This window comes from Bradyrhizobium sp. Ses1 (genome assembly GCF_059512365.1).
On record NZ_JCAMOQ010000053.1, the window covers coordinates 1 to 55,426 of the forward strand.

Below are 55,426 nucleotides of genomic sequence, written 5' to 3' on the forward strand. Positions count from 1 at the left end.
GCGCCACGGCTCCTCATCGCCTTCGCCAGATCATCCTATCCCCGTCGCAGAGCAATTGGTCGTGTGAGAAATACGGGTTAGGACAGTACCAATGTCCTGCCTGTACGAGCCATCAGCCGACTTAGCTCAACGGGAGAGGGCCCGCGTTGTAGGCGTGGCGGTTGCTGGTTCATCCGGGCAGCCGGCTCCAATTTCGTTTCTGATGGGCCGGGGGAACTCCGGTCGGTCAGCGTGAGGGCGCCGCAAGGTGCTCTGAGGCCGCGCGCTGACGCGGTCTTGGGATCGGCTTTCAGAAAGACATTCAGCGGAAGGCAAAGAGACGTACGTTTTGACCATGACCAGGAAGCTCGCTCTCGCAGCGCTTTGCACGACGATGCTGCCGCTGTCGACAGCATCGGCCCAGCAGGCGACTGAAATTCAGATCAGCTACTCCAACGGGCAGTTTCAGCCGCGCGAGATACGGGCGCCGGCGGACAAGCCGATCGTGTTCCGGATCAGGAATCTCGACGGCAAGGCGATGGAGTTCGAAACCACCTCGCTCAGGGTGGAAAAGGTCGTCACCGCCAAGAGCCAGGGTGTGATCAACGTCCGCGCTCTCAAGGCCGGGCGCTATGAGTTCTATGATGACTTCAACGAGAAAGCGCGTGGCGCCCTGGTCGTCGAATAGGCCGCCCGACTCGTGCTCGCCGCGCTCGTCATCGTCTTCCGCGAGGTCTTCGAGGCCGGCCTGATCGTCGGCATCGTGCTCGCGGTCACGCGCGGGGTCGCGCACCGCGGTCGCTGGGTCGCCGGCGGCGTGCTGGCAGGCGCTGCGGGGGCGTGTCTCGTCGCGGCATTTGCCAGCCGCCTGTCGCAGCTGTTCGAAGGCATGGGCCAGGAGCTGTTCAATGCCGCCGTCCTCGGGGTCGCCGTTGTGATGCTGACCTGGCACAATGTCTGGATGGCGCGCCACGGTCGGGAGATTGCCGTCGAGATGCGCGCGATCGGCCAGGCGGTGGCCGAGGGCAGCTTTCCTTGAGCGCGCCGGCTGGCTAGCGTCGCTCGACACCATCGTGTGGGACTCGAGTTGGCTGTTGTCCGAAGCCAGCATTCCCGGGCGCGCCTTGCACACGCTGATCGGCTATACCGATCAGCCGACGCAAATGCAGCTCTTGGTTTATCTTGTCGTGATCGCGATAACCGGTTCGCTGATGTGGCTGACCGCGCAGGTGCGCGGCGGCCACGCCGTTGCTACGGTTAGGGTGCTGGAGACGGAGGTCGCCTTTGCGTCAAAAGCCGTTTAGGAAGCCAGCCAGTCACTTCCGCTCTGCCCAGATATGCAGACCATTCAGAGCCCGCGCGGATTTCGCATTCGGGCCATCACCGGACTCCTTCATCGCAGCAATTGTCCTCTTCGATCACGTTGCCGGGCGCCCGACGAGCAGTGCTGGAACGAGATCAGGCGTCGCCGACGGTTATTTTCCCCCCGCGTGCTGGTCGAACACGCTCAGCACGGCAAGTGTCATGGCCTCAACACCGGTTTCAATGGTCGGCTTCGGCACCGGCGCGAATAAGGGCGAGTTGGTTGCCCGGCCATTGCAGGGCGTCGCCGTCGCGGGCCGCGGCGACGCGCTCCGGCTCATAGACGCCGGAAGAACATCGAGGGGCACGCCAGCCCGCATCTCGGCAGCCAATTCAGCCGCGGTCTTCTCTTCGACCGTACGTAACAGCGGGCATCGCTCTTCGTAACCCGCTGCCCCCTATGCCGCCACGGCAAAAAAACGGAAACCGGCTACCGCGAGCTTGTCGGGAGATACCTGAACCGGCTCGCTAACCGTCTCTGACTCTGCCAACAGAAGGCAGGTCGGACAGTTGAACAGATGCAGATTGGTTGCGGGGACAAATCTAACAAGCTCCGATCGACACCACTGCATCTCGCTGCCGCAGGTTGGGCAGCTTGGCGCTTCACGGTCTTCCAGCGAGTGCTTCAGTCTGTCCATCACAACCCTCCCCAGGTCGAGTGATGAAAGCCCCAAGCCCCAACGGGCAAAGCCTTGAGTCGCAGGTTTGACGCGTTATCTGCTACCTTGTTCACGACTTTTTCCAGGCGTCTTCTAGGCATCACTCGGACTGACCGTCGGTTGTTTGGGAGGGGAACCCGCGGTCCGTGCAGCGAAAAGTGCGTAGCGCGGCGGCAATCAATTTCACAAAGGCAACACGACTCTTCTTGTTGGCGAAGGCTACGGCCGCCGCTCGACGCCGTGCTTGCGCACGCGGCGGCTGACTAGCCTTTACGAACAATTAACTTCTGGTCAGGGTCTTGGCTGTGTGAAAACGCTCAGCACTTGATGCGCCATCGAACAAGTTATTCGTCCAAGAGCCTCTTAGCCCTCCAACTCGCAACGGCACTGAACTTAAAGAACGAGCTGAAGAACGTAGTTCTCGTCGCGTTTCGATATTTCGCGTTTTGCACAGCCAGGGTCAAAAGCGCCGTCCGGCGGTCGGCCTACCGTTTCCGCTTTACCTCCGGAAGGTGACAGTTTGAAAGCCGCGGTGGACTTCGGATTTGGGCCAGAAGGCGACGTTTGAAAGCGAAGAAGCGGCAACGGGGCAGCGGCTCAATTTAGCCACTGATGAAGCTCTTTGATGATTTCCCGCAGATCGTCCGCGTACTCCTCTATAACCCGACGCGCCTCCTCCTCCGAGCGCGCCGGCTTGGGCGACATCGCTTCGTCTTTCGAGCTGGCCAGAGGTGAGCGCTTCATACCCTAAAGGTGGATAAGGTCTGAAGCGGACCATTGATCTAGATCAATCAATTGATCTGACCGAAATGGCTGGTCGAGGATGATCTAGAAGCAATTGCTTCACGCCAAGGACGACAAATGCCGTCCCCGGCATCCTGACAGGAGAGAGCGATGAACATAAGTCGCCGTGTTGCACTGAAAGCCGGGCTTCTTGCAGCTTGCTCCGCCCTGAGTCTGTCCCCGCTGCGGGCGGAGGACGGACCGATATTTGACATCGTGGAGGGAGCCGAGGACTTTTGGCTGGCCACGGACGCCTACATCTATGGCTATCCGCTCGTCACAGTGGAGATGACGCGCAGGGTTATTACAAACCGGCCAAAAGTAGAGGGCACACGCGGCCCGATGGGTCAGATCATCAACCTGCGCCAATACCCTAACGCATCTTTTCGTGACGTAACGGCGCCAAATGCAGACACGCTGTACAGCTCCGGTTTCTTCTACGTCGACAAAGAACCTTGGGTGCTCAGCGTTCCTGACATGAAGGGTCGATATTTCCTGCTGCCGATGCTGGACGGATGGACTACCGTCTTTGCTGTACCGGGAACGCGAACAACAGGCACCGGAGCGCAGACCTACGCAATTACCGGTCCGAACTGGAGCGGCGCCCTGCCATCAGGTGTAAAGGAATTGAAGTCTCCGACGAACATTGTTTGGCTCATCGGACGCCTCTACTGCACGGGTACACCCGAGGACTATGCTGCCGTCCATGCGTTGCAAGATCAATTGAAGATGGTCCCGCTGAGTTCTTACGGGAAGGAATACACGCCGTCGGCGGGGACGGTCGACCCGTCCATCGATATGAAGACGCCGGTGCGAGACCAGGTCAATCGAATGGACGCGGTGGAATTTTTCACGCTCCTCGCGCAATTGATGAAGGACAACCCTCCGTATGCGGCAGATGCCCCCGAAGTCGCGCGCTTCGCCAAAATCGGGCTGGTGCCGGGTAAAGACTTTGATGCCAGCAAGCTGCGGGCGGATTTCGCTAAACGTATCCCGCAGCTCGCGTTTGATCGCATCCTTCTTCAAACGAAGGTGAACGACGCCGTGAAGCACGTCAACGGCTGGATATACGACACGAAGACTGGAATATACGGAACGGACTATCTAAACCGCGCCATAGTAACTGCCATCGGCCTTGGCGCAAACCGCACCCAAGATGCCATCTACCCGTTCTCCCAGAGGGACGCCGAGGATCACGATTACGATGGAGCTAACAAATACCTCCTGCGCTTTCCCAAAGGACAGTTGCCACCTGCGCGCGGCTTCTGGTCTGTCACGATGTATGACGCCAATTATTTCTTCGTCGCCAATCCCATCAATCGCTACTCTATCAGTCCTCGCCAAGATCTGAAGACCAACGCTGATGGCTCAACGGACCTCTACATCCAAAATCAATCGCCGGGCCCTGACAAGGAGTCGAATTGGCTTCCAGCACCAAGCGGCAAGTTCAAGCTGATGCTCCGCATGTACTGGCCGGATGAAAACCCACCTTCAATCGTCGATGGTACATGGATGCCGCCAAAGGTGGAGAAGACTAGCTAACGTGATCTGATTGTGCCGGTCTTCGATTGCTCCCGCTCCAAACGATTGCAGATACCCTGCGGGGCGGGAGCATAGCGCCTTGTCGAACAGCAGCCACTCCATGACCGGTTGGGTCATGAGCGGCGGTTAAGCCTAGCGCACGTACGTCTGGTTTACCCGCGGTTGCGGTCGAACCAATTCGAGTGACTTCGGCTCGGGGCCAATACCGGTCATTACGCTGGCGCGGCTGCCTGTTCTGTATATTCGAGGGGCGCTAGTCCGCAATCGGCGCCCTTCGTCGATGGTATGGTCGATCACGCAGGCCCAACCACTACCCGCCGCTGCCCTTGACGTTTGGCATATCCAACAACGGCACCGGGTTATCCGGGCGTTGAAGCTTGGGTCTCCAGTCAGTAGAGGCTCCGCCCGGCACCCGCTTCATGCTCGGAAAGTCAACGACCGACGTGTTGAGCTCCATCACGACCGGAACGATCAGCGCTGCGGCCCAGCCGTTGTCCTGTCCAGCGAACTTGCCCGGCGACTGCGTTGGCATACGTGGCGACACCGCACCGTTGAACAACATGTCGTACTTCTCGAAAGGGTCCATCGTCAGGTTGTAGACCGAGCCAGTCGCGCCGAGGTTCTGTTCCGGTCCCAGCCAGGTGTCCTTGGCGGTCCACAAATATTTCCACGCGATGTTGACGTCGGGGTTACTCGGATCACCTGCCACATCGGCGTGCGCGCCCATGAAATCTTCGCCGTCAATGTAGACCCATGATCGTCGTGCGGAATGCCTCGCCTTTCCGAGAATGTAGTCGCTGTTGTCAGTGCTGTCGAAGTAGATAGGCTTGCCGTTGTTGTCGATCCATGCACCGTGCGGCGGTGGGGTAAGGCCGACCATTTTGGCCAGCGTCGCCCAGCAATCGATATGTGACATCATCTCGTCGTACTTCGCGCCCGCCGGAATTTTTCCGGGCCACCACATTAAGCCCGGCACGCGCCACCCGGCTTCAAACGCCGTGCCCTTCTCACCACGGAATGGCGTCGTGCCCGCATCGGGATAGGCGTCCTGCCACGCACCCATTGTCCGCCGTCACGATGACAATCGTGTTGGGCGCCTCCGAGCGGATCGCGTCCATAATTCGACCGATGTCGTCATTCAGTTCCAGCAACGAGTCCGAGTAGTCGCCCAGCCGTGACTTCCCAGCGAACCTCTGTGAGGCGTTGCTCGGGTTGTGCATCTTCATGAAATTGACGTCCATGAAGAATGGCTTGGCATCCTTGGCATGGCTCTTGATGTAGTCGATTGCATAGTCGGCTTGACGGACGTCGAAGTCAGCAAGGCGCTCGTAGGTGATGTATTCGCCTCTCTTGGCTGGTTGTCCCGCAACGCCTTCTCACTCGTACATGTTGACGATGTCGAAATATGCCTTTGCGAACTCTGGATTGTAGGAGGGAAACCACGGATGGAAATATTTGGAAGTGTCGGAATAGGTGTAGACGCCCGGATAGTACGCCGCGAACGCCTTCATCTCATCGAAACCGTGCTCGATGGGATAGGCCTCGGGCTTGTCCCCGAGATGCCACTTGCCAGAAAAGTAAGTTGAGAAGCCGTTCTTCTGGAAAAACTCGGCGATGGTCGGCGTCTCCCTTTTTATCGCGTTTTCTTCACCCGGGACAGCCACAATGGAGAGCGCGGAGCGGATCGGAATGCGTCCGGTAATGAACGATGCGCGACCTGCTGTGCAGCTTGCTTGACCGTACCAATTCGTGAACGTTGCGCCTTCATTGGCGATCCGGTCGATGTTTGGGGTTGGATGGCCGAGCGCCTTGCCGCCTCCTGAATAGGCGCCAAAATCGTTCCAGCCGTTGTCGTCAGTCATCAGTATGACGATGTTTGGTGGCTTCTGCTGTTGCGCTGATGCGGGCATGGTAAACGCCGCCACTGCGGCAATACTCGCCAGCAGGCTACGCGAAAATGCACGTCCTACTTTCATTGCCTTCCTCCATGTGTCGTTGCTTCTCAATCCAGTCTTGCTCGCGCAAATGTCAGGCAGGCGCCGAATGCTCCGAAGTCAAACGACTCAGCCAATCCGTGGCCCGTTTGGGCTTTCACGGGCTTGGCATCGGTGACGTAGCGTCGCGGGATAGTTGATCTGAGGCAATGCATGTCCGCCTTGGCATGTCTGCCTTTGGTCCAAAACCGGAAATACTCTGATCGAGCAGAAGGTTTCTGCCGGCACTGCGGGCAGATGACGAGGATCAGCGAACGATGACGGCTAACGCGTTAGCGCTCACTGCGGCCAATCCCTGTAGACAATGAACCCCATCATGATCATCGAGCCGACGGCGACCACCGCCGTGCAGATCAGCGGCAAGTCCTCCAGCACGGCGACAACGGCCGTTCGCGCCCTCAGAGTTTTCTTCACACGCGCGCGGCGCCAGCCTGCCACACCCATTCGGACAACTCCGTTTGGCCCCCAGCAGCGGCGGTCCGATTCTCTCAACGCGAACCGCTCGCCTGACTATAGCCTATTCGGGTGTAACCGGAGACCAAGGAGAAGGAACCGTTGCCAGCACGAAGCGGCCCGGCTATCAACCATTGCGTGCGCGAACGGGCCGCGCGGAGGTTATTCGGGGAAGCCTTGGGTGATAATTCCGAGCAACGATTTGAACTCAAGGACATCCTCATTGTAGTACCTTTGTTCGCAAGCTCGCTGGCGATCAGTTGGGAGGTCGCTCGCTATCAGCTCAGCGGAGTTGACCTTTTCACAATTCCCGAGCACCTGCTGGTGGCCGTAGGGTATTTTCCCGTAGCGTTCTCGGTGGCAATCTTCCTCGTGCCGACCGCGATGGCAGCAGCGCGGGCGAAGCGTGATCTGACTCGGGCACAGAAAATCATCATCACTGTGCTGCTCTGCGTGATCATTGCTGCTTCTTTCGGCTACGTACATTTTCTCGAACCAGCAAGGACTGTTCTATTAAATGTGGTCCTCGTTCCCTACGCATTTATCGTGATAGATTCGCTCTGGCTGCGTTGGCCGATGACAAGCACGACTGTGTTGCTCGCCATTTTCGGTTATTCGGTGATCGCTGCTTGGTGGCTTGCCTTTGATTTCTCTCGCAATCGCATGGCAAACGCAAACGCCGGAAGGGGCCTCTCGGAAATTGTCACGAAGGCCGAGACGTTAAGGCCTACATCATCGGCATCGGAGAACGAGGCATCTTGTTTTATAGATCCCATCCCATTTTCCTTCGTCCAGGGCGAAGCCGGCGATGGTCAGCGTCTCCCGTTGTCGGCAAGTCACCTTCACCCAGTCCCCACCGCGGCCCGATGCGTAACGGCTGGCTCGCACTTTTGAGACCACGCCCTCAAGCCCGACCCTGCAGGCGTGCTGATACATTTCGCGTCCGTCGAGTTCAAAGCCTTCGCTGAATTGGATTGGCGTCCGATCTATCAGCTTCTTGAGATGTGTCTTACGTTCAACCAGCGGCAGCTTCCGAAGATCGTAGTCATTGAGGTAGAGCAGATCGAAGGCCACCATCACGATCGTGGCGGACTTGCCCTTTAGCTCGTTCTGCAGGACCGAGAAATCGGTGGTGCCGTCCGGTGACGGCACCACGACCTCGCCGTCGATGATCGCCGAGCCGGCATTGATCACGTAGGCATCGGTGGCAATCTTCTTGAAGCGCTTGGTCCAGTCGTTTCCCCGCCGGGTGAATACCTTGATGTCGTCGTTGGCAATGTGAAGCTGGACGCGATAGCCATCGAACTTGATCTCGTGAATCCAGCGCGTCCCGGAAGGCACGCGCTCGACCTGCGTCGCTAAAGCCGGCTCAATAAAGCCCGGGTATGGCGCTTTGGTGCCGATCGCCGCCGGCTTCTTACGCTGAAACGCCACTCGGAAAACTCCACGCAACGAAGGCGGATTCAAGCGAGCGTAGGGCGAATCGTTCCGACGGCCCGAACCGTAAAACCGCTTCCCGCGTTGCGTCATGACAGCAAGGGAGGCCGGAATAGCAAAATCGAAGAAGCAGACGACGCGTGGCCGCAAGCAGGACCGGGCGCGGGTTGCCGGCCGGCAGCGGCACGAAGTCAGCTACGAATCCAAGAAGACCCGTGATCGGCCACCGCCGTGAAGAAGGCGGTGAAGAAGGTTGGCAACAGCCGCAAGCGGGTCGAGAAGCGTCTCGCGCGCAAGAGATAGGAACGGCTCGGCCCGCATTACATTATCAGCGTCCATACCGTGCCAATCGAACGGCCAGCCAGCCGCCGACCCCTGGGGCCTCGGCTTCATAGCCGAGGCGTCTCAGCTTCAGCCCGAATTAGCCGGAGTCGGAGGGCTAGGAACGTTAAACGGGCCGGCTGAATTGAAGTTGATGCGGGGCCAATCGGCGCCAGGGAGCGAGCGCCCAGGCAGTGTAGGTCATGGCTGAGCACGGAGATATTTGCCGGACGCGAGCCGAGCAATACCGGCAACAAGCTGCGAAGACGATTTGTCCGACAGATAAGCAGCAACTGCTGCGGCTTTCCGAAGAATGGCTGAGGCTAGCACAGCGACCCTCATTCGGGGGCGACTTGGCTGCCGACGGCAGTCAGGCTATCGGGGCCGCTCTCAGGCGTCCACCGGTTCACTGAGCGCCCGCAGTCAGATGAGAAGGAAAGAACCATGAAGACGATCTATTTCGCTTCGGTTTGTGGCGCCGCCACCCTTTTGGCAGTCACCAGCTTCGCAAACGCACAAGGAACGGGCGTTACAGCAAACCGCGATCAGGGCGTCACGCCCAAGCAATGCTGGGATGTCAGCAGCAACATCATTCGCGAAAAGAACCCGACTGCCGCTGGTGCATCATCGTCGGAAAAGGCACCCGAAACGACTGTGGGCTCAACCATGCCGGGCCCAACCGGTTCTGGCGCTGGCTCAACCGGCTCCACTGGAAATGCGTCAGCACGTCCGGCGGGAATGCCGGATTGCTGATACGCCAAAGAGCTTTGCTTCGTATAGATTACAATGGCGGCCTGTTTCGTTGACCGCGAACTTCACCGCCAATCGGTCCGATGACGATGACCGGAGATCGGAATGATCCTAGTCGAGGGACCCTATTGTAGTGACTTACGCGAACAGATCGGCGCCCTCAGGCGTGATCTTCACGTAGGTGCCGCTTTCGTGCATCCATCAGGTTTTGAGCTTCCGCGCGGCTTCGGCCTCTCGAGCCAATCGTTCCGCCTTTAGGCGCTCGTGGTTTGCATGGAATACCTGTTGAGCGCGTTCATACTCGGACATCGCTACTTTGGTGTCCGCTTCCTTGAAGGCCCGTCGAGCCTCACGCTGGGCTGCGGTGAGCACCTTCCGTTCGTGGATGTAGGTCACTTTCTCCACCTTTCGACGCAAACAGAGCCCGACGTTGACCTCGCCGAGGTTTTCCTCCGGCTCGGGCTGCTTTTGCCGGAGGCGCAGATTCGACTCCTGGCCGGCCTCATAGTTCCTTCTGCTTCAGAAACTGCACACCGAGGGCTGTGTGCACTTTTAGACCGAAGCCAGCACTGATTGGGCGTAGGCTCGCTTCATCACCGTCCCATCCCAAGGCCATTTAGCGGTGACTGAGAGTGTTGTGCTCCCGCCTGCATTAAGGATGGAGCGCGCATGAAGCGGCGCCGTTTCAAACAAGTTTTGTCCCTTCGCGATCGCTTGGTCGAACACGCTAAGGCGGCCCGCCAGCAAGCCAAAAAACTGCCGCCCGCGAAAGAGCGTGAAAACCTCCTGCGAAGGGCGCGGCAAAGCGAAACAGCCTCGCGCATTGATGAATGGCTTAGCTCGCCCTGCGCGCGGGCGCCGCGGTAGCCATGCCGGAGTACCGGGCCTACACCGTCGGGCCGGACGGCCATATCATCGCCTTTGAACCGATGGTTTGCCCTAATGATGAAGTAGCGATCGAAAGGGCTCGGCGGCTGGTCGATAGCCACCGCGTCGAGCTGTGGAGCGGGTCGCGCCTCGTGATCCGGCTTCCCGAAGAGGCAAACTGAAAATGAACGATTTTGCCGCCGCCGTTTTAACTAGGCGGAGGCGGCCATGAGCCAGAGTACCGATCGCCGAGAGTTAGAGCGTCAACTCGCACAGGCGAAGCGGCTTGCTTCCGAGATAACCGACCAAACGACCTATCAGCGGCTCAAGGCGTTCGTCGAAGGATCGGGGGAGAGCCTGCAACGGCGCTTAGCTGCGCGGCGGTCCAAGCAAGCAACCAGGGCTCGTGCCCACGAACTCTGGGAACAGCACGGGCGGCCTACGGGCTGGGATCTAGAGTTCTGGTTACAGGCAGAGCGGGAACTTAGCGAGGATGAAAACGAGTGAGCGCGTGTCCCGAAGTGGACGCACCTAGCTAAGCGAGGGTCCTGGCCCCGTTTCTTGGAGCGCGTGCTATTGTGTCGGCTCACAGGAGGGAGACGCGATGTCGACTTCAAAGAAGCCGCTGAAGCCCGATGATTTTCCAGTGCATGCCGAAGGCAAAAAGATCACGAAGCAGGACGGCACGCCGATCGCGACCACTGAAGATTCACCTGTCGCTGATGACGTGGCCGAGCGCCTCAATGAGGACGAAGCCCGCCGCGAAGAAGATAAGTGGGCCTGATCGTCCGTCGATGGACGACGGGGCGGCCGCGTGCGATCAGTCATCGATCAGCGTGCCGATCAAGTCGAGGAGCGCTCGGTGTTCTGGCCCGTTAGCTCCATCTCGAAGAAATTTACCGAACCCTATGCGGCGATCCTATCTTCCTTGTCAGGGCCTCGCAGCACTATCTCCAGAGCATCATCCGGCAGCGGCCGCTGGAGCGCCTTGGCCTCATCCCACGGCGCGCGCAGCCACACATTCGCGTTCTTCATCCGTCGTCAGGATGACCGGCATGGCCTTGTCATGGATCGGTTTGACGACAGCGTTCGCCTCGGTGGTCAGGAAGCCATAGACGAGGTGAGGGCCCGGAATCGGCTTCGACTTGTTGCCCCGGTCGCCCTTGAACTCGGTCCAGATCCCGGCAAACGCTGTGAGCGGCCGGTCATCGTTCAGCGCGAACCAGACGACATCCTTCTTCTTCGTTTCCGGGTTCGGCTCTGGCGCGTATTCGGCGAAGCTGTTGAAAGGACTAGGCACCGGTTCTCCGGCTTGAGCCAGCCGCGCCAATGCGGCGAGGACGTGTTGCGGATGTTGGTACGGGCGGGCCGCCGGTTCGCGGCGGCGGCGGCATGCCCCAACGCATCAGCACCATCTCGCGGCCGGCCGCGGCACTGCGTACCACGGGGGCCGGATAATCAGGAAACACGCCCGGCATCGGCGGCAGGTTGCCGACATAGCGGTTGACGACCCGGAACAGCGCGCGGATCGCTTCCTGGCTGGTGGTGATGGAGTAGAGATTGCACATCAGGGGTCCTTAGCGTTCGTCCGGCCACCAGGTCGAGGGCGGATCCTGCGCCGAGATCTTGGTCGGTCGCAGCGCGACGAGGTGGCTCCGCTTGTAGGGATAGCCGCGCTCGTCCGAGCACAACTTGCAGCGCATGTAGCGCTCGAGCTCGTGGATCGGTGTCGTCGTCGGCCGGCGGACGATATCGAGGGCGACGGTCTGGTGCGTCTCGCACCCGAGGCACTTCACCTCGAGATAGGTGTAGCCGGCATTGAGTGCGTCGCCGAGGGCAGGCGAGGGCTGCGCCGGTCCCTGAAACGCAAGCATGCGCTTGTTCCAGGCTTCGCAGGCGAGCCGATCGGCGGCCTTGCGCGCCTCGGCCGCTTGTTTCGGCTGCCGCTCGCACTGATGCGCCAAAAATGCTCTCTCTGGACTTCGTACCCATCTCCTAAGCATCGCGTCCGGGCGCCGCCAGAGCAAGCCGCTAGGCCTTGGGGATTGACGTGGGGTCTACGGGCTCGGAGCCCAAAAGAAGCAGCCCGGTCAGGTGCGGACCGAGCTGCTAGGGGACAGTGCACAGCACGGTTGGTGATCGTGTGTGCGCGCTTCCAACCTTGCGACGAAGAATCGGTTCCAAACCAGCCTGCTTGCCGGCGGTGTGCTGACCTTCTCGCAGCCGCACGGCTCGCCCGTGGCGACGAACAGCAACTTCAACCGGCTGATTGAATATCACTCGCTCGGGTACGCGCGAGAGGTGGGGCGGAGCGGACAACCCGGTTGTACCCCAACCCTGTTGCATGAGCGCGGCGCAGGGCGGCGGTGACGTCGCTATGCGACGATCCCGAGTGGGAGAGGGCGTTGACAAGCGCCGCTTCGAAGAGATCCTTCGTAGGAAGAGGGAAACCGAACAGGAACCCGAGCGATTCCTTCTCTGCGCCTGACGGTTATCAGCCCCGCTACGGCGGGGTTTTCATGTCCCCACCTTTAACCGCTCCAAAGTCCCCGGCTGATGGTCGAGCCGCGTCACGCCTTCCTGGAAGGCCGGCATGTCCAGAGAGGGGCCGAACTTGTTGTGCTGCATGCGGTAGCTGGCGCGCACGAACTGATTGATGCTCTGGGCTATCTCATTGATTTGACGCGGCCGGCTACCAAAAAATGCCAGCACCAAGGATGCTAGCAAGACGCTGCCGGACGTCTTGTGAAATGGCCCACATAGTAGCAGCCCGGCCCAGGGGACAAATCCGGACCGAGCTGCCTTTGGGCGCTACACACATGGATCCTGTGTGCGACCATTCAACGTTTCCACAAATGGACTGTTCCGCGTCGCCTCGCTAGCCGTGCCGATGGGCAAGAGGCGGACGAAGAGACTACGGGGCCCAGAGCCGGAGAAAAACAGCTCGGCCCGGGTAATGGACCGAGCTGCCGGGCGCAGGGTGCAGGCGGGTTTCTCTTGCCCTGGACCGTCGGGCCGCACTAAATTACCGCCATTGGTTAAAAAATGGAGTGCCGGCGTGGCGACAGGTATTGTGAAGTGGTTCAATGCAACGAAAGGTTATGGGTTCATTCAACCCGACAAAGGCGGCAAGGATGTCTTCGTGCACATCTCGGCCGTAGAAAAAGCGGGGCTGAGCGGTCTCAATGAGGGGACCACGGTGAGCTACGAAGAAATGACCAACAGGGGCAAGACGTCCGCCGAAAATCTAAGAGTCGGATGAATTCAAATCCGCCGGCCTCGCGCTGGCGAAATTATGTCGAACATATAACCCGGCCTCAGTGCCGGGTTTTTCTTTGGGCGGGCGGGAGCAGGTCGATCGCCTGCGCCAGTTCATCCTCGGCGACCGCGCGTCTCGTCGACGCTGAGATCGGCGGCATCACGGCCGCCTTGACCGGGCCGGACTGATCGCTACCCCCGATTGGCCGGGCGCGTCTTAGCTAAAAGCACGGCGATAGCGGAACGCTCAGTGTCGGCTACCAAGCGGCCGGTTTCAGTCTTGCCTATGAACGCGATCAGCGTGGAAGGCCTACCAGCGCCAAAAAACTTCACCGCGTCCTGCTGATTGTCGAAGTCGACAGTGAAGTAGATGAGGTCTTTGAACTCGGGCTGTGCCGTCAATTCGCTCAGGATCGGTTTCTGCTTCTGGCAGTCCGGACACCAGGACGCATGGATCGCAACCAAAATCGGCCTGTCTGCCTCCTGCGCCGCCGCGAAGGAGTCAGCATCGAACGGTCGGGTCTCGACGGCGAAAGCCGGCGCCGCGAAGGCTGTGCTTGCGGCAACCACTGCAAAAACGAGGGAACGACGCGAGAGCATGGCTCGGCTCCTTTGATTGTGGGTATAACGAGTTTGCGCACTATGAACTCGGCGCGCCGGGCCAAGGTGTCCGCAACCCTCTAGTTGCAATTGGCCGGCCAAATATGGCGATTGTACAGAGGCAGCAGAATGAGCATTAGTCCTGTCCGGAAGTACATCACACAGCGTTCTAATCCGGTTACCGGCGCGGGCTTTCCGCTCACGTCGCAATTGTACGGAATCGAAGGATGATCACGGCCAGGATGATGATGGTGAGGCTTCCAAGCACGGGGTTACCGTACGAGCTGACCAGCACCTGAGCGCCACCAAGGATCAAGGCAGCGAGTGCTAGATTGCCAAGTGACACCCCGGCGACGAGCACTAGCATGAATGCGTTGATCAGCCAGGGCACACCAAGGTTCGGGTGCACGCTCACAAGTGGCGTGATTAAGGCGCCGGCCAGACTCGCCAGGCCAGCACCGAGGCAGAAGGTAACAAAGCGGACGAACCGGGTGTTGATGCCGAGCGCCTGTGCCAGCTCCTCGTTCATGATGACCGCTTGGGCTACGAGGCCAATCTGGGTTCGGCGCATGACCAGCCACACGACGACGCCCAGCACGATTGCAACGAGGAGCAGGACGAGACGATACAGCGAATACGTGACTCCGCCGACGCTCACGGCTTGTGTGATGGCACTCTCAGTGAACTGAATCTCGCGTCCGAAATAGAGCGTAATGCTCTGGACAATGATGATGTTCAGACCCCAAGTCGCGAGGATCGTGTCGAGCGGCCGGACATAGAGGCCCCGAAGCACTCGCCACTCCGTTACCGCTCCGACCACGACACCGCCCGCAAGAGCGATCAACAACGCGCTCCACGGATTCCAGCCAAGCCAAGTAGCAACGACTGCTGCATAACTGCCAAGCGCAAGAAAAGCGCCGTGTGCAAGGTTGATGATCTTCAGGACACCGTAGACGATCAGGAGGCCGAGCGCCACGATGTACAGGACCCCCGCCGTCGTGACGACGTCGAAGAGTTCGATCGTGTACATAGCGATCAGCCTCCTGCTTTTCCTGCACTATCAGCGAGTCGGGCACTGGTCACCCGGATCGATCAGCCCAAAGTCCCTCAGCACCTTCGTCTTGCCATCGGCTTGGACTTGCGCCAAGTAGATCGGAAGCGGCGCGTGGTGCTGTTTGTTCATCTGAACGGACCCGCGCGGCCCCTCAAACACGACCGTGGGCAGGACCTTGATGATGGCATCCGCATTCGTGGTGCCAGCCTTTTCAGCGGCCATCGCATACGCGTGCAGCCCGTCGTACTCTTGCTCGGAAAGTGCGTTTGGCGTCTTCAGCTCCGCTCCGAACTTCTTCTTCATCGCCTCGAGGAAGCGTTTGTTCTCGGGATTGTCGATGCCCGTGAAATAGTCTCCCGTGTAGTACACGCCCTCGGCCGCGTTGCCGCCTGCCTCCGCAGTCAGCTCATCGATGGAGAGGCTTCCGATCGGCATCGTGAGCCCGGCTGCTTTCAGCTGCTTGAGACCCCGCCGAACGTCACCACGGTGGTGCGGCCAAGCGTAAGGCCTGCGCCCTGCGCGTTGGCGGCGTGATCGACCATGCCGAACACCTCGACCTGCCTGTGCTTCACGCTGGCGATCAGCGCATTCAGCGTGTCATCGAAAGGGCGAGAGGAGACGACGACGACCAAGCTTTCAGACATGTGTCACTCCATCGCAGCGGTCCAGCGTCAAGATTGAGGCCGGCCACGCCTCTTTGCTAATATTCCAACTCGCGAGGCAGCGTTTCAATTTCACTGCAGCCTGGATTGCCGCGTGGCAGCGATCTGCCCTTTTGTCGATGGCGGCACGGCCACGGCTACCGTCTACAGTCCTTCGTACACAAGCTTGGTGAAGAACTCCGGATCGATTACAAATCGTCCCCATTTGTCGTCGAAGGCCGCGGTCGGCTTCGCCGCAATGATTTCTTCGAGGGATTTCCCCTGTGACTTCAGTGCAGCGATCTTATCGCGCACCGTGACCAGCATGTCGCGAAACTCAATCAATTGAGCGCGGTTGCCGACCGGCCCATGACCGGGAACCAGGATTGTTTGATCCGTGGTGCGTTCGATAGCCTTGTTAGCCCAGGCGATGGCCGAATTGACGCTGCCGCCGTGTTCGTTGTCGATGAACGGATAGTATCCGTTCCAGAGCGTGTCGCCGAAGGCCATCACATCGGCCTTTTCGAAGTACACCAACACATCGCCGTCAGTATGGCCGGGGCCGAAATGTTCCACCTTTATGGAGTCGCCCGCAAAGGTGAAATCCCTCTCATTTTCCACGATGATCGTCGGGCGCGCGCCGGCCGGAACGGGAGCGAACGTCCAATTCCAATCATCGATGCGAGTGGTATCGGAAAGATGCTTCAGCGTATTTCTCTGTGCAATGATCGTGGCGCCGGCTGCCTGCATCCACTCATTTCCGTCGGTATGATCCCAGTGCCAATGGGTGTTTGCGACATATTTCAAGGGTGACGGGCCGATCTTATCGAGAGCCGCTTGCAACTTGTCTTTCGACGGCTTGATGCCGGCATCGACGAGGAACTTGCCCTCGCTTCCCGACAGAACCACGATATTCCCCCCGGATCCCATCAGGACATTGATGTTGCCGCGCAAGGGCACGGTGATGATGTCGCCCTTGGCGCGCTCCAGATAGTACGCGCCGGCCCCGGTATGGAAATAGTCTCCTTTTGGTGGCGCTGCCGCATCGGCGGTTGCGGGGGCAGCATATCCAAAAGCAAGAAAAGCCGAACACAGGAATACGGCGGTCGATCGAATCGCAGACGGGTTTATTGGCATGATCTGGATGCCTTTCCCTGACGCAGCCCTGAAATATGGCTGCTCGCTTGAAACAGGAAGTCGCCCTGACGGGGTGGTGGTATCCATCGGCTCGGTCAACGAACGAAATGTGATCCCGCCTTCGCGACGCGGCGGTTGAGCGTGGATGAAAATGGGTCTACTGGCTACTAGATCCGCATGCGGCTTTGTCGAAACGCACGCTTTCGATCGCCCGATGCAGACCCCCCGCAATGTCAGTTCTTAGTCGGCTCTTCGGATAAGGGGCGCTATGCGAACGCTTGTCGCACCGCAAGAAAGCGGCGCGCCAGCCGAGAGGAACTAGCTTTGGTCAGGGGTGAATAGCGGACCTGATTTGCTCAAGCCGAGTGTGTTTCGGCTTCGAACGTTGGCCCCTTTCGGCGTCCAAGGTTGACCCCAGCGTGCAAAGAGTTTTCGACGGCCGTTCATACGCTTGAGTGATCTGCATAGGGTCAACCTTGGATGCCGATCTGCCTATTCACAATCGGCTGCGGTTCACCGTGCTCTAAGAGCTTATGCGGAAGTGCCCAAACGAGAGAGGGGCCACACAATTGATCTGAACTCGCTCGGAGCTCCGATGCTGATGCGATTATGGCAATTGATCGGGCGTTTCGACGAGCGCGAAGACAGGTTTAAAAAATAGAGATGGATAGCCTCCAGCGCGCGGCAACTGTTCGCTCGCGATCTTCTTGCTAGACCCCGACGGGCTCGAGGAGCCAACCACCACGCTTTCGGCGGGGAAGGGGGCCGGTGTTGTGTCAGGAGTTGCGCACGCCACAAAACAGGCGGCGAATCGCAGCAGTCGCTACAGAGCCTGCGCGACGTTAGTGGAGCTGTCAGCGGCTACCGATTGAGAAGCGCCGTCAACTCCGCGCCCTCATCAGCCACGAAGACAGCGATCAATTCGGCCGACTCGCTATTGCTTGCATTGGCGGAAACGAGGTGAATCGCGGCCGGTGGCTCAAAGAACGACTGTCCGACCTCAAATGTCTCCAGCGGACCGCCCTCGAGTTGCGAGCGCACTTCGCCCTTTGTAATGTAGGCCGTCACCGAGCCACCATGGCGGTGCGGCGGAGTAAAGCCGCCCGGTCCGTAAGTGACGCGGACCACGGTCACGCGCTTGCCGGGTACATTCGGCAAGGCGTGTGAACTGATCACGTCGACCTTGTTGAGCGATGAGCCGGACGAGGCGCTCTCGGCGCATAGCGGCGTCGGAATGCCCGATATCGGATCCATCGCCAGCGGCAACGTTCTACCGATCGCCACCGCGCAGGCGAAACCCGCAACGATTGCCAGCGACAGCCGGCGCCCGTCCCGCTCCGCGAGCGGCGTCATCATTCCCAGTGCAACGCTCATTGGCCTCTCCTGTTTGATCTCAAGGTCTGACGATCGGCTTGAATATCGAAAGCGGAGCGGGATCGCGGCTTGGCGGCGGTGGGATTCTTCCGTCAACATCCGTGAAGCCGTATTCCGTCGCCAGTTCGGAGGCGAGCAGGACCTGCCCGGTCTTGGCGATCACATCAGGGTCGGCAGCCAACGCCGTGATCGCGCGCCCGACGAAGATCGGTGTCTCGCCCCTCTCGGTAATGAGCTTGGCAAGTGCCGCCGGCACACGATCGGGTTGGGCCGCAAGCTTCTCGCTCTTGATGTATCCAGGCCAGATCGAGATTGCGGAAATGCCGAACGGCTTGAGTTCATGCGCCATGTCTCGGGCCATGCGGTCGACGCCGGCTTTCTGTACGCCGAATGGGACGTTGAATGTGTAGCGGACGCCGCCGCCGGACGACGTGTTGACGATCAGGCCCCTTTTTTGCGGCAGCATCAGCGGGACAGCGAACTGGCTGCAAACGAAATGCGAGCGGAGGCCAACGCGATGCAGGGTGTCCCACAGCGAGGTTGAAATCTGCCAGAAGGGAACGTTGATCGGCATGACGTCCGGCGCGGCAAACACGTTATTCACGAGGACATCGAGCCGGCCGTGGTCGCGCCGGATCAGGTCGAAGACGTCCCTCACCGAAACGTCGTCGGTATGATCGCACAGGAGGCCGATGCCCCTGCCTCCCGCTTCGTCGATTGCCGAGATGGTCTCATCGAGAGAGCCCGGCCATTCCGAGCCGCCGCTGCTGCGCGTGCGCGCGGTGACGATCACCGTCGCTCCGGCCTCTGCCAGTCCGATGGCCACTCCCTTTCCGACTCCGCGGCTTCCGCCCGTCACCAGCGCGACACAATCCCTCAGGCGTCCCTCGACCATATCATCTCCGCATTCCTTCTCAGGAAGATGCGTTGACAAAAATCTTCCCAGGAAGATAATAGGCAGAGATAATCAAACGCGTCAATCAGGGAAGTCTCGCTATGGTCACGAGGGAAGAGAATGAGTTGCTGTGCCGCGTCACGGGTGATGCGCCGATGGGGCGAATGCTGCGTCAGCATTATTGGCTGCCTGCCGTTCTCTCGGTGCGGGTGCGCAAGGGTGAGGCGCCGGTGCGCGTCAAGCTGTTCGGCCGCAACTTCGTTGCGTTCAGGGGGACGGACGAAGCCGTTGGCTTCCTCGACGAAGCTTGCCCGCACAGAGGTGCCTCTCTTGCGCTCGCGCGTGTCGGTGATTGCTCGCTGACCTGCCTGTTCCACGGCTGGAAAATCAGTGCCAGTGGAGAGGTGCTCGACGTACCCAACGAGCCCAATAGCCCGAAGGAATTCGCAAAGACGGTCAAGGTGAAATCCTATCCGACGCGCGAAGGAGCTGGGCTGGTCTGGGTCTGGCTGGGCGAGGGAACGGCGCCGCCCGCGCCGGATTTCGAATGGATGGATTTGCCACCGGACCAGGTTTACGCGGCCGGCATTGAGCTCAATGCGAACTGGCTGCAGGGCGTCGAGGCGACCATTGACTCCTCGCATGTCGCTCTGTTGCACCAGAGCTGGACCGCGACCTCGGCAACCGATTTCGGCGCGACTCGGGTCAATAGCGAAGTCAGCTATGCGTTCGAGAAGAAGCCGTACGGCTTTCGCGCCGCCGCGCTTCGATCTGCGCCCGATGGATCATGCCTCGCCCGCGTCACGGAGTTCGTAATGCCCTATTACGGATTGATCGCGCCGATCTATTCCGGCCCGCAACAGGACCGTACCGCGATCGTCGCGGTGCCGATCGACGATGAGAACCTGATCCAGTGGTACATCTACTACAATCCGGAGAAGCCGGTGGACTCCTGGCGCAAGGTGCAGCGGGCCAATCAGTGGCCGATGGCCGGCGGTCTTCCGGGCAATAAGTCCAACAATTGGGGGCAAAATCGCCAGATCATCGATGCCGGCAACAGCACCGGCTTTCATGAGATCGTCATCGAGGATTTCGTGGTGATGGTCAGCATGGGGCCGATCGTAGATCGTTCGCAGGAATATCTCTGCTCGGCGGACCAAGCGATCGTGCGGGTACGTCGCCAATTGCTTGAGGAAGTGCGCGGCTTCCTGGACGGCAAGCTGCCGAAGAGCGCCCAGAGCGACAGCATGTCCTACAAGGACATCCGCGCGGTCGGCGGCCGGCTGGCGTCCGCCTCCGACGACTGGCGACAGATTCCCCGCTGATTGAAATCAGGCGCGGATCTCGCATCCGCGTTCATTGCCCGGCCCAGGAAAGGTCATAGCCATGACTTGGAAGCATATATGCGCTGCCTCGAAGCTGTCCGAAGGAGAGCCGGTCGGCTTCAAGGTCGGCGATCAGCGCGTCGCTCTCTACAGGGTCGGCGACGAAATCTTCGCAACGGACGATGTCTGTTCGCACGCGTTTGCCCTGCTTTCCACCGGCTTTCTCGAGGGACATGTCGTCGAATGCCCGCTGCATGGTGCGATGTTCGATGTACGGGACGGCAGGTGCCGCTCAGGCGCCTACAAGGATATCAGGGCATTCAAGGTCGAGATACGCGATGGCGAAGTCTATGAGCATCTCGACGGCGAGGCTGGGAATGAGGATCTCCGCGACAACACGGCGGACATCAAATCGTGAACGGGCTTGTTGTCATCGGGGCGTCCTACGCCGGTATTCAGGCGGCGCTCAGCGCCCGTGATGCCGGCTACGCCGAACCTGTGACCGTCGCGGGCGAGGAGAAATCGCTCCCGTATCAACGACCGCCGCTGTCAAAGGATTTTCTGCTCAACGAAGTCCGCGAGCCGCAGCTAATTCTGCGCGATGATGCGTTCTTCAAGAGCAGCCGGATCGACCTCGTACTGGGACAACGGGCCGTGGAGATTGACCGGCAAGCGAAACAGGTCGCGCTTGCAGGCGGCGCCCGGCTCGACTTCGACAGTCTCGTGGTCGCCACCGGATCGCGGGCGCGGCGCATATTGGTCCCCGGCGCCGAACTCGATGGGATTTGCTATCTTCGATCTCTCACTGATGCCTGCGATCTCAAGGGGCGACTGGAGCAGGCGAACGAGATCGTCATCATCGGGAGCGGGTTCATTGGACTTGAGGTTGCTGCCTCGGCGGCAAAGCTAGGCAAGAAGGTCACGGTGATCGAGGCCGCCTCCCGGCTGCTTGAACGCGCCGTATCGACGATTGTCTCGCGTTTCCTGCTCGATGCCCATGCACAGGCGGGCGTCGATGTGAGGCTGGGTGAGACCGTGGTTGCGATGACCGGGCATGATGGGAGGATCGCCGAGGTTCGTTCTCGGCAGCGGCACTCGTCTGCTTGCCGATCTCGTCGTCGTGGGCATTGGCGGAATCGCCAATGATGAACTCGCAAGTACCGCCGGGCTGAAATGCTGCAATGGAATCGTCGTGAATGAGCACGGCAGCACGAAAGTACCCGGCATTTACGCTGCGGGCGACTGCGCAAATCATTTCAACCGGTTCGCAGATGAGTGGATCAGGCTGGAATCGGTCCAGCACGCGCAGGACCAGGGCAGGACGGCGGGGCTCGCTGCCGCGGAAAGGCACGAGCGGTACGACGGCGTCCCGCGGTTCTGGTCGGATCAGTACGATCTCAAACTGCAAATCGTCGGACTCTCCGGACGCAGCGATCAGATCGTGACCCGCGGCTCTGTCGAGGAGGGCAGGTTCTCTGTGTTCCATTACAGGCAGGGGAGATTGGTCGCGGCCGACAGCATCAACAGACCCGGCGACCAGATGGTAGCACGGCGCCTCATTGCCGCAGGCATTTCTCCGACACCGGAGCAGGCCGGAGACTGCTCGATCGACATCAAGTCGCTGCTGAAGGCGGACGAGAAAACCGTCGCATGACGTCGCGTCCCTAACCGGTCACCGCGAGCCGGCCTATCTTCTTTGTCAGCTTCACGGTCTTCACCGCCAGAAGCTTGCGCAGGCAGCGGTCGAGCATCCCGATCTCGGCCTTGCTGAGCCCGCTCGCGTCGATCACGCTCTCCACGACTTTCGCGATCTCGGTAATGCCGCGGTCGGCGGTCGCAAGGCCCTTGGCAGTGAGGCGGACTAGCTCGGAGCGGCCATCATCGTTGGCCGAAACGCGCAGGATGAACCCTCCTTCCTGGAGCCGCGCCACCCGCTTGCTCATGGCGCCCGAGGTGACGAGCAGAGCGCGGAACAGGTCGGTCGGGCGCAACTCGTATGGTCTTCCCGAGCGTCTGAGCGCCAGCAGGACGTAAAGCTCGCCGGTCTGCAGGCCGACGGTTTTCGAGATGTCCTGCAGCCGCTTTTCGTGAAGCTGGTTGACGCGCTCCAGCCGCAACAGTGTTAAGGCGGCGGTCAGGTCGAGATCGGGGCGCTGTTCAAGCCAGGCGGCTTCGATGTCGTCGTAAAGGCTGCCATCGTGCTTTGGCGTCTGTTTCGTGACCGGCCCCGCACCGCGCGACACGCTCTTTTTCGTCATTCCTTTCTACCCTCGCTAGTCCTGCGCCAACGGCGCCGGCACCATGTCTTGGTGCAATCTAGCACCCTCGAATTCAGGTGTCGCGCGGCAAGTTCCTGGTATTCGTCCAAGCTCCGGGTACGGGCGGGATGCGCAGCGATGCGCCCCCTCGCTCAGATATTGACAAATACCTTCCTAGGAAGAATATTTCGAGTAAGAAATATTGTAAGTATTGGAGAGGTCGCATGCGGGGACTTGGCCCAATACTCTTTCTCGCGGTTTCACTGGCCACGTTATGCGCCGCCAAGGCGGCCGAGGGCGAGCTGATCCTCGGGCAGACGATGCCCTATAGCGGTCCGGCATCGGCGCTGAGCGCGGTCGGCAAGGTCCAGACCCGTTATTTCCGGATGATCAACGAACGCGGCGGAATCAATGGCCGCAAGATCAAGCTGATCTCGCTCGACGATGGCTATAGCCCGCCAAAGGCCGTGGAACAGACGCGAAGGCTAGTCGAGAATGATGAGGCCGTTGCGATCTTCGGCAGCATGGGGACCGCGCAGAACGCGGCGGTCCAGAAATATCTGAATGGACGGAAGGTACCTTAGCTCTTTGTCTTCGCCGCCAGCGACCGTTTTGCCGACCCGAAGACCAGCCCATACACCATCTCGGGAATGACCCTGTTCAGCACCGAGGCGGCGATTTACGCGCGGCTCGTTTCCGAGACCATTCCGCGGGCACACGTTGCGGTGCTCTACCAAAATGATGACTACGGACGCGAATATCTTCGCAGCTTCAAGGCCGAACTGGCGCGGCTCGACCCGCAGGCAGAGATCGTTGCTATAGCGCCCTACGAGGTGGCGTCGCCGACCGTCGATTCACAGGTCGTGTCGCTGGCCAGCAGCAATGCCAATGTCTTCCTGAACGCGTCGGCCGGAAAATTCACCTCGCAGGCGATCCGCAAGGCGAGCGAGCTTGGATGGCGCGCCCAGCAGTTCCTGCCGATCGGAAGCAACTTCGTGGCGACGATCCTCAAGCCGGCGGGGCTCGAAAACGCGAAGGGTGCGATTTCGGCCACGCCGACCAAGACCGTGGGCGATCCCGAATGGGCCAACGACCCTGCCTATCTGGAGTGGCTGGCCTTCATGAAAAAATACTACCCCAACGGAGACATTGAGGATCAGCTCAACTTCACCGGTTGGAACGTCGCCGTTCTTATGACCAAGGTGATCGAAGCGTGCGGCGATGACCTTACGCCGCAGAACATCATGAAACACGCCACGTCCCTGAAGAACGTAACGCTACCGGGCCTGTTCCCGGGCATCACCGTCAACACGAGCCCGGACGACTACCGCCTGATCAAATCGCTCCGGCCACAACGCTTCGATGGCGAGCGTTGGGTGCCACTTTCCGGTATCATGGCAGCCAGATAAGCGGGCGCGATCGGTCGTCGGCGCGGCATGCCGTCAGCTCGCGCGGCGCCTGAGTTCCTCGGTCGCGCGCCGCAGGACGTCATGAAGCCATTCGTGGGACGGCTCGTTCTCGACACGCTCGTGCCACAGTAGCCGGACCTCGACGGGTGTCGTGGTGTAAGGCAGCTCGCAGGTCGTGATTGCATGGGTTTGCTCGAGCATTCTCGCCAATGGACGCGGAACGATAGCCGCCAGCTCGGTATCCGCCAGCAAGGCGGGCAGCGCAAGAAAATGCGGCAGGGAGACTGCGATACGCGGCGGCCGGTCGCTATTGGCGAGCGCCCGCTCGAGCGCGGTGCGGTCGTACATTTCCGAGCGCCTGGCGAGACCTCGCTCGGAGATGAAACCGCCGATCGCGCCCTCCTGCTCGCCGCCAAAGGAGACGACGACCAGCGGCAGCTCCGCCAGTTTCGCCTTGTCCAGCTGGCCGAGTTCGCGCTTTCCCCCAACGATGAGCACGTCGTCATATTCAAACAGCAGGGCGGAGCGGAAGCGGTTCGGCGGGACCGAGAAGACGCCGACGGCGACGTCGATGCGGCCAAGGTCGATCTGCTCGGCGAGGTCGATTCGCGTCACCGGCTTAATCACCAGGTCGATCGTGGTAGCCTCACGGCCGAGTATCTTCAGAAGCGGAGATGCCAGCACCATCGTGGTGAAGTCGTTGGCGGCCAGCGTGAACTGCTTGGTGGAGTTCGCCGGGACGAAGGTCGGAAGTTCGACCGCGGCCTCCAATGATCGTAGGGCCTCGTGAACCTGGGGCGCCATCGTCAGCGCGCGCGCCGTCGGCTGCATGCCTGTCGCTGTGCGCACGAACAGGTCGTCGTCCAGGATTTCGCGGAGCCGCGCCAGCGAGTGGCTCACGGCGGACTGGCTGAGTCCAACCTTCTGGCTGGCTCGCAGCACACTGCGTTCCTCCATGACGGCATCGAAGACCTTGAGCAGGTTCAGATCCAGTGTGTTGAACGAAACAGACACGACAGGGATCTCCTCCGGTCACTAGCGGATCGGCTCGATAAGTTGCTGCCGCCCGGTCCAATTAAGGCCAGGCGCACCGCGGATGCAACCGAATGGACGCCGAAGAACGCGCCTGTATCGCTATCATCGCTCTGATCTGAAGACGGTTCAGGATGACTCTGCAAAAGTTTCACTTCCGTATTACTGCCGTTTGGGCATGCTTGCATTGGTCGGCTTGGAGCAGAGGCATGATAAAATCATTGGCAAAGCCGGTCCGAGGTAATCAGCGCAAATCGCTCGGATTGGCGCTGACGCTGGTGGCGGTGGTGACGCCGGCGATTGCACAGGACGGCCCCATCAAGCTCGGCGTCCTGTCCGACATGTCCTCGCTCTACGCGGACAATGGTGGCCAGGGCTCGGTCGTCGCGGCACAGATGGCGGTGGATGACTTCAAAGGAAAGCTGCTCGGACGGCCCATCCAGATTATTGCGGGAGATCACCAGAACAAGGCTGACGTCGGCTCGGCGATAGCCAGGCGATGGCTGGAGAATGAAAGTGTCGAGGCTATCCTCGACGTGCCGAATTCCGCCGTCGCTCTCGCAGAGCAGGGCATCACGCGAGACAGGAAGAAGCTCTTCCTCGCCACCGGCGCCGCCACCTCTCGCCTTACCGGCGACGAATGCTCATTGACCGGAATCCATTGGACATACGACACCTACGCGCTGTCGCAGGGAACGACCAAGGCAATCTCACGTCTCGGCGCAAAAACCTGGTTCTTCCTTTCAGCCGACTACTCCCTCGGCTCGCAACTCGAGGCCGACAGCCGCAAGGTCATCGACGCCACCGGTGGCAAGGTCGTCGGCGCCGTGAAGCATCCGATCAATACACCGGATTTCTCCTCGTTCCTGCTGCAGGCGCAATCCTCGAAGGCGGACGTGATCGCGCTCGCCGATGCCGGCGGTGATTTCATCAACGCGGTGAAACAGGCTGGCGAATTCGGAGTTACGCGCGGGCAGAAGCTTGCCGGCCTGATCGTCTTTATTGCCGACATTCACAGCCGCGGACTGCAGAGCGCCCAAGGTCTGATGCTGAGTTCGGCGTTCTATTGGGACCTCAACGACGGGACCCGCGCATGGTCGAAGCGCTTCATCGAGAAGACCCAAAAGGTTCCCACCATGATCCATGCCGGCACCTATGGTGCGGTCATGCACTACCTCAAGGCGGCTGAAGCTGCGGGTACGCTGGATGGTCCGACCGTCGCCGCCAAGATGCGTGAAATGCCTGTGAACGATTTCATGACGAAGAACGGCCGGATCCGGGAGGACGGTCGGCTGGTGCGCGATATGTATCTGTTCCGTGTCAAGTCTCCGGAGGAGTCCAAGTACAGGTTCGATTACTACAAGCTGCTCGCGACAATTCCTGGGGAAGAAGCCTTCAAAGCGATGGAGGAAGGAGGATGTCCGCTCGCGAAGAAGCCGTGATCGGCGAGCACACCGCGAACAGCGTCGCGCAGAACCGGATCGACGAGATCATCGCCGGCCGCTTCGCGTGCCGTGAATTCTCCGATGATCCGATCCCGCGACGGACCATCGAGCAGATCCTCCGCATCGCGCGGTTCGCGCCGAGCGGAGCGAATATCCAGCCGTGGTACGTCTACGTGCTCGCCGGCGCGGCCAAGGACCGCGTATCGGCGGCGCTGCTGGAGGCGCACGAGACGTGCCGCGACGATCACTTGTCCGAGTACAGGTACTACGCCTGCGATTTGCCCGTGCCATACCTGAATCGCCGGCAGGAGTTCGGACGGCTGTTCTACGGCTCGCTCGGAATCGCTCAAGGCGACGTCGAAGCCCGCAGCAGGCAAACCGCGAAGAACTATGAATTCTTCGGCGCCCCGGTGGGATTGATCGTCACCATCGACCGCCGGCTGGAAGTCGGAAGCTGGCTCGATCTCGGCATGTTCATTCAGAACGTGCTGCTGGCTGCGGCCGGGCGCGGGCTTCAGTCCTGCCCGCAGGAGACGTTCTCTAGATATCACCAGATCCTGCGCCCGCTGCTGTCGATCCCCGCCGAGCAGATCGTGGTATGCGGCATCTCGATCGGGAACGCCAAGGTTGCGATGACGGAGAGACTGATGCCGCGGGCGGACGTCGATGAGTTCGCCTCGTTCGCGGGATTCGAAACATAGAGCCCAATCGAGAAGAGTAAGGAGACGACTATGGGAAGCCGAGAAGAACTGATTCAGCGCAGCATTCCGTTCCTCCGGGAAGTCAAGGATATGACGCCTGGCGCCGAGATGGAGCGTTGGCTCAACGAGAAATATGGAGAGCAGAGCGCGCTCTATCAGGACTTGGCTCGCTTGATCAAGATCGGGGTCGAAGAAGGCTGGGCAGCGAACCAGGAGGTGGACGGTCCGAACTACCGGCGCAGCCGCATCCTCGAACCAATGCCCGAAACGTTTCAGTTCAGCATCACGGCCGTCTACATGAACAGCGCCGATCCGCGCCGTTTCAAGGACGAGGACGAGCATGACGTGTTGCGCGGGCAGTATCACGGCCATCCCTATGGCGAGCTCAATCTTGTGGTGCCCTTGAATAAGGGCGCCGAGCTGAAGGGATTACAGGGCTGGCAGGGGCCCGGCTGGACGGCGCCAGATCCGGGGAGCCGCCACTATCCCGAGGTCAGGGGCGGGGCGGTCATCGCGTTGTTTTATCTCCCCGCTGGTCGCATTTCCTACGACTTCAAAGCGCCAGCCTGATTGCTGACCCGGCCATGCGAGGTGATGCCGCTTCAATGGCGTCACCACTATTGGAGGAAACATAATGACGTTGATCTATCCGGCCGGTTCGAAGCGCATCCATCCCGCGCTGTCCTCTCCCGCCTACAGGAGTTCGATCAAGCGCGCACCCTCGAAGCCGCTGATCCCGATGCGACATACCCTCTCGGAATTAACCGGACCGGTGTACGGCCACGAGAGCGTGCGTGCCGGGGACAATGATCTCACCACTCAGCACAAGGGCGAGCCGCTTGGCGAGCGCATCATCGTGCATGGCCAGGTGCTCGACGAAGATGGCCGCGGAGTGCCGAACACGTTGATCGAGATCTGGCAGGCCAACGCCTGCGGCCGCTATATCCATGTCCGCGACCAGCATCCGGCGCCACTTGATCCCAATTTTACCGGCGCTGGCCGGACGCAGTCGGACGCGTCCGGCTACTACAAATTCGTCACCATCAAACCCGGTGCTTACCCTTGGGGCAATCACTACAACGCCTGGCGGCCGGCCCACATCCACTTCTCCGTGTTCGGCCGTTCCTTCATCTCGCGGCTCGTCACGCAGATGTATTTCCCGGGCGATCCCCTGTTTGCGTTCGACCCGATCTTCAATTCGGTGCCGAACGAGGAAGCGCGTGCGCGGATGGTCTCGTCCTTTGATCTGGAGAACACCCAGCCGGAATGGGCGCTGTGCTACCGCTTCAATATCGTGCTGCGCGGCAGGAACGCCACACCCATGGAGAACAGTTAATTGCAAGACAAAGGCAAAGGTATTACGCCCTCGCAGACGGTCGGCCCGTTCTTCAAATATGGTCTGACGCCGAACGGCCAATACGACTGGAACGACGCCTTTACCGGCAATCTAGTGACGCCCGATGCCTCAGGCGAACGGGTTCGCATCGAAGGTCGCGTGTTCGATGGCGATGGCCAGCCGGTGCCAGACTGCATGTTGGAAGTCTGGCAGGCCGACAGCCAGGGTCGCTTCGCCCATCCGCAGGACAAGCGCGCGCTGCCGAACACGAAATTCCGCGGTTTCGGCCGCGTCGGCACTGATGCCAATGGCGCTTACGCTTTCGACACCATCAAGCCGGGCTCGGTGCCTGATCCAGACGGCAAGCCACAGGCACCGCATCTTCTCCTTGCGGTGTTTGCCCGCGGCATGCTGCGGCACCTCTATACGCGCATCTATTTCGGCGGCGAGGCCGCAAATGGCAGCGATCCCGTGCTGGCCCTGGTGCCCTCCGATCGCCGCGCGACCTTGATCGCCCAGCGTGAAGGTGACAGCGGCAACGTCGTCTACAGGCTGGACGTGCGCCTGCAGGGCGCTGACGAGACGGTGTTCTTCGATGTATGACTGCCCTTTGGGTCGCTGCGACGACTGACTATGGCGGTCGGCCACTTGCTCTCATAGCCTGGCTATCGCTGTAAAAAGATTATGCCGAGAATTCGCCAAACGACGCGTCGCACATCGGGCTTCGTTATAACCCTCGATGCGCGGCCTCTGTGATTAATCCGTACTTGGCCTGACTCTGACATTGCGTAGGCTCATACTCTCATCAACGCCACCCTGTGCGCCAGTGGAAAATACCACGATGTTGAGGGCTAATTTTCATAAGCTCATCACATGCGATCGTGAGCGTCGGCTCAAGCGAGCAGTTCCTATTGGAAAACTCGACAATTGTCCTAGAGCATGTCGTGCCGGGATTCCCCTGCTGGGCAGCAGCTTCACGAGTCCTCCGACGTCGGCGAGCAGACCGTTGCCGCGATGGGCGACTACTTGAAGCTTCAGCCAGGGAATGTCCATTAGCGGTCTTTCCGGAGGACTGATCACAGGCTTGCCTACGGCGCTGCGATCGCCGACTTGCCAGGTTCGGCCTGCGAATTGATGGCCAACAATCCTGTCGTCCGCTGACAGCGTGCGGCCGGCTCTCGAAATGTCCGCACTAGATTGTGTTCGCCGCCGACTTGGCACTTGTATGAGTGCGAGTGCGGTTCTCGTCTCGGTCCTGCCGCTGCTCTTGCGCAGTTCCCTTTCTGCTGCATCTGCGCTTTCCGATGCGCTAGCTGCGCCGGCAGAATTGGCAGTGCAAAGTGCGCTGCAAGTCAGCTCGACGTTCAGATCGGAACCGCGACTTGCGCCGTATAAGGCCCCGCGATTCGCTCCGGGGCGGGGCCCACGCCGCGGTACCCGACGACCTCGAGGTTGCCCGTCGTGAAACGGGCTTCCCGAAAACGCATGATGATCTTACAAACGAAAAAGGGTCGCCCTCTTCGATCGGTTTGTGATTGCCCATAGCATTTCCCTGTTTGCTTATTGTCATAGATGACCGGCCCATCCGATGCCCAGCTTGCAATGGTTATCTGCGAATCAAGCGCACGAAAATGAACGACAGCACAGATGAGATCGGCGGCTCGGTCCGGGATGTCCATCCTTGGTCTGCGACAGAACTGACCAGTGCAGGCCGGGGTCGCCGACCCGAACAGAGGGAGGTCAGTCGGACAAAACGGGTGCTGATAAAGAGGCAGAAGCAAATAGCCGAGACCAAACAAAAGCACGAGCCCTGACGAGTTTATCCTTCAAAGGCATTTCTGAAGCCTTACAGGTACAGCAATGCGAGAATGTTGCTTGGCGCGAGCCGCTGTATTGCATCGCGCGGAACAGAAACATCGCCAACGGATAAATCGTATGGGATACGACTTCCCTTACGCCACGGCTTTGCGGAGATCGAAATCAACCATTGAAATATCGATGTCGCCATCCGGTCGGTGGCACTCCCCGGATAGCACTTTCTGAGCGCGGTGCGGCATCGGCCTGGCTTCGTGGCGCGCGCAAGTATCGTGATAATAGCGGCCGCCGCCCATACTTTCGATGTCCCGCGATACCTGACGGTGCTGCTAGTGGGCCTCATTCAATCGCTTCTCACCGCCGAAGTGACTGAGACGGCGCTGGGTGAAAGTCCTTGGACTTGAGCTCACGAGGAAGTGCCGTCAACAAAAGCACTGCGCAGAACACGCAAAGACTGCCGATGACAAAGAGCGCCGGCGTCGTGCTGCCCGTCAGATCCTTGACTGAGCCAACCATGATCGGACTCACAATGCCGCCCACCTGGCCCAGCGTGTTGATAAGCGCGATCCCGCTCGCGGCGCCGGCGCCCGTCAGTATCTTCGGAGGCAATGTCCAAAATGTCGGGATTGACGCCACCAGGCCGCCGCCAAGAACGGCAAGCGCACCAATCAGCAAGAGAACGTTGTTGTTGAAAATGCCAGTGGCGAAAAAGCCGAATGCTGCAGCCAAGATAAGTCCGGCAACAAACCTCGGACGTTCGCCGGATGCATCAGAGAGCCGTCCGACGATCAGCATGCAGATCGCGCCGCAAACATAGGGAATGGCGGTCAAGAAGCCGATCGCGCTCGCGCTTCCCCCGCCGGCCGCCTTTATGAGATCCGGCGTCCAGAAATTGAGTCCATACGACGCGATCTGGATCAGGAAGTAGATGAACCCAAGCAGCAGAACGCCGGGCATCAGCAACGATCGCCAGGCTGAGCGCTCGCCAATTTGATTCTTCTGCCGCTCCAATTGCACCGAGATGAGACGGCGCTCATCAGTGCTGAGCCATTTCGCATGATCAATGCTGTCGTCAAATCGAAGCAGGACGACCACTCCGAGGGCAACGCATGGCAGACCGCCGGCGAGGAACAGCCATTTCCAGCCGTCCAAACCGTGCAGCCCGTTCATATAGTTAAGAATGAGGCCGGACATCGGCGCTCCAATGATGCCCGAAAATGCGGTCGCGAGAAAAAACACCGAAGTCATGCGCCCGCGATGGGATTTTGGGAACCAAAGGGTCAGATAATAGAGAATACCGGGAGCGAATCCGGCTTCCATGGCGCCAATCACGAAGCGCAGCGTGTAGAACTGCCATTCGCTCTGGACAAACACCATGGCCGCCGTCCCGAGCCCCCATGAGATCATGATGCGGGCGATCCAGCGCCGGGCGCCGAAGCGATACAACAGCATGTTACTCGGCACCTCAAATAGGACGTAGCCGACGACAAACAGGCTCGCGCCGAAGCCATAGGCTGTGTTGCTGAGACCGAGATCCGCCTGGAGCGATGCTTTGGCAAAGCTGATGTTCACGCGATCGAAGAATGCAAAGAAATAGCAGACGATGATCAACGGCATCAGGCGCCAGGCGATCTTGCTGATGACTTGCTGCTCGCTGATCGTCGCATCGAGACCGACAGCAGGCGCTGTAGTAATCGTCATGATTTCCTCCGATATGTTTTTTGAAATGTGATTGCAGGTTGTTCAGGCGGGGGATTGCCGCGATCGTTCTGGAACGGGGTGCAGGTCCATCGGACGCCCGGTCTTTGCGACTTGGCCCGGCACGTCGTGTCCGACCAATGCGGGCAATCGCTTCGAAAGGTCGATCAAGCGATCGAGGTCGAGGCCGGTCCTCAGGCCGATCTCATGGCAGAGATTGACCAGGTCTTCGGTGCAAACGTTGCCGGTCGCGCCCGGCGCAAATGGGCAACCACCCAATCCGCCCAGCGCTGCATCGAAGCGGCGCGCGCCGCTGTTATGGGCCGCGAGCACATTGACCAGCCCGAGGCCTCGCGTGTTGTGGAAATGAAGCGTTAGCCTGTGCGAGGGTAGAAGCGTCAAGGCCTCTGCCACCAATCGCGAGACCTGATTGGGGTTGGCCATGCCCGTGGTATCTGCGAGCGTTACGCTATCGGCACCGAGGTCGAGGTACCGTTTGACGATGTCCAGGACCTTTCCGGACGGCTGTGCTCCCTCGAATGGGCAGCCGAACGCCGTCGCGATCGTGGCATTGACCAATGCGTCAGCCGCGTGGGCCAGTTCGATGATTTCACCAAGGGACGTGAGCGAGCCATCATGCGTCATGTTCATGTTCGCGCGATTGTGTGTCTCACTCGCCGACATCACGAAGTTTAGCTCATCGGCCCGTGCCGCCAAGGCGAGCTCGGCGCCCTTCCGATTTGGAATCAGCGCTGTGTAGACCGTTCCAGGTCGCCGTCCGATGCTGGCAAATACATCTGTTGCATCCCGCAGCGCAGGAATGGCCTTTGGCGAAACAAATGACGAAACTTCGATGCGTCGAAAGCCAATAGCAGACAGGCAATCGATCAGCAGTATCTTTTCGGTCGTTTCGATCCATTGCGGCTCGATCTGCAACCCGTCGCGTGGTGCGACTTCCTGGATCAAAATGTCCGGCAGATCGGCGGTCATTGCACCGCTCCACTGCGGCGCAGTTGCAGAACGTCCTCCTCGTTGAGGCCGAGCGATGTCAAGACCTCGTCGGTGTGTTGCCCGAGTGTCGGACCAGGCCACCTTACGCCACCCGGCGTTTCCGACAGCTTTGGCGCGATACCAGGCATCTTCACGGTGATGCCGCCGGGGAGTTCGGTCGGCAGGATCATGTCTCTGGCAGCGTAGTGGGGGTCTTCCACGATATCGGCGACCGAATAGATTCGACCCGCAGGAACGTCAGCCGCATCAAGTCGGGAGAGGATCTCCTCCATGGTTCGTTGCGAGGTCCAGTCGCTGACGGCGGCGTCGAGCAGCGCATTCCTCCGTACGCGTCCGTCGTTGTTGGCGAGCGTCGGATCTTCACCGAGATCAGGGCGGCCGATCACACGCATCAAACGCTTGAAGATCGCGTCGCTGTTGCCGGCGATGACAACGTAGCGTCCATCGGAGCTTGGATAGGTATTGGACGGACTTATGCCTGGCAGTGCTGCGCCGGTCCGGGTCCTGACATAGCCCAAGAGATCATACTCGGGAACCAGACTTTCCATGACATTGAACACGCTCTCGTAAAGCGAGACGTCGACGATCTGCCCCTTGCCCTGGCCTGTCTTGACCCGAAGCAGCGACATCAGCGCTCCAATCACGCCGTGCAGCGAAGCCAGGCTATCGCCGATGCTGATACCGACGCGTGCCGGCGGACTCTCAGGATCGCCAGTGGTGAATCGCAATCCACCCATGGCTTCACCGATCGCGCCGAATCCCGATCGATCGCGATAAGGACCAGTCTGCCCGTAGCCGGAGATACGGACCAGGGTCAGGTTCGGATTGAGCGCGGAGAGCACATCCCAGCCGAGGCCGAGCTTCTCAAGGCCGCCCGGCTTGAAATTCTCGATCACAACGTCGGCTTGGATAGCCAGGCGACGAACAACCGCACGCCCTTCCGCCGACTTCAGATCAACTGCGATCGACTTCTTGTTGCGGGATTGCAGATACCACCACAGCGATGTCCCTTGATGGAGCTTTCGCCACTTGCGCAGCGGATCTCCAACCCCGGGCTGCTCGATCTTGACGACGTCTGCGCCGAATTCGGCAAACAGCCGCGCCGCAAATGGCGCAGCGATGAGTGTTCCTAGTTCGACAACGCGAATACCGGATAACGGCCCGACCATCTCTGGCGCTCCTCGACAAGCTGTTTTGTCGAGGTGTTGCCGAGCAACGCGGGTTGAGTCCAATATCCGTTGATGAACGAGCGTTCGCAGATGACGAACGCACGCGAAGAGAGCGATACCAGAGCATGGCCCGGGAAAGTGGACCCAGGTTTTCCCTCACGACAAACGCGAAGCGATAGCGTGAAACGATCATGCTCAAACAAAGAGCTAAGAAGCGGGACGACGATTCGAAGGAAAAGTCATCATGCTTAATAGTGCGTGCTGCGGGAATGTCTGAGGTGATCTAGCATCAAGCGACTCGTCGCCGACAGCCCTACGGGATCTCTGGCAACCAGCACCAGCTCACGATCCGCCCATTCATCGCTCAGCTCGACAGCGGACAAGTTCATGCCGTGGCTCAAGACGGCAAATGCCCGGTTCGGAATCAAGCCGATGCCCATTCCGGCCTGCACCATCCGGCAGACGGCGTCGAAACCAGGGACGTGGACCCTTAGTTTGATCGACTTGCCGAGCTGTTGCGCCGTGTATTGCGCGCGAAGATAGATCGAGCTTGTAGCGAACAGACCCACATGATCGTAGTCCAGTGTATCGGCAAATGAGACTTTCGTCGTGCCCGACAGCGGGTGATCGGACCTTACCACGATAACGAGGCGATCCCTTCCATACGAATAACGCTCCAGCCCGCGCGTGGCGACGTCTGCGGAGCAGATGCCGATATCCGCGACACCTTCCTCGAGGCCGCGAACGACCTCGGCGCTGGAGCGCTCCTGGAGATCGAGCCGCACCAACTCGTGAGAGCGAAAGAATCCGGGCAGATCGTCCGGCAGAAATTCGACGATTGACGACAGGTTTGCCAGCATTCGCACATGTCCACGCACACCCCGCGCGTGCTCCGCCATGTCGACCGCGATCTTCGCGATGTTGAGCAGCGTGACGCGCGCATGATGCAACAGAGATTCGCCTGCCGGCGTCAGTGTCATTCCATTCGAGTGTCTTTCAAACAGAGCGACCTGAAGCGTCTCCTCGAGATCGTGCATGCGCTTACTGACTGCGGAAGGCGCTATTGCCTCTCTCTGCGACGCACGCGTCAAATTACCTTCGTCGCAAATTGCGATGAATAATTGCAAGGTTGTGAGGTCAATACGCCGAACGAGATCAATCTTGTAGGGCGGCTTTGACCGAATCGACCGTGTCTTTTCCATGACCAACGTCCCACACAGAAGTTATCGCAACAAACATCCACTGATTTCTCAAATGTCGCAGAAGAATCGGAAAAAATCAGAATCTCATACCAACTGGCGCCGATTCGAGCCGAGAATCTTCCAACTCCAGGCTATGAGCCAATTCTTCGGGTTAGGTGAGCCCTCGAACGACGGCGAATCGAAAGTGCCGGACTGACCATTCCGATCAGTGCTCAGCAATGTGAAAAGGGGTGCCCGGTATGTACATGCCCGCGGCAATGGTCGCCGTAGCGGTGGGAGGAGCCCGCGAGCGCCGCAACGGCCGTGACATTGACCTCGCTCGCGGCGGTGGGCGTGAGCTGGAGCGACAGGTTTGAACCCTCATGGAGAGCACGGGAAATGCACGGATACTTACGCGCGCAGAATATGCCTTCTACGCCGTAAGATGCGCAAGCGACCGATCACCACTTTCTGCTGACAGATCTGATCTGCAAAGACCGAATAGAGTTGTTCGATGATCTTCGAACTGTCACGTGGCGAAAACGTCACAGCTCACGGTTGGCGGCATCGACTTCACCGCGTTGTTATTCTTCACGGAAGTTTTTGCATTAGTTACCGCGTCAGCATGCGTGTGCATGTCGGGGATTAGGAGACTTTAAACATGATACGGGCGCGAACACTTATTCTCGGCACAACCGCCGGCCTGATGGCCGTCGGGGGCGTGCAAGCAGCCGATCTTCCAATCAAGGCGAAGGCCGTCGAGTATGTGAAGGTCTGCTCGCTGTACGGCGCCGGCTTCTGGTACATCCCGGGCACCGACACCTGCATGAAGATCGGCGGCTATCTGCGGGTCGACGCCACCTTCAACGGCGGCGTGCAGGGCTCGCCCGCCTGGAATGGCGATATCGGCCAGGGTAACCGCTATCGTGACTACTTCGCAGCGCGCTCCCGTATGGCTTTGTCAATCGATACCCGCACGCAGACCGAATATGGCACGGTCCGCACCTTCGGGATGGGCCGGTTTCAGTTCTCTACGCTCGGCAACAACACCTTCAACCCGAACTCGATCAACGGCTCGCTTCCGGTGGCCGGCGCGCAGCTGCTCGACACTCCCGGCGGCGGTTACACCACCATCCAGTACCTTTTCATTCAGTTCGCAGGCTTCACCTTTGGTCAGTCGGCATCGGCCTATTCCTCGCCTTGGCAGGGCTTCCCCGGCAATATCTCGGACTTCCTGCTCGGCGGCCAGAACACCGACACTGGCGTTAACAACATCCAGTACACCGCGCAGTTCGGCAATGGCGTGTCGGCCAGCATCGGCCTGGATGATCCGACGGTCTGGGATCGCACCGCGGTCTACAATCTGGCGCTGCCGCTGAACGCCACGTTTAACTCGGGCAACGCCTATGCCGGCGTCCATGCGCCCGACGTCGTCGGCAATATCCGCATCGACCAGGCTTGGGGCCTGTTCCAGATTTCGGCCGCGGCGCATGAAGTCAGCGGCTCCTACAACACCCTCAACGCGCTCGGTGCGCCGGCGGGCGCCGTCGGACTGCCGGGCGCGGGGCCGACCGCGGCATCCGAGCTTTCCGGACATCCCGACACCTCGTGGGGCGGCGCCGTACAGGCGGCGTTGCAGATCAAGAACATCCCGAGCGGCGCTGGTGACGACCTCAAGCTGGACGCGAGCTATGCCAAGGGCGCGACGAAGTACGTCGTCTCGTCGTCTTCAACCTCGCCAAGCTTTGCCATGTTCGGCAGCACCAGCGCGCCCGGCGCCTATCAGAGCATCGGGTTCGGTGCGACGACCGATGCCGTCTATCTGCCGGTCGCGGCCGGCGGCGACGGCTCGCTGCATCTGACGGAGACCTTTGGCGTTCGCGGGGCGTTCAATCATAACTGGGACCCGTATTGGTCGTCGAGCCTGTTCGGCTCGTATGTGGCGGTCCGCTATGACGGTGCCGCGAAGGCCTTCATGTGCGCGAACTACACCACGCCGGCCAAGGCGGTCAGCGCGGACTACGTCTGCAACCCCGACTTCAACATCTCGCAGCTCGGCGTGAACACCCGCTGGACCCCGGTCAAGAACCTGACCTTCACGGCCGAATTCCAGTGGTTCCACCTCGACCAGAATTTCAAGGGATCCGCCGTGCTTGGCGCGTCCGCGCCGAAGCCGTTGGCACGCTACGAGTTCAAGGACCAGGATACGTTCCTGCTCGAGTTCCGCGCGCAGCGAAACTTCTGATCGCCTTCTTTGCGAGGAAACGGCGAGGAAGCAATCCGGCGTGTTGCTAAGTTGCTTCGTGAATCGATATCGCTGAGCTTGGCGCTGACAATAAGGGGAGTAGATCGCAGCCCACGCTCACCGCGCTCATGAGTCCGGCGACAGTCGAAGTTTCTCCTTCCTACGACGACGGCCCATAGTTTGCGTTCGGCGGCGTTGTTCGACACGCGGACGCGCCCGTCGTCGAGAAAGCAGGTAAATGCATCCCTGCGGTTGAGGCAGTAATTGGCCGTACCTCTTCCTGCGGCGGTAAGCCTATCCAAGGCGAGCCGTCCTATCGGGACTGAGCGTGTCTCGGTAGAGGCACGCGGGATGACGCGGTTATGCGCGCATTCTACCCGCAGGAGGAGATTGAGCGGTGACAAGCGCGAAGCGCCAAGAGCTTTTGCAGCCGATGCCAATTGGACACGGCCTGCAGGGGCCATTCGCCTCCGGCTGCTGCCGTCGTGTAGAGCTGACCGGAGCCGAACATCACGGTCTTATAGCTCCGGGTCGCCCAAAGCGCGTAGTGAGGACAGTAACGGTCAGCCGCCCTCCGCAGTTTCGTCCGAATTCCTTCCGCAGAACCTCTCCGTCCCACTTGGTGCCGTCCCTCTTGACCAGCTTTCTTGCACGCGCAAAGGCATGGGTTTCGGCGGCATCATCACCAACGCGGATTGTCAGGTCCAACTGGAAAGGGCATACGGCTATGGCATGGGTCGTTTCCAACGCGTAGTGCAAGGTTGATCCTAAATCGTCTGCGTAGCTGCTTGTAGGCATGCGAGCCTCCTGCTCGGAGCAAGCGAGGCCCGGTGTGGCTAGGAGACCGGGCCTCGTAACCTCAACAGCCTTGGAGATAGGCAGGGTTGTTCGGCTACAGCCCCTTTCTAGCGCGATGGGCAAACATGTTCTTGATGTAGCGCGACGGAATTCTACGAGATTGCTGGGAGCGATGCGTCTCGGGCCCTCCGCACAAAAGCACCGCCGCTTAGGTCACCCATCCGGACCAATAGGTGGCGGTTGGGGCAAAGCGGCAGCCAATACGAAAAAAATGACCTTGCCTGCCGTACCCTCGGCCGCCACGACGGCGAGCAGATGACAATGCTGATAGCCGAAGTGCAGCGTTACACTAAGGCCGCCGACCCGCGAGCGCGCATGGCGCGCAAAGCTAGTCGAGGGCGCATCGTGAACAAATCTTTGTCTAGAGATCAAGTTGGACAATTTCCGAGCCAAGTCATTTAAATCAAACGAGCCAGACCAACGAACGGTCGGTCCGGCTGGACTCGAACCTGCAATCCACGGTTATGAGCGCCGGAAAGGTGCTTAGGTTCACTCAAAGCTGTCCGGCGAGCTCGCGCATCTACCACTCGCTTGAGCTTTGGCAGGGCTCATTTGGATCAGCCCGCGCGTTGCCGCCAATGTCGGCAACGATATGACGTTCGGCATCGAGCCTGACGCGGCGCGCGACGGCGGTGAAACGGTAACGTTCATCGCCTGTCCGTTCGAGTCAACATGGCCGGAGCAGAGAGGAGGGCAAGTTCCGTCGGCTACGATCAAGGTCGACAACGTCAACCGCATGCTGACGCCGAAAATCCGCGCTGCGGTATCGGCGCGGCAATACATCCAGGTGATCTATCGGCAGTACCTCAACAGCGACCTGACCGAGCCTGCCTATGGCCGGTCGAGTTCAAGCTGCGCAATGTCACGTGGTCGGCCTGTCGATGACCGGAACCACGGTGGTGAAGAATCTGCAGCACAAGCGGATTCCGCGGCTCACCAAGAACTATGACTACAATCAGTTTTCCCTGCTCCCGTGATCACGGGCGCGATGACGGCTTTGCCGCAGGGCCGCTCTTGTTTCCTGGCTGGCCTTTAATGTTCGAGGGGTCCTGTTGCTGCACGGTTGGATTCTGCTGGTCTGGCGCGGTCGCACCGCAAGTTCCTAATGCGGGCTTGACGGCAGGACCGCTCTTGCTTCCGGGCTTGCCCGCTATCCAAGCCCCAGAGCTTTGGGAGCTCGGGGCGTCCGAAATGTCGGGCTTCTGGGTTTGCGCAAGCGCAGACGATGCCGAGAGCGCCAACGCTCGGGAGAGTGCCATCGACTCATGGTGTTGCCTCCTCAGCGTTTGTGGAGAGAACTTCGAGCCGTCCTCCGAGATTCCTGGTGCCGAGTTGTTATGCTCCAGCGTTCAGAGTTCCTCTCGCGATCGATCGGCGAGCTTGGGCCTGGCAGTCCCGCAATTGCTGGGACTTCGCCTGCCATGGTCGTGACGACGAGCACATTGGCCTCGCCGGCGAGCTTGACGATGACCTCGTCCAACTTGCGCCAGAGCGGAATGGTCGACGTCCACGAACGATACTCCTGCGGCCGTGCCGGCGAACTCGGAGGACGGGGCATGTCGCCGGACCGAACGGCCGCGGCGGCGGGCGGGATGCCGGTCGCTTCGGCCAGCCGGTGGAACTCGGTCAGCCCCAGCGCGATCGCGGGATCCTGCACCAGCTTGTGCAAGACGAGCCCGAATCCGATCGGGAGCAATTGCGCCTCGTCGCCGACGAAGAGCAGGCGGCTGCGGGCGACCGGGCGCTTCGCGATCGCGTGGACCGTCGGCAGGTCGGTCATCAAGGCCTCGTTGACGACGATCAGCGTCATGTCGTCGATGAGGCTGAGGGACTCGAGCTTGGTCCGGATCCTCGCGCTCTCACTCTCCGACGTGGCCGGCTTCGAGTTCGTCGCGCTCGGACAGCATGCGGGCCAGGGTCTTGGCAAGGCGTTCGGTCGAACGCGACCGGGCGCATAGCTGCCTTGCCGGCGAGGGCGCACAACAACACGCGACCGCCGAGGCGCGCCCAGCGATCGGAGATCAGCTTGCAGGTGTACGTCTTGCCCGTACCGGCGCCCCGACGAGGCAGGCGAGGGGGCGCGAGATCATGCCGACGGCCGCGGCGCGCTGTTCGTCGGAGGGCGTCCGTCCGGGCGCGGCGAGATCGGCGAGCAGTTCGAACCAGCCACTGGGGCTGCGGAGAGTTAGGCGCGGTTCGCGCGGCGTGCGCGATAGGGCGGCGAGCATCTCTTCCAGGTCGTCCTCGAGCGCAGCAGCCCATCGCCCTCATTAGACGGTCCGCAGGCACGACCGCGGCGCTTCTCAGGGCGGCGGCCACGGCCGTTTCTACAACTGGTTGCTCCTTGATGGCCAGCAGTAGCGCCAGTTGAACGGCGAGCTCGTTGACCCCGATCGCCGTGTCGCCGCGCCGAAGCGGCTGAGGTCTCGGAGGACCGCCCCGCTTTACATCTGGCGCCACCGAGCGCAAGGGGCGCTACCAGGGAGCGACCGTCGGCACGCAATTGTTCGTGCTCGTGCGCTCGTAGTTCTTCGCCCGCCTCCAAACCGATACTTAGGTATCTGTCGCGTGTCTCACTGGGTATGTGCAGAGGCGCCGCAAATCCAAATTCCGCGGCTATGCTCCTCAGCTCTCGGAATTGCGAAGGGGGCAACTTTTGATACGGCGATCGCTTGTGACTGAACTTGGCGTGCAAAACCCTATTCGGACCCCTGGACCCGCCGCCACAGTCTGACCGGTTCCAGCCTGAACCACTACGCGCGGTCAGGAATAGTTCACACCAAGGTGCAATTGAGCCGGCATTTCCAACCGCTTTACGGTCTCGCTGTGGATAGCGAGAGAGCAATGACCTCAACCAACAGCTGCACACCTTACCATAACCTGAATTGTGGTGGTGTTCGACCCTATTACAGGCTTCACGATTCGCCTGGTCCCAAAATATCAGCGCGAGCTGAGAGCCCTTGGAAGCCTGTGGACCAGATTCCAAAACGAAGAAACGACCGGTAATCATTGTTCGCCACGGGCTATGACAATGTCGTTCAACAGATTTGATCTGAACCTTCTGCGCATTTTCGACGCTGTAATGCAAGAGCGAAGCGTTCTGCGGGCAAGTCAGAGGATCTGTCTCAGTCCTACTGCTGTTAGTCACGCTCTCGCCCGCCTTAGAGAATTGCTCGATGATGAACTGTTTGTACGTACCACCACGGGGATGCGGCCAACGCCGCGCTCGGTCGAAATGGCCCCTTTGATAAGGGAGGCGTGGAGATCGCTAGAGGCAGCAATCGATCCTCCCAAGTTCGAGCCCCGTAATTCGACCAGGCGGTTCACAATCGCAGTGAGCGATTTCGTCACTATGGTGATGGTGCCTGGTCTCCTCGCGCTGCTCGGGCAGGAAGCCCCGCTAGTCGATCTCGTAATCCGGCCGGACAGTTGGATCGATGTGGCCGAGCAGATGGATCTCGGGCAAATTGATGCGACAATCGGGATTTTCTCGAGCGTACCCGCCCGTTTCGGATCAAGCTCACTCTTTGCATACGACGATGTTCTCATCGCCAGCTCTTCACGTCCGCTTGGTCAATTGTCCCTAGAAACATTTTCGAAGCTTTCAATAGCAGTGGTCTGCTTGCACGGAGAGCATGAAGAAATAGTCGACAGCTTCGTCACCAAAAACGGACTGACGCGGCGGTCGGAGATGTTTGACCGGGCAGCTTTCGAACGGACCTTTTCAGGGGCGAAACGAGGTCCACGTTTGGCCGTTTCGTTACCCCACTTTCTCGCCCTTCCGACCCTGCTCGAAGATACGCACCTAACCGCCATCATGCCACGGCCTCTCGCCAAATTGTTAGTCCATAGGCACCCAGTATCAATGTACGAACTACCGTATCAAACCGCTTTGCAGGGCGTTAGTGTTCTGTGGCCGGAGCGCAACACCAGTAATGCTGCCCAAGAGTGGCTGCGGGCTACATTGACCCAAGCCGCCGAGCCTCTTCGCGCTCGCCTATGTGACTTCGTGCGTCCCGCTCGGTACGTTTCATCCGCGCTGCAACAGCAAGTTGGGGCAGCACCGTGACGGTTCCGCTTCGAGCATGCGCTGGGCGCGTAATTCTATAGGGCATTACTTTGCGAGCCACCAACACCAAGGTACGATAGCTCTCGCCTCGATTTTGAGTACTTTGCTTGATCTAGGAATTGACCAGTTGTCGGGGCGGACGGGAGAGTTGTCGTAACGACGCGGTGGACCGCCGTCGCGACCACCTTGTTTAGTCTATTCGAATTCGGTCGAACAGCAGTTCGAGGAGTGGCGGGCAGCACTGCGGCTGGCGTCTTTTGACGCGCAATCATCTATCGATGCAACCTTGTGAGGCGAGAACGCGCATGGTATTTTGAGTGGTGCGAGAATGGTCAGTCTGATTTCCTGTCGAGCACCTTCGTGGTGAGAACGCGGATTGTCGGCTGTCGGAATCCGCAGGCTTGAAGCCTCCCAAGCGTCAGCCGCACACGCGAGCGCTTTGTCAGCGATCTAAGATGGTAGTCAAGAGCGAACATTGCGCTGAGGACGGCGGGCATCTTCGGCGCTGTATCAACGATCTCAATAAGATTTTTGAGCATCCTCCGATCCGGGACGGTGGCACTTTCTCGCAAGGACTGTCTGAGCTGCTCGATCTGCTGGTGGAGATGCTCCAGCTGGACTTTGCTTATGTTCGTTTCGAGGATTCAATCGGTGTAGACGCCTTCGAGATAACTCGAACGGCTCAAGCTTGGGCAGCCCTTCGGTCACTAGAATTGGGGCGTCTGTTGCGAGAGTCATTGGGCCAAGATCTGCAGTGGTGGCCGTCACAACAGCGAATTGCGATCGGCGGTAGAGAAATATCGACCTCGTCGTTGCAGTTTGGAATTGAGGGTGCAACCGGGACGCTCGTAACCGGGTCAGCGCGCGTTGAATTTCCCGAAGAAACAGAGAGGCTTCGCCTCAGAATTGCAAGTGTGCAAATCGCGAAGTGGCTGCAGGACGCCCGCCTTTCGAAGGAACGGAAACGAGCTTCCGAAACGATCAATCAAGAGGTTGCCCGACGAACTGGAGACATCATCGCCGTCAGCGAAGAGCAAAGACAGGAGATTGTCGAGCTCAGAAGGGTGGTGGAAGCGCTGCGCGTGCGAGAAATTGACATACAGTTGGTCGTGGACGCCATTCCCGCTCCTATGGCCATTATGACCGCCGAAGGTCAGCTAGAGGCTGTCAATCGCCCCGTTCTGGAGTACTTCGGAAGGTCGGTCGACGAACTCAAGCGTTGGAATGTGATTGATGCTGTTCATCGCGATGATCTTCAATCGACGATCAGCGCCTGGATGCGGGCCATCGAATCCGGAGAGCCGTACGAAATCGAAAGCCGCCATCGCCGCAGAGATGGCGTTTATCGGTGGTTCCACGTCCGCGGCTTTCCCTTACGTGACACTGATGGATCCATCGTGCGCTGGTGCGTGCTGCAGATCGATATTGAGGACCGAAAGCGCGCTGAGAATGCCTTACGGAGCAGTGAGCGAAACCTCAATCTGATCATCAATACCATTCCGGCGCTTGTGTGGTCGGCTCGACCAGACGGCTCCGCCGAGTTCTTCAACCAGCACTATCTGGAGTATGTGGGTCTAAGTTCGGAGGCGGCTCAAGATTGGGGGTGGACTGCGGCCGTTCATCCCGACGATCTGAGTGATCTCGCTAGTGCCTGGCAATCGATCAGGACTTCTCGCGAAGCGGGTGAAAAGGAAGCACGATTGCGCCGTTTCGATGGCATGTACCGTTGGTTCCTCTTTCGAGCTAACCCACTGCGTGATGAAGTGGGCAACGTCGTTGGATGGTTCGGTCTTAACACCGATATCGAAGATCGTAAGCGGGCGGAGGAAGAACTACGCAACACCCAAGCAAAATTGGCGCACATGGCGCGCGTAATGACAATGGGTGAGCTTACGGCGTCCATAGCTCACGAGATCAGTCAACCTCTGTCAGGTATTGTCACTAACGCCAGCACCTGCCTGCGCATGCTCGCTGCCGATCCTCCGAACATTCCTGGCGCGCGGGAAACTGCGCGTCGCACAATCCGGGACGGCAACCGCGCGTCCGCTATCATCGGGCGATTGCGGGCGCTCTTCAACAGGAAAGCGCCCGTAACCAGGCCGATTGATCTGAATGAGGCAACTCGCGAGGTCGTGGCCCTATCGCTCGACAGGCTTCGACGCGATGGGGTGAATTTGAGGACGGAATTAGCCCAAGACCTTCCGGTTGTCGCGGGGGATCGGGTCCAGTTGCAGCAGGTCATCTTGAACCTAGTGCAAAACGCGCTGGATGCGATGAGCGCGATCGACGATCACGCGAGAGAGCTGACAATCAGGACACAACGAGACGAAGGTGATCGAGTCTGCTTGAGTGTGGAGGATTCTGGACCTGGTTTTGATCCCGTGACCGTGGAGAAGCTCTTCGATGCGTTCTACACAACCAAGAACGAGGGGATGGGAATTGGCTTATCCGTCAGTCGCTCAATTATTGAGAATCATCATGGTCACCTGTGGGCCGCCCTGAACCATGGTCTAGGAGCTACGTTCTCGTTTTCGATCCCTCGGAATACCGAGGGGGTTATCGGCGCCCACTGTCGTGACGGCAGAACGACTCCAGGCAACAGTGTCACGAGGAATTCATGATGCTCACACCATCACTTGTATCGGTCGTTGACGACGATGAGTCTGTGCGTGAGTCGCTGCCTGACCTCCTGAGGGAGTTCGGTTATGCAGCTCAAGCGTTTTCCTCCGCAGAAGACTTCCTTGCTTCTGACTATGTAGGGCAGACAGGCTGCCTCATTCTCGACATCGCAATGCCGGGCATGACGGGTCCCGAGCTCCAGAGGGAATTGACACGTCTCCGCCATAAAATTCCGATTGTCTTCATCACAGCACATGGAGATGAAACTACGCGTCCTCGAATGATCGAGCAGGGCGCCACAGAGTGCCTCTCGAAGCCGTTTTCCGACGCCGCTTTGCTGGGGGCGCTCAATGCGGCTTTCGGGACGAGTTGAGCAAGACACCCCTGCGCCTGGAGAAGGATCGATGAAAGCGAGCGCGCATCAGCTGCCCGGCAGACTTGATGAGGCAGTCGTGTTCGTCATCGACGATGACGTCTCGGTGCGCGAATCGCTTGAACTGTTGATCGGCAACGCGGGCTATCAATCAGAGATATTTGAGTCCGCTCGGGAATTTCTTTCGCGTCCGCGCGTATTTGTGCCCAATTGCCTGGTCTTGGATGTTCGTCTTCCGGAGCTCAACGGCCTCGAATTGCAGAGACGGGTGGCGGTCGATCGACCGGATATGCCGATCATTTTCATCACTGGCTACGGTGATGTGCCGACGACGGTGCAGGCCATGAAGGCTGGCGCCGTTGAGTTTCTAACTAAGCCGTTCAGTGACACTGTATTATTGGATGCAATCCAAGACGCCATAGATCGCAGCGGCGCCGCGCTCCGCGTTGAAGCCGAGATGCACGCGTTGCGGGAACGCTACGCCTTGCTGAGTCGACGCGAGCGGGAAGTCATGCGTCTAATCGTTCGCGGTGTCTTGAACAAGCAGGTGGCGCATGAGCTTGGCATCAGCGAGATAACAGTCAAGGCACATCGCGGCCAAGTCATGCGAAAGATGAGCGTTACCTCTTTCGCAGAGCTCGTGAATGTCGCCGCAAAGCTCGATCTCTCGCGTTAGTTCCGTCGGTCACCAATTACTTGAGCGAAGCGCATGCACCAAATCATCGTCATCGATGTCGCGCAGGCATGCCCACGCGTTGATCAGCCGAGATGCAGGCGGCTCATCGGACGGCTGAAATCGTTTCACTTCCGAGTGCTGGCGAAATCGCACAACATGTTGCCGAAAGCCGCGCCTAGGTTCGCCGGGATACATCCATCGACCGGCTTGGTGCATGTGGTTAGTGCGGCAGCAGCGGACTGGTTTGCCGATGGTGAAAGCTCAGATGGTCAGCAAGCGCGCTTTGGTGAATGGCGTAACGCTGCACTACGTGACGGTCGGCTCCGGGCCCGCAGTGCTCTGTCTCCATGGTTGGCCCCAAAATCATCGCGAGTTCGTGCCGATCTTCGAGGCGTTCGCTCAACGCTACCGGTTCATAGCACCGGACCTGCGCGGCTACGCGGACAGCGACAAGCCCGACACGGACTACATGCCTGCCACCATCGCCCAGGATCTACTCGATCTCGCCGACGTTGAAAAGGCCGACCGGTTTCACATTCTTAGCCACGATCTCGGAGGACCTCCCTCCGTCGCTCTCGCTTACATGGCGGGTAAGCGCGCCCTGTCTCTCGCAACCATCGAGACGCCGTTTTTTGGACTCGACTATAACGGCTATGTCGATCCGCGCGTGCCATATTGGCACCTGTCCATGCATGCGAACATGGATATTGCGCGGTTCCTGATCGAAGGACGAGAGGAACAGTATATTCGTCACTTCTTCCGAGATTTCGCCTACAATCCCAACGCGATCAGCGAAGCCGAACTGCAGCGCTACGTCATGCAGATGAAGCAGCCCGGAAATCTGCGGGCGAGCCTGAACCACTATGGCTTTATTGATGAGAAGGCGGCGCAACTCGCCCAGCTTGCAAGAAAGAAGCTTTCGATCCCGATCATGGGCTGGGGAGGTCGCCGCTCCTTTGGGTCGCACTGCTTCGATAGCGCAAGGGCACTCTCGGATCGTGCGGAGGGAGGGGTCATTGAGGAATGCGGACACTGGGTGTTTGAGGAAAAAAAAGATTTCATTTGCGAACAACTGGGCCAATTCTGGGACAAGAGCGCCAGGATGTGAGCGTCATGACTGAAGCAGGCGCTCCATTTCGCATCGAGACGACGGAGCATACTGGCATCACGGTCTCCTCACTGGACGAAGCGCTTTCGTTCTGGAGCGGCGTCATGGGATTCCAGCATCTTTACACCTGGGACTTTGAAGAGAGCTCCTTGCTGGGGGACCTGGTCGGCGTGAAGGCTGCAGCAGCGCGTATCGCGATGGTCAAGGGGCCAGGGCACCTGATCGAGCTTCTGGAATACCGCTCTCCGAGCGATCGACGGGTCATGAAACCCCGGTCTTGCGATGTCGGCTCGGTCCACGTGGCCTTCCGAGTTGAAAACCTTGATGCCTTGCTAATGCGAGTCGGCGGTGCAGGGTGGAGCGCCGTGTGCAAGGTCCAGACGGTGCGGTCAGGGGAGCGCACCGGACTTCGTCTCGTCTACGTGCGTGGGCCCGACGGTGTGACTCTGGAGTTTCTCGAGTATCCCAAGGGTCCGGTCCCGGCGACGCCATGAGCTTCGACCAGAGATCTATTAAAGCGAAAGGAAAAGCCATGCCCCGGAACCAGACGGTGTTCGTCCTCGTCACGAGCATGTTTGCCGCCCCCGCGGTCGCACAGTCGCCAGCATCAGTGCTTCCGAATTACTCAAGGACGCCTGCGGAATTGTCGGCTGCTGCACCCACCGGTGGCCCCGGCGGGTCCGGCAACGCCAAGGTCGAAGTTGTTACCATCCTCGGCGACCCATCCAAGCCGGGGATGTACAGCCAACTGCTCAGGGTTGCGCCACATGCAAGAATTGCCGCGCATCATCATGCAGGCGATCGGGTTGGCACCGTGCTCCAGGGGACCTGGATATTCGGCTACGGCCCGAGCTTCACCCAGGAAGCGCTCCGAACTCTACCGGTCGGCTCAGTTTACACGGAGCCTTCCGGCGCTGCGCACTTCGCGATGACCGGCGACGAGGCAGTGACTGTGCTGATCACCGGCTTCGGGCCGACGGATACCGTCTACGAGAACCCCGCCGACGATCCTGCGAAGAAGCCGTGAGACGCTGCTTGGGATCGCCGCGAAAATTTCAGAACAACACGCCGGGCTCAGGCTCAGCAGGTGTCTTGCCCACTCCTGGATTGAGGTCAAGCGCGATGCCCCTTGCTCTCTATGCCCTTGCGGTTGCGACCTTCGCAATCGGCACGACCGAGTTCGTTATTGTGGGTCTTATTCCAGAGATCGCAACCGATCTAGGTGTATCGATTCCAACGGCCGGGCTCCTCGTCAGCTTGTACGCGTTGTCCATCACGCTTGGTACGCCAATCGTTTCCGCACTGACCGGCGCTCTTCCGCGCCGCCAATTGGCGATTGGGCTCATGGCACTGTTCACGATCTGCAATTTGTCTGCCGCCGTCTCCCCTAACTACACCACACTGCTGCTCTCACGTATTGTCATGGCGGTTGCTCACGGGGTCTTCTTCGGTGTCGGTGCGGCCTGTGCAAGTTCTCTTGTTCTAAAGGCAAAGGCCGGCAGTGCAATCGCCGTGATGATGGGAGGGCTCACCATCGCCATGGTGGTCGGGGTACCGCTCGGTTCGTGGATCGGCCAATTATTTAATTGGCGTACTCCATTTCTTATTGTCACTGGCATGGGAACCATCGCGGTGCTTGGTCTGACATGGCTCTTACCTCGCGAAATTTCGCATCAGCAGCCCGCCTCGTTTGCGGCCCAACTGACCCTTCTCGCGAATCGACGCCTCGCGACCATGTACTTGCTTACGGTGGTCGGGTTCGGCGGCACCTTTGTGGTTTTCACCTTCCTGTCCCCATTGTTGACCGACGTCACTGGGGTACCGGAGGAGGCGGTCAATCTCGCGCTACTGCTCTTTGGTGCGACAACTGTCGTCGGAAATCTTGCCGGCGGGACATTGAGTGACGCCGTCGGTACACGCAAGGCGATGATGATCCTGCTTTCCGGACTGATCATCTCTTTTGTCTCGCTTCGATTGGCAATTCACAATGAATCGGCAACTTTCGTGGTGATCGCTGTCTGGGGGGCGTTTGCTTTCGCCATCCCGCCCGTTATGCAGGCCGGCGTTGTTACCACCGCCAAGCAGGAGGCTCCGGATGCGCTTGGAACGGCGTCCGGTTTCAATATAGCCGCCTTCAATCTCGGAATCTCCAGCGGGTCCTTCATCGGTGGCCAGCTCCTGACAGGGCCCGGGCTGCTGGCGACCCCCTACGCGTCAATCGCGATGGCGAGCGTTGCCTTGCTAATCGCGATGGTCGCGCTCCGTCCCTGCTCTGCGATCGGCAGTGCGAATGTTGCGTGAGAGTTGGCACGGTTAGCCGCACTGGCGTCCTCGAAAGAGGCCCGCCGGCGGGAGCCTCTGAATCTGCAGCTCAGCTCTCCGGCCAACCGAGCAGGAATGTGCGCACAATTTCTCGAAGCTGGTTCCTTGTCGAGCCCCCCTTCGCCTCAACTGCCATCCCTTGAATGGTCAACACAACAAGCCGCGCGGCATCCGCTGCGGTCATGCCAGGAGGCAACGGCCCGGCATCCTTCACCGCTTCGAGCCGGTCGCCTAGAATGTGGACAAACTCGTTTCGGCTGCGAACGAGATATCGACGAACTGGCTCACTTGCCGGCGAGCATGTGAGAGCAGCGCTTGTGACAAGACAGCCGGGCGGTGTACGCGATCCAGCGTGCAGATCCGCCATACTGTAAAGCAAACTCTCCACAATCCGCCGAGGGGTTGGTTCGGCAAGCGCACACGCCTGGCGAAATGCAACGTGTTTGGACAAGTAGCGTTCGACAACCCGATGGAATAGGTCCTCCTTGTCACCGAAAGCAGAGTACAGGCTTGATTTCGTGAGCCCCGTCGCATCGAGAAGGTCACTGAGAGAGGTGCCTTCATAGCCCTGCTGCCAGAACACCTGAAGTGCCTTGTCGAGGACCTCAGTTTCATCAAACTCTGGCGCTCGAGACATCGTCGCTCCTGAATCAAACGCACCAGACCGGACCTATCGGTTGATTTTACCAATCAATGTAATTGATTCAAGAGCTCGAAGTGGCGCCCGCTGGGACTGTGCCACTTCAAGCGCTGGCGAAAGTGAAGCGATTGGATGCAGTTTGACGCTGGCACACCATTCGAGTTCGGCTTTGTCCAAATTCTAAAGATTGCCGCGGGGGAAGCTGGCGCGTTTAGGCACGAGAGGGTGCTGCGCTTGCGAACGAGAGGCTATTGACCGATCCAGCTGTCGAGAGGCAAGCAAGTTCCGACGCTCTTGGAGTGCGTTTGGCTTCGCAACGCGGTTGCCATCGCGCAGACGGCGAGATTCCGTTATTTGCGGGCCTTTCCTCGCTGGGCATCGAACCGCTGCCGGGCGGCCCCGACCTGGTCGTGGTATGCGACGGCCCACCGGTATAGAGCGGAGAACGGACCGCCGAGCGTACGGCCGAGCGGGGTGATGGCGTATTCAACCGCTACTGGAGAGGTATCAAGCACCTTTCGAGAAACCATCCCACTCCGCTCCAGACGGCGCAGTGTCTGCGTCAATGACTTTTGCGTGACGGGCTCTAGTGCGCGCTTGAGCTGATTGAAACGCGTCGGGCCTCGCGAGAGCGCCGCAACTACTAGGATCGTCCATTTATCGGCGATCTCTTCGATCAGCACCCGATTCGGACAATGCGCCGGGAAGGGCCAGATTTCCAGTTCTGGCGGATAGATGAGTTCAGGATGATGAGCTTCATGTTGCACGATGCGGTATCCGATTCGAAACCTAGTAGCAGGCTAGTGCCTAATTTACATGGGCGCGGTGCCGATACTATAGCCGTCATCCCATGACGGAATGGGAAGTGGGTTGAGATGAACAGGCAGGGGTCAATCGCAGCACGCTTCGGCCTGTGACGGTCTCATTCGAAGCCGCTGGCCATCATCAGTGCAACATCGTCGCGCGCACAATCTCAGGTCGCGATCACCGGAAGGGGTCGTCGCCTAGAGCTCGAGTATCGCCAAGCCTTTTTATTCGCCCCAGCCACAGCCGCCGTCCTGCCAGTCTCCGCTGTGTCGGCAAAGGAAGAAATGCAGCGTGTACATGGACCAGCTGAAATCGTTTCACTTCCGGCAACGGCACGCACGGCATCAAACTACAGTTCGCCTCCCACTGATCTGCATTTACCAAACTCAGGAGACCTCGAATGCCCAGCCTTGATATGCTTACCCCGCAAAACAGCGCCATCGCGCTGATCGACTATCAGCCGGCAATGTACCAGGGCGTGCAGTCGCATGACCGGCTGGTGGTGTTCAATAATATCCAAATCCTGGCCAAGACGGCGAAGCTGTTCAAGATTCCGACCGTAATATCGACGGTTGCCAAGGACTCGTTCTCGGGTCCGTTCATGCCGGAGGTGACAGATCTGTTCCCGAAACACGAAATCATCGACCGGACGTCTATGAATTCGTGGCTCGATCTGAACTTCCGCAAAGCCGTCGCCGCGACCGGCAAAAAGAAGTTCGTCATAGCCGGCCTCTGGACAGAAGCATGCGTGATGTTTCCAAGCCTCGACATGCTCAAGGAGGGTTACGAAATCTACGTTCCCGCAGATGCCTGCGGTGATCTGTCGCTCGAGGCGCACAACCGCTCCATGGAGCGCCTGCTACAGGCGGGCGCCGTTCCGATCACCTCATGCCAATACGTCTTCGAACTGCAGCAGGACTGGGCACGCGCCGAGACCTACGAGGGCGTGATGGATATCCTCCGCGCCCATACGCCATACGGCATCCAGGTGCGCTTCTCGAAGTGGGCGCTCGGCGAGCACGCTTCCGAGGCAGGCCCGCGGTAACTCCTGGAAATGCCGAAGATAGGACGACAGTCATGAAGGTTTATGTGTTGTCTTTGGCAGCAGGCCTCCTCGTCGGAGTGATCTACAATCTCCTCAACGTACGCTCGCCAGCGCCACCGATGGTGGCGCTGGTCGGGCTTCTAGGAATCCTGGTTGGCGAGCAGATCATCCCGGTCACCAAACTGCTCATAGGGGGCTCGAGCTTTTCCGAGGCATTCCATCTCTCGAGCTGCGACTCCCACATTTTCGGAATGCTACCGGGCCGACGCACGGTCGGTCCGATTGATGGCCTCAAGAATCCGGAGAAGCAAGCATGAGCAAGCAGGGCCCCGACCTGATCCTGCACCACGGTTTGTTTGCGACACTTGATCGCTCGAATCCGGCGGCGAATGCCGTGGCGATCAAAGACGGGTTGTTTACGGCCGTGGGGCACGTAGGCGACGTGATGAAGCTTGCCGGTTCCTCGACAAAGATCATTGACCTGAAGGGTCGGCGCGTGCTGCCGGGGCTGATCGATAATCATCTCCATATCATACGGGGAGGGCTCAACTACAATATGGAGCTGCGCTGGGACGGCGTCTGGTCACTCTCCGACGCCATGGCCATGTTGAAGAAGCAGGTCGCGATCACGCCGCCGCCGCAGTGGGTGCGCGTCGTCGGCGGATTCACCGAGCATCAGTTCGCCGAAAAGCGGTTGCCGACAATCGAGGAACTCAACGCAGTCGCGCCCGATACTCCGGTCTTCATCCTTCATCTTTACGATCGCGCCATGCTGAATGCTGCAGCGCTGCGCGTAATCGGATACACAAAGGACACGCCCGAGCCACCCGGCGGCGAGATCGTGCGCGATACAAAGGGCAATCCGACCGGGCTTCTCCTGGCCAAGCCGAATGCCAACATCCTTTACGCGACGCTGGCCAAGGGACCGAAGCTTCCCTTCGAATATCAGGTCAACTCGACCCGCCATTTCATGCGGGAACTGAACCGTCTCGGCGTCACCGGAGCGATCGACGCCGGCGGTGGCTTCCAGAACTATCCGGAGGACTATGCGGTCATTCAGAAGCTGTCGGACGAAGGGCAGCTCACGGTCCGCCTGGCGTACAATCTGTTCACCCAGAAGCCGAAGGGGGAGAAGCAGGATTTCCTGAATTGGACCAAGGCTTCGAAGTACAAGCAGGGAACCGACTATTTTCGGCACAACGGCGCCGGCGAGATGTTGGTGTTCTCGGCAGCTGACTTCGAGGATTTCCGCGTGCCTCGTCCGGATATGCCGCCGGAAATGGAGGGCGAGCTCGAAGACGTCGTCCGCATCCTCGTCCAGAATAAGTGGCCATGGCGCCTGCACGCGACCTACGATGAGACGATCTCGCGCGCGCTCGACGTGTTCGAGAAGGTCAACCAGGACACGCCATTGGATGATCTGCACTGGTTCTTCGACCACGCCGAGACCATCTCCGATGAGTCCATCGAGCGCATCGCGGCGCTTGGCGGGGGCATCGCCGTGCAGCACCGCATGGCCTATCAGGGCGAGTATTTCGTCGAGCGCTACGGCTTTGGCGCGGCCGAAGCAACGCCACCGGTCAGGAAGATCATGGACAAGGGGGTGAAGATCTCCGCCGGCACGGATGCAACCAGGGTCGCCTCCTACAATCCGTGGGTTTCGCTGGCTTGGCTCGTAACTGGCATGACCGTGGGCGGTCTGCGGATATATCCGCAGCGCAATTGCCTCGATCGCGAAACCGCGTTGCGGATGTGGACCGAAAACGTCACTTGGTTCTCCAATGAGGAGGGGAAGAAAGGGCGCATCCAGGTGGGTCAGTTCGCCGACCTGATCGTGCCGGATCGGGATTTCTTCTCCTGCGCCGACAACGAAATCGCCGAAATCGCGAGCGATCTGACGGTAGTCGGCGGGCGTATCGTCTACGGGGCGGGCGAGTTCAAAGCCCTCGACGATACCGCGCCGCCGCCCGCGATGCCCGACTGGTCGCCGGTGCGCAGTTTCGGAGGGTACGGCAACTGGGTGGAACAGGGCGGCAAGGCACAGGCCATCCGCGCGAATGCAATGCAGATGTGCGGCTGTGCCAACGCGTGTACCGTGCACGGCCACGACCATGCGCGCGCGTGGTCTAAAAGGCTGCCGGTTTCGGATCTCAAGAGCTTCTGGGGTGTGCTCGGTTGCGCCTGCTGGGCTGTGTGAGATGTTCGCGAAATCGGATACGCCGAGATGGGTTGCGACAGTCCTATCTTGGTCATGGCTTGCCGCGACGGCTAGAATTGCGCTCGTCTCCGCGTTCTTGATCGGCGGAATTCAGAAAGCGCTCGATTTCTCCGGGGCCGTTGCGGAGCAGGCGCATTTCGGTCTGCAGCCGGCGTGGCTTTGGGCCACGGCGGCCATCATCGTCGAACTCGTCGGCTCCGTGCTCGTCATTCTCGGACGCTGGGTGTGGCTGGGAGCCGGTGGGCTTGGCGTGCTGACTGCGGTCGCCATGCTCACCGCGAACGATTTCTGGACCAAAGCCGGCCACGATCGTTTCCTGGCCGTGAACGCCTTTTTTGAGCATCTAGGGCTGATCGCCGGCTTGGTGCTCGTGTCTGTACTGTCCTTGCGCTCGAAATGAGCGCTCAACTCCGTGTTCGAGGTGTTCCATGATCTGTAAGCGTCATCTGATTGAAATCCTCCTGGTGTCGTCGCTGCTATCCCCGTCCGTGGCTATCGCGCGGGATCCAGGAGCGCATATCGCGCCACAGGTCGGTGTCGGCGCGCAGTACGACACCACACATGTCTATGTGGCCCCCGAGGATGTGGACAAGTTCGCGGCCAGTTTTCTGGCTACGTTCGGAGGTCAGAGCACGAAGCAGGTCGTTGCCACGGTGACGCCGACGCCGAGCAGCACGACGTCCCAGCTCCTTCAGACGCCTGTTGGGACCGTATCGCTGTTCGGATTCAAGACGCCAATTCCTTATCCTTTCGGCGCTGAGCGGACCGGCTATCTCGTAACGGACCTCGACGAGGCGATCAATGCTGCGAGGGATTCGGGCGCGGACGTGCTGGTGGCGGCCTTTCCGGATCCCATCGGACGCGATGCGGTGATCCAGTGGCCGGGCGGCGTGAATATGCAACTCTACTGGCACACGACGAAGCCCTCCTATGCGCCTTTCGAGACAATTCCCGAGAACC

55 protein-coding genes, 1 tRNA gene and 7 pseudogenes (1 of these 63 cut by a window edge) are annotated in these 55,426 nt (G+C 59.6%); 36 read left to right on the top strand and 27 right to left on the bottom strand.

Features of this window, described 5'->3' with window-relative positions; all coding sequences use genetic code 11:
- The first annotated feature begins 115 nt into the window (after window positions 1-115).
- The 3 genes and pseudogenes from AC5ZG5_RS37375 (at window position 116) to AC5ZG5_RS37385 (ending at window position 1,283) form a co-directional block, all read left to right on the top strand.
- Window positions 116-190, top strand: a tRNA-Tyr gene (locus AC5ZG5_RS37375).
- 144 nt (window positions 191-334) lie between these two features.
- Window positions 335-667 (top strand): cupredoxin domain-containing protein, encoded by a 333-nt coding sequence (locus tag AC5ZG5_RS37380; RefSeq protein WP_456647179.1) that lies wholly within the window; start codon window positions 335-337, stop codon window positions 665-667.
- Between the two features lie 12 nt (window positions 668-679).
- Window positions 680-1,283 (top strand): annotated as a pseudogene (locus tag AC5ZG5_RS37385) (FTR1 family protein).
- A 456-nt stretch (window positions 1,284-1,739) separates the two neighbouring features.
- Here AC5ZG5_RS37385 and AC5ZG5_RS37390 read toward each other — a convergent pair.
- On the bottom strand, window positions 1,740-1,979 hold the full coding sequence (locus AC5ZG5_RS37390) for a hypothetical protein (RefSeq protein WP_456647178.1): 240 nt from the start codon (window positions 1,977-1,979) through the stop codon (window positions 1,740-1,742).
- A 915-nt stretch (window positions 1,980-2,894) separates the two neighbouring features.
- Here AC5ZG5_RS37390 and AC5ZG5_RS37395 point away from each other — a divergent pair.
- A complete protein-coding gene (locus AC5ZG5_RS37395) occupies window positions 2,895-4,325 on the top strand; it encodes a DUF1254 domain-containing protein (protein WP_496165509.1) in 1,431 nt (476 codons plus the stop codon).
- Window positions 4,326-4,635: 310 nt separating this feature from the next.
- Here AC5ZG5_RS37395 and AC5ZG5_RS37400 read toward each other — a convergent pair whose 3' ends face one another.
- The 4 genes and pseudogenes from AC5ZG5_RS37400 to AC5ZG5_RS37415 form a co-directional block, all read right to left on the bottom strand.
- Entirely contained in the window at window positions 4,636-5,388 is a 753-nt protein-coding gene (locus AC5ZG5_RS37400; RefSeq protein WP_456645919.1) for a sulfatase-like hydrolase/transferase, read from the bottom strand.
- Window positions 5,333-6,301, bottom strand: a pseudogene (locus AC5ZG5_RS37405) (sulfatase-like hydrolase/transferase). Before AC5ZG5_RS37405 ends, AC5ZG5_RS37400 begins: the two are co-directional and overlap by 56 nt.
- 297 nt (window positions 6,302-6,598) lie before the next feature.
- Complete coding sequence (locus tag AC5ZG5_RS37410) at window positions 6,599-6,763, bottom strand: hypothetical protein (protein WP_165435581.1); 165 nt, start codon at window positions 6,761-6,763, stop codon at window positions 6,599-6,601.
- Between the two features lie 765 nt (window positions 6,764-7,528).
- Window positions 7,529-8,206, bottom strand: a pseudogene (locus tag AC5ZG5_RS37415) (ATP-dependent DNA ligase); the annotation flags it as partial.
- Window positions 8,207-8,300: 94 nt separating this feature from the next.
- Here AC5ZG5_RS37415 and AC5ZG5_RS37420 point away from each other — a divergent pair.
- Window positions 8,301-8,512, top strand: a pseudogene (locus tag AC5ZG5_RS37420) (DUF3606 domain-containing protein).
- Window positions 8,513-8,974: 462 nt separating this feature from the next.
- Window positions 8,975-9,283 carry a hypothetical protein gene (locus AC5ZG5_RS37425; protein ID WP_130230047.1) on the top strand — a complete coding sequence of 103 codons (309 nt, stop codon included), beginning with the start codon at window positions 8,975-8,977 and terminating at the stop codon, window positions 9,281-9,283.
- 198 nt (window positions 9,284-9,481) lie between these two features.
- On the opposite strand, the gene AC5ZG5_RS37430 is transcribed toward AC5ZG5_RS37425, so the two are convergent.
- Window positions 9,482-9,676, bottom strand: coding sequence for a hypothetical protein (locus AC5ZG5_RS37430; protein WP_245475087.1), 195 nt, complete (start codon window positions 9,674-9,676; stop codon window positions 9,482-9,484).
- A gap of 473 nt (window positions 9,677-10,149) precedes the next feature.
- On the opposite strand from AC5ZG5_RS37430, the gene AC5ZG5_RS37435 reads away from it, so the two are divergent.
- From AC5ZG5_RS37435 to AC5ZG5_RS37445, 3 genes are all read left to right on the top strand, one after another.
- The gene (locus AC5ZG5_RS37435) at window positions 10,150-10,329 is read left to right on the top strand and encodes a hypothetical protein (protein WP_130230053.1); all 180 of its coding nucleotides are present in this window, start codon (window positions 10,150-10,152) and stop codon (window positions 10,327-10,329) included.
- Between the two features lie 46 nt (window positions 10,330-10,375).
- Window positions 10,376-10,654 (top strand): DUF2934 domain-containing protein, encoded by a 279-nt coding sequence (locus tag AC5ZG5_RS37440; protein ID WP_456645920.1) that lies wholly within the window; start codon window positions 10,376-10,378, stop codon window positions 10,652-10,654.
- A 97-nt stretch (window positions 10,655-10,751) separates the two neighbouring features.
- Complete coding sequence (locus AC5ZG5_RS37445) at window positions 10,752-10,931, top strand: hypothetical protein (RefSeq protein WP_130230057.1); 180 nt, start codon at window positions 10,752-10,754, stop codon at window positions 10,929-10,931.
- A gap of 122 nt (window positions 10,932-11,053) precedes the next feature.
- On the opposite strand, the pseudogene AC5ZG5_RS37450 reads toward AC5ZG5_RS37445, so the two are convergent.
- The 3 genes and pseudogenes from AC5ZG5_RS37450 to AC5ZG5_RS37460 all read right to left on the bottom strand — a co-directional run bounded on the left by AC5ZG5_RS37450 (window position 11,054) and on the right by AC5ZG5_RS37460 (window position 12,859).
- Window positions 11,054-11,715: pseudogene (locus AC5ZG5_RS37450) on the bottom strand (SOS response-associated peptidase).
- A gap of 9 nt (window positions 11,716-11,724) precedes the next feature.
- A pseudogene (locus tag AC5ZG5_RS37455) lies at window positions 11,725-12,139 on the bottom strand (hypothetical protein).
- Between the two features lie 525 nt (window positions 12,140-12,664).
- The gene (locus tag AC5ZG5_RS37460; RefSeq protein ID WP_496138717.1) at window positions 12,665-12,859 is read right to left on the bottom strand and encodes a hypothetical protein; all 195 of its coding nucleotides are present in this window, start codon (window positions 12,857-12,859) and stop codon (window positions 12,665-12,667) included.
- Between the two features lie 346 nt (window positions 12,860-13,205).
- Here AC5ZG5_RS37460 and AC5ZG5_RS37465 point away from each other — a divergent pair, with 346 nt between their 5' ends.
- On the top strand, window positions 13,206-13,409 hold the full coding sequence (locus AC5ZG5_RS37465) for a cold-shock protein (protein WP_456645922.1): 204 nt from the start codon (window positions 13,206-13,208) through the stop codon (window positions 13,407-13,409).
- Window positions 13,410-13,597: 188 nt separating this feature from the next.
- On the opposite strand, the gene AC5ZG5_RS37470 is transcribed toward AC5ZG5_RS37465, so the two are convergent.
- The 5 genes from AC5ZG5_RS37470 to AC5ZG5_RS37490 form a co-directional block, all read right to left on the bottom strand.
- Window positions 13,598-14,005 carry a thioredoxin family protein gene (locus AC5ZG5_RS37470; protein ID WP_456645923.1) on the bottom strand — a complete coding sequence of 136 codons (408 nt, stop codon included), beginning with the start codon at window positions 14,003-14,005 and terminating at the stop codon, window positions 13,598-13,600.
- A 199-nt stretch (window positions 14,006-14,204) separates the two neighbouring features.
- Window positions 14,205-15,035, bottom strand: coding sequence for a branched-chain amino acid ABC transporter permease (locus AC5ZG5_RS37475; protein WP_456645924.1), 831 nt, complete (start codon window positions 15,033-15,035; stop codon window positions 14,205-14,207).
- 30 nt (window positions 15,036-15,065) lie between these two features.
- Window positions 15,066-15,494, bottom strand: coding sequence for an ABC transporter substrate-binding protein (locus tag AC5ZG5_RS37480; protein ID WP_456645925.1), 429 nt, complete (start codon window positions 15,492-15,494; stop codon window positions 15,066-15,068).
- Window positions 15,495-15,511: 17 nt separating this feature from the next.
- Complete coding sequence (locus AC5ZG5_RS37485; RefSeq protein WP_456645926.1) at window positions 15,512-15,703, bottom strand: DUF302 domain-containing protein; 192 nt, start codon at window positions 15,701-15,703, stop codon at window positions 15,512-15,514.
- A gap of 162 nt (window positions 15,704-15,865) precedes the next feature.
- The gene (locus tag AC5ZG5_RS37490) at window positions 15,866-16,924 is read right to left on the bottom strand and encodes an MBL fold metallo-hydrolase (RefSeq protein WP_456645927.1); all 1,059 of its coding nucleotides are present in this window, start codon (window positions 16,922-16,924) and stop codon (window positions 15,866-15,868) included.
- Window positions 16,925-17,288: 364 nt separating this feature from the next.
- Here AC5ZG5_RS37490 and AC5ZG5_RS37495 point away from each other — a divergent pair, with 364 nt between their 5' ends.
- The gene (locus tag AC5ZG5_RS37495; RefSeq protein WP_456645928.1) at window positions 17,289-17,498 is read left to right on the top strand and encodes a DUF2274 domain-containing protein; all 210 of its coding nucleotides are present in this window, start codon (window positions 17,289-17,291) and stop codon (window positions 17,496-17,498) included.
- 200 nt (window positions 17,499-17,698) lie between these two features.
- On the opposite strand, the gene AC5ZG5_RS37500 is transcribed toward AC5ZG5_RS37495, so the two are convergent.
- Window positions 17,699-18,211: a cupin domain-containing protein gene (locus AC5ZG5_RS37500; protein ID WP_456645929.1), complete on the bottom strand. Its 513-nt coding sequence runs from the start codon at window positions 18,209-18,211 to the stop codon at window positions 17,699-17,701.
- Between the two features lie 19 nt (window positions 18,212-18,230).
- Window positions 18,231-19,106: an SDR family NAD(P)-dependent oxidoreductase gene (locus tag AC5ZG5_RS37505; protein WP_456645930.1), complete on the bottom strand. Its 876-nt coding sequence runs from the start codon at window positions 19,104-19,106 to the stop codon at window positions 18,231-18,233.
- A 101-nt stretch (window positions 19,107-19,207) separates the two neighbouring features.
- Between AC5ZG5_RS37505 and AC5ZG5_RS37510 the strand changes: the two genes are divergently transcribed.
- From AC5ZG5_RS37510 to AC5ZG5_RS37525, 4 genes are all read left to right on the top strand, one after another.
- Complete coding sequence (locus tag AC5ZG5_RS37510) at window positions 19,208-20,431, top strand: Rieske 2Fe-2S domain-containing protein (RefSeq protein ID WP_456645931.1); 1,224 nt, start codon at window positions 19,208-19,210, stop codon at window positions 20,429-20,431.
- A 61-nt stretch (window positions 20,432-20,492) separates the two neighbouring features.
- Window positions 20,493-20,849 carry a Rieske (2Fe-2S) protein gene (locus AC5ZG5_RS37515; protein ID WP_456645932.1) on the top strand — a complete coding sequence of 119 codons (357 nt, stop codon included), beginning with the start codon at window positions 20,493-20,495 and terminating at the stop codon, window positions 20,847-20,849.
- Window positions 20,846-21,577 (top strand): NAD(P)/FAD-dependent oxidoreductase, encoded by a 732-nt coding sequence (locus AC5ZG5_RS37520; RefSeq protein ID WP_456645933.1) that lies wholly within the window; start codon window positions 20,846-20,848, stop codon window positions 21,575-21,577. Before AC5ZG5_RS37515 ends, AC5ZG5_RS37520 begins: the two co-directional genes overlap by 4 nt.
- Window positions 21,489-22,085 (top strand): oxidoreductase C-terminal domain-containing protein, encoded by a 597-nt coding sequence (locus AC5ZG5_RS37525; RefSeq protein ID WP_456645966.1) that lies wholly within the window; start codon window positions 21,489-21,491, stop codon window positions 22,083-22,085. The genes AC5ZG5_RS37520 and AC5ZG5_RS37525 overlap by 89 nt, the downstream gene beginning before the upstream one ends.
- A gap of 10 nt (window positions 22,086-22,095) precedes the next feature.
- Here the strand turns inward: AC5ZG5_RS37525 and AC5ZG5_RS37530 are convergent, their stop codons facing one another.
- Entirely contained in the window at window positions 22,096-22,689 is a 594-nt protein-coding gene (locus AC5ZG5_RS37530; RefSeq protein ID WP_456645934.1) for a MarR family winged helix-turn-helix transcriptional regulator, read from the bottom strand.
- A gap of 320 nt (window positions 22,690-23,009) precedes the next feature.
- Here AC5ZG5_RS37530 and AC5ZG5_RS37535 point away from each other — a divergent pair.
- Window positions 23,010-24,098 (top strand): annotated as a pseudogene (locus AC5ZG5_RS37535) (ABC transporter substrate-binding protein).
- Window positions 24,099-24,131: 33 nt separating this feature from the next.
- On the opposite strand, the gene AC5ZG5_RS37540 reads toward AC5ZG5_RS37535, so the two are convergent.
- The gene (locus AC5ZG5_RS37540; RefSeq protein WP_456671261.1) at window positions 24,132-25,112 is read right to left on the bottom strand and encodes a LysR family transcriptional regulator; all 981 of its coding nucleotides are present in this window, start codon (window positions 25,110-25,112) and stop codon (window positions 24,132-24,134) included.
- Window positions 25,113-25,339: 227 nt separating this feature from the next.
- Between AC5ZG5_RS37540 and AC5ZG5_RS37545 the strand changes: the two genes are divergently transcribed.
- From AC5ZG5_RS37545 to pcaG, 5 genes are all read left to right on the top strand, one after another.
- A complete protein-coding gene (locus AC5ZG5_RS37545; protein ID WP_456645937.1) occupies window positions 25,340-26,572 on the top strand; it encodes an ABC transporter substrate-binding protein in 1,233 nt (410 codons plus the stop codon).
- Window positions 26,548-27,276, top strand: coding sequence for a nitroreductase (locus AC5ZG5_RS37550; RefSeq protein WP_456645938.1), 729 nt, complete (start codon window positions 26,548-26,550; stop codon window positions 27,274-27,276). The genes AC5ZG5_RS37545 and AC5ZG5_RS37550 overlap by 25 nt, the downstream gene beginning before the upstream one ends.
- 30 nt (window positions 27,277-27,306) lie before the next feature.
- Window positions 27,307-27,846, top strand: a complete 540-nt coding sequence (locus AC5ZG5_RS37555; protein ID WP_456645939.1) for a 4-hydroxylaminobenzoate lyase — start codon at window positions 27,307-27,309, stop codon at window positions 27,844-27,846.
- 64 nt (window positions 27,847-27,910) lie between these two features.
- On the top strand, window positions 27,911-28,612 hold the full coding sequence (gene pcaH, locus AC5ZG5_RS37560) for a protocatechuate 3,4-dioxygenase subunit beta (protein ID WP_456645940.1): 702 nt from the start codon (window positions 27,911-27,913) through the stop codon (window positions 28,610-28,612).
- Window positions 28,613-29,215 carry a protocatechuate 3,4-dioxygenase subunit alpha gene (gene pcaG / locus AC5ZG5_RS37565; protein ID WP_456645941.1) on the top strand — a complete coding sequence of 201 codons (603 nt, stop codon included), beginning with the start codon at window positions 28,613-28,615 and terminating at the stop codon, window positions 29,213-29,215.
- A gap of 761 nt (window positions 29,216-29,976) precedes the next feature.
- Here the strand turns inward: pcaG and AC5ZG5_RS37570 are convergent.
- From AC5ZG5_RS37570 to AC5ZG5_RS37590, 5 genes are all read right to left on the bottom strand, one after another.
- A complete protein-coding gene (locus AC5ZG5_RS37570) occupies window positions 29,977-30,291 on the bottom strand; it encodes a hypothetical protein (RefSeq protein ID WP_456645942.1) in 315 nt (104 codons plus the stop codon).
- Between the two features lie 490 nt (window positions 30,292-30,781).
- Window positions 30,782-32,128: an MFS transporter gene (locus AC5ZG5_RS37575; protein WP_456645943.1), complete on the bottom strand. Its 1,347-nt coding sequence runs from the start codon at window positions 32,126-32,128 to the stop codon at window positions 30,782-30,784.
- A 42-nt stretch (window positions 32,129-32,170) separates the two neighbouring features.
- Window positions 32,171-33,115, bottom strand: coding sequence for a hydroxymethylglutaryl-CoA lyase (locus tag AC5ZG5_RS37580; protein ID WP_456645967.1), 945 nt, complete (start codon window positions 33,113-33,115; stop codon window positions 32,171-32,173).
- Entirely contained in the window at window positions 33,112-34,305 is a 1,194-nt protein-coding gene (locus tag AC5ZG5_RS37585; RefSeq protein WP_456645944.1) for a CaiB/BaiF CoA transferase family protein, read from the bottom strand. Before AC5ZG5_RS37585 ends, AC5ZG5_RS37580 begins: the two co-directional genes overlap by 4 nt.
- Before the next feature lie 248 nt (window positions 34,306-34,553).
- A complete protein-coding gene (locus AC5ZG5_RS37590) occupies window positions 34,554-35,507 on the bottom strand; it encodes a LysR family transcriptional regulator (protein WP_456645968.1) in 954 nt (317 codons plus the stop codon).
- Between the two features lie 640 nt (window positions 35,508-36,147).
- Between AC5ZG5_RS37590 and AC5ZG5_RS37595 the strand changes: the two genes are divergently transcribed.
- Window positions 36,148-37,731 carry a porin gene (locus AC5ZG5_RS37595; RefSeq protein ID WP_456645945.1) on the top strand — a complete coding sequence of 528 codons (1,584 nt, stop codon included), beginning with the start codon at window positions 36,148-36,150 and terminating at the stop codon, window positions 37,729-37,731.
- Here the strand turns inward: AC5ZG5_RS37595 and AC5ZG5_RS37600 are convergent.
- A complete protein-coding gene (locus AC5ZG5_RS37600; protein WP_456645946.1) occupies window positions 37,671-38,195 on the bottom strand; it encodes an IS66 family transposase in 525 nt (174 codons plus the stop codon). The genes AC5ZG5_RS37595 and AC5ZG5_RS37600 overlap by 61 nt on opposite strands.
- 986 nt (window positions 38,196-39,181) lie before the next feature.
- Between AC5ZG5_RS37600 and AC5ZG5_RS37605 the strand changes: the two genes are divergently transcribed.
- Window positions 39,182-39,538: a DUF1833 family protein gene (locus AC5ZG5_RS37605; RefSeq protein WP_456645947.1), complete on the top strand. Its 357-nt coding sequence runs from the start codon at window positions 39,182-39,184 to the stop codon at window positions 39,536-39,538.
- 330 nt (window positions 39,539-39,868) lie between these two features.
- Here the strand turns inward: AC5ZG5_RS37605 and AC5ZG5_RS37610 are convergent, their stop codons facing one another.
- Complete coding sequence (locus tag AC5ZG5_RS37610) at window positions 39,869-40,570, bottom strand: AAA family ATPase (RefSeq protein WP_456645948.1); 702 nt, start codon at window positions 40,568-40,570, stop codon at window positions 39,869-39,871.
- A gap of 912 nt (window positions 40,571-41,482) precedes the next feature.
- Between AC5ZG5_RS37610 and AC5ZG5_RS37615 the strand changes: the two genes are divergently transcribed.
- The 8 genes from AC5ZG5_RS37615 to AC5ZG5_RS37650 all read left to right on the top strand — a co-directional run bounded on the left by AC5ZG5_RS37615 (window position 41,483) and on the right by AC5ZG5_RS37650 (window position 49,735).
- Window positions 41,483-42,658 (top strand): LysR family transcriptional regulator, encoded by a 1,176-nt coding sequence (locus tag AC5ZG5_RS37615; RefSeq protein ID WP_456645949.1) that lies wholly within the window; start codon window positions 41,483-41,485, stop codon window positions 42,656-42,658.
- Window positions 42,659-43,113: 455 nt separating this feature from the next.
- A complete protein-coding gene (locus AC5ZG5_RS37620) occupies window positions 43,114-45,279 on the top strand; it encodes a PAS domain-containing sensor histidine kinase (protein ID WP_456645950.1) in 2,166 nt (721 codons plus the stop codon).
- A complete protein-coding gene (locus tag AC5ZG5_RS37625; RefSeq protein WP_496165510.1) occupies window positions 45,276-45,650 on the top strand; it encodes a response regulator transcription factor in 375 nt (124 codons plus the stop codon). Before AC5ZG5_RS37620 ends, AC5ZG5_RS37625 begins: the two co-directional genes overlap by 4 nt.
- Window positions 45,651-45,681: 31 nt before the next feature.
- Window positions 45,682-46,326 (top strand): response regulator transcription factor, encoded by a 645-nt coding sequence (locus tag AC5ZG5_RS37630; protein ID WP_456645952.1) that lies wholly within the window; start codon window positions 45,682-45,684, stop codon window positions 46,324-46,326.
- Window positions 46,327-46,591: 265 nt separating this feature from the next.
- Window positions 46,592-47,434: an alpha/beta fold hydrolase gene (locus tag AC5ZG5_RS37635; RefSeq protein ID WP_456645953.1), complete on the top strand. Its 843-nt coding sequence runs from the start codon at window positions 46,592-46,594 to the stop codon at window positions 47,432-47,434.
- Between the two features lie 5 nt (window positions 47,435-47,439).
- The gene (locus AC5ZG5_RS37640; protein ID WP_051397134.1) at window positions 47,440-47,928 is read left to right on the top strand and encodes a VOC family protein; all 489 of its coding nucleotides are present in this window, start codon (window positions 47,440-47,442) and stop codon (window positions 47,926-47,928) included.
- 38 nt (window positions 47,929-47,966) lie between these two features.
- Window positions 47,967-48,461, top strand: a complete 495-nt coding sequence (locus AC5ZG5_RS37645) for a cupin domain-containing protein (RefSeq protein WP_051397135.1) — start codon at window positions 47,967-47,969, stop codon at window positions 48,459-48,461.
- Window positions 48,462-48,556: 95 nt separating this feature from the next.
- Complete coding sequence (locus AC5ZG5_RS37650) at window positions 48,557-49,735, top strand: MFS transporter (protein WP_456645954.1); 1,179 nt, start codon at window positions 48,557-48,559, stop codon at window positions 49,733-49,735.
- A gap of 70 nt (window positions 49,736-49,805) precedes the next feature.
- On the opposite strand, the gene AC5ZG5_RS37655 is transcribed toward AC5ZG5_RS37650, so the two are convergent.
- Window positions 49,806-50,393, bottom strand: a complete 588-nt coding sequence (locus AC5ZG5_RS37655; RefSeq protein WP_456645955.1) for a TetR/AcrR family transcriptional regulator — start codon at window positions 50,391-50,393, stop codon at window positions 49,806-49,808.
- Window positions 50,394-50,746: 353 nt separating this feature from the next.
- Window positions 50,747-51,163, bottom strand: coding sequence for a winged helix-turn-helix transcriptional regulator (locus AC5ZG5_RS37660; protein WP_245287556.1), 417 nt, complete (start codon window positions 51,161-51,163; stop codon window positions 50,747-50,749).
- A gap of 440 nt (window positions 51,164-51,603) precedes the next feature.
- Here AC5ZG5_RS37660 and AC5ZG5_RS37665 point away from each other — a divergent pair, with 440 nt between their 5' ends.
- The 5 genes in view from AC5ZG5_RS37665 to AC5ZG5_RS37685 are tightly spaced (at most 32 nt apart) and all read left to right on the top strand, a layout consistent with a single transcriptional unit that may run on beyond the window.
- Window positions 51,604-52,248: a hydrolase gene (locus AC5ZG5_RS37665; protein WP_456645956.1), complete on the top strand. Its 645-nt coding sequence runs from the start codon at window positions 51,604-51,606 to the stop codon at window positions 52,246-52,248.
- 32 nt (window positions 52,249-52,280) lie between these two features.
- Entirely contained in the window at window positions 52,281-52,565 is a 285-nt protein-coding gene (locus AC5ZG5_RS37670; protein ID WP_456645957.1) for a XapX domain-containing protein, read from the top strand.
- Window positions 52,562-54,445 carry an amidohydrolase gene (locus AC5ZG5_RS37675; protein ID WP_456645958.1) on the top strand — a complete coding sequence of 628 codons (1,884 nt, stop codon included), beginning with the start codon at window positions 52,562-52,564 and terminating at the stop codon, window positions 54,443-54,445. Before AC5ZG5_RS37670 ends, AC5ZG5_RS37675 begins: the two co-directional genes overlap by 4 nt.
- Window position 54,446: 1 nt before the next feature.
- Complete coding sequence (locus AC5ZG5_RS37680) at window positions 54,447-54,866, top strand: DoxX family protein (protein ID WP_456645959.1); 420 nt, start codon at window positions 54,447-54,449, stop codon at window positions 54,864-54,866.
- A 28-nt stretch (window positions 54,867-54,894) separates the two neighbouring features.
- Window positions 54,895-55,426, top strand: partial view of a glyoxalase gene (locus tag AC5ZG5_RS37685; RefSeq protein WP_456645960.1) — the 5' portion only. Its footprint extends 377 nt past the window's final position; 532 of the gene's 909 nt are visible here — the first part of the coding sequence; its start codon is at window positions 54,895-54,897; its stop codon lies off the right edge, out of view.

Bases quoted from the DNA above. Each gene is read 5' to 3' on its own strand.
- AC5ZG5_RS37380 (WP_456647179.1), top strand. From the start codon at position 335: ATGACCAGGAAGCTCGCTCTCGCAGCGCTTTGCACGACGATGCTGCCG.
- AC5ZG5_RS37390 (WP_456647178.1), bottom strand. From the start codon at position 1,979: ATGGACAGACTGAAGCACTCGCTGGAAGACCGTGAAGCGCCAAGCTGC.
- AC5ZG5_RS37395 (WP_496165509.1), top strand. From the start codon at position 2,895: ATGAACATAAGTCGCCGTGTTGCACTGAAAGCCGGGCTTCTTGCAGCT.
- AC5ZG5_RS37400 (WP_456645919.1), bottom strand. From the start codon at position 5,388: ATGGGTGCGTGGCAGGACGCCTATCCCGATGCGGGCACGACGCCATTC.
- AC5ZG5_RS37410 (WP_165435581.1), bottom strand. From the start codon at position 6,763: ATGGGTGTGGCAGGCTGGCGCCGCGCGCGTGTGAAGAAAACTCTGAGG.
- AC5ZG5_RS37425 (WP_130230047.1), top strand. From the start codon at position 8,975: ATGAAGACGATCTATTTCGCTTCGGTTTGTGGCGCCGCCACCCTTTTG.
- AC5ZG5_RS37435 (WP_130230053.1), top strand. From the start codon at position 10,150: ATGCCGGAGTACCGGGCCTACACCGTCGGGCCGGACGGCCATATCATC.
- AC5ZG5_RS37440 (WP_456645920.1), top strand. From the start codon at position 10,376: ATGAGCCAGAGTACCGATCGCCGAGAGTTAGAGCGTCAACTCGCACAG.
- AC5ZG5_RS37445 (WP_130230057.1), top strand. From the start codon at position 10,752: ATGTCGACTTCAAAGAAGCCGCTGAAGCCCGATGATTTTCCAGTGCAT.
- AC5ZG5_RS37470 (WP_456645923.1), bottom strand. From the start codon at position 14,005: ATGCTCTCGCGTCGTTCCCTCGTTTTTGCAGTGGTTGCCGCAAGCACA.
- AC5ZG5_RS37475 (WP_456645924.1), bottom strand. From the start codon at position 15,035: ATGTACACGATCGAACTCTTCGACGTCGTCACGACGGCGGGGGTCCTG.
- AC5ZG5_RS37480 (WP_456645925.1), bottom strand. From the start codon at position 15,494: ATGCCGATCGGAAGCCTCTCCATCGATGAGCTGACTGCGGAGGCAGGC.
- AC5ZG5_RS37485 (WP_456645926.1), bottom strand. From the start codon at position 15,703: ATGTCTGAAAGCTTGGTCGTCGTCGTCTCCTCTCGCCCTTTCGATGAC.
- AC5ZG5_RS37490 (WP_456645927.1), bottom strand. From the start codon at position 16,924: ATGGATACCACCACCCCGTCAGGGCGACTTCCTGTTTCAAGCGAGCAG.
- AC5ZG5_RS37500 (WP_456645929.1), bottom strand. From the start codon at position 18,211: ATGAGCGTTGCACTGGGAATGATGACGCCGCTCGCGGAGCGGGACGGG.
- AC5ZG5_RS37505 (WP_456645930.1), bottom strand. From the start codon at position 19,106: ATGGTCGAGGGACGCCTGAGGGATTGTGTCGCGCTGGTGACGGGCGGA.
- AC5ZG5_RS37510 (WP_456645931.1), top strand. From the start codon at position 19,208: ATGGTCACGAGGGAAGAGAATGAGTTGCTGTGCCGCGTCACGGGTGAT.
- AC5ZG5_RS37515 (WP_456645932.1), top strand. From the start codon at position 20,493: ATGACTTGGAAGCATATATGCGCTGCCTCGAAGCTGTCCGAAGGAGAG.
- AC5ZG5_RS37525 (WP_456645966.1), top strand. From the start codon at position 21,489: ATGGGAGGATCGCCGAGGTTCGTTCTCGGCAGCGGCACTCGTCTGCTT.
- AC5ZG5_RS37530 (WP_456645934.1), bottom strand. From the start codon at position 22,689: ATGACGAAAAAGAGCGTGTCGCGCGGTGCGGGGCCGGTCACGAAACAG.
- AC5ZG5_RS37545 (WP_456645937.1), top strand. From the start codon at position 25,340: ATGATAAAATCATTGGCAAAGCCGGTCCGAGGTAATCAGCGCAAATCG.
- AC5ZG5_RS37550 (WP_456645938.1), top strand. From the start codon at position 26,548: ATGTCCGCTCGCGAAGAAGCCGTGATCGGCGAGCACACCGCGAACAGC.
- AC5ZG5_RS37555 (WP_456645939.1), top strand. From the start codon at position 27,307: ATGGGAAGCCGAGAAGAACTGATTCAGCGCAGCATTCCGTTCCTCCGG.
- pcaH (WP_456645940.1), top strand. From the start codon at position 27,911: ATGACGTTGATCTATCCGGCCGGTTCGAAGCGCATCCATCCCGCGCTG.
- AC5ZG5_RS37570 (WP_456645942.1), bottom strand. From the start codon at position 30,291: ATGGACATCCCGGACCGAGCCGCCGATCTCATCTGTGCTGTCGTTCAT.
- AC5ZG5_RS37575 (WP_456645943.1), bottom strand. From the start codon at position 32,128: ATGACGATTACTACAGCGCCTGCTGTCGGTCTCGATGCGACGATCAGC.
- AC5ZG5_RS37580 (WP_456645967.1), bottom strand. From the start codon at position 33,115: ATGACCGCCGATCTGCCGGACATTTTGATCCAGGAAGTCGCACCACGC.
- AC5ZG5_RS37585 (WP_456645944.1), bottom strand. From the start codon at position 34,305: ATGGTCGGGCCGTTATCCGGTATTCGCGTTGTCGAACTAGGAACACTC.
- AC5ZG5_RS37590 (WP_456645968.1), bottom strand. From the start codon at position 35,507: ATGGAAAAGACACGGTCGATTCGGTCAAAGCCGCCCTACAAGATTGAT.
- AC5ZG5_RS37595 (WP_456645945.1), top strand. From the start codon at position 36,148: ATGATACGGGCGCGAACACTTATTCTCGGCACAACCGCCGGCCTGATG.
- AC5ZG5_RS37600 (WP_456645946.1), bottom strand. From the start codon at position 38,195: ATGGCCCCTGCAGGCCGTGTCCAATTGGCATCGGCTGCAAAAGCTCTT.
- AC5ZG5_RS37605 (WP_456645947.1), top strand. From the start codon at position 39,182: ATGACGTTCGGCATCGAGCCTGACGCGGCGCGCGACGGCGGTGAAACG.
- AC5ZG5_RS37620 (WP_456645950.1), top strand. From the start codon at position 43,114: ATGGTAGTCAAGAGCGAACATTGCGCTGAGGACGGCGGGCATCTTCGG.
- AC5ZG5_RS37625 (WP_496165510.1), top strand. From the start codon at position 45,276: ATGATGCTCACACCATCACTTGTATCGGTCGTTGACGACGATGAGTCT.
- AC5ZG5_RS37630 (WP_456645952.1), top strand. From the start codon at position 45,682: ATGAAAGCGAGCGCGCATCAGCTGCCCGGCAGACTTGATGAGGCAGTC.
- AC5ZG5_RS37635 (WP_456645953.1), top strand. From the start codon at position 46,592: ATGGTCAGCAAGCGCGCTTTGGTGAATGGCGTAACGCTGCACTACGTG.
- AC5ZG5_RS37640 (WP_051397134.1), top strand. From the start codon at position 47,440: ATGACTGAAGCAGGCGCTCCATTTCGCATCGAGACGACGGAGCATACT.
- AC5ZG5_RS37645 (WP_051397135.1), top strand. From the start codon at position 47,967: ATGCCCCGGAACCAGACGGTGTTCGTCCTCGTCACGAGCATGTTTGCC.
- AC5ZG5_RS37650 (WP_456645954.1), top strand. From the start codon at position 48,557: ATGCCCCTTGCTCTCTATGCCCTTGCGGTTGCGACCTTCGCAATCGGC.
- AC5ZG5_RS37655 (WP_456645955.1), bottom strand. From the start codon at position 50,393: ATGTCTCGAGCGCCAGAGTTTGATGAAACTGAGGTCCTCGACAAGGCA.
- AC5ZG5_RS37665 (WP_456645956.1), top strand. From the start codon at position 51,604: ATGCCCAGCCTTGATATGCTTACCCCGCAAAACAGCGCCATCGCGCTG.
- AC5ZG5_RS37670 (WP_456645957.1), top strand. From the start codon at position 52,281: ATGAAGGTTTATGTGTTGTCTTTGGCAGCAGGCCTCCTCGTCGGAGTG.
- AC5ZG5_RS37675 (WP_456645958.1), top strand. From the start codon at position 52,562: ATGAGCAAGCAGGGCCCCGACCTGATCCTGCACCACGGTTTGTTTGCG.
- AC5ZG5_RS37680 (WP_456645959.1), top strand. From the start codon at position 54,447: ATGTTCGCGAAATCGGATACGCCGAGATGGGTTGCGACAGTCCTATCT.